The sequence below is a fragment of the Lentilitoribacter sp. EG35 genome (genome assembly GCF_040784015.1).
Taxonomy (GTDB): domain Bacteria; phylum Pseudomonadota; class Alphaproteobacteria; order Rhizobiales; family Rhizobiaceae; genus Lentilitoribacter.
In genome coordinates, this window is record NZ_JBFNGQ010000007.1 from 1 (window position 1) to 57,671 (window position 57,671).

The following is a 57,671-nucleotide window of genomic DNA, read 5'->3' on the forward strand; positions in this document are numbered from 1 at the left end:
GGCCGTAGCCGCAGCATTTGAACCTCAGTTAACCAGTAAAGATTGCTCATTATAAACTCCATCTTAGTCAATAAAATGAATCAGAGCTGATGTAACTTTGCAAGATAATTAATGGGTCCTGAGCCTAACTTTGAATCATGTTGAGCCATTTTTGAGTAGATTCTGAAGATTAGAGATGAGATCCGCAACTTCAGCCTGATCTATAGGTTCGGCTTGGTGTTTGGTGGGAGGTTTTTTTTGGTCCAGCCATCGCAGAGGATATGATAGCTGAGATGTTATCACTGGCTCTTTTAACTGGCATATCTGACAAATGAGCGTAACGCTGCGTTGTGCTGACTTCACGATGACCCAATATAGCACCGATAATAGGGAGAGATTGTCCATGCGTCGCTCCCACCGCAGCAAAGGAATGGCGCAGATCATGAATGCGCAGTTTTGGCATATTTAACTTTTGCCGTACTTTCCTCCAAATTTTCTCGATACCTTAATAATAAACTATACCTTCATTTCGCTCTGAGGGGAAAACCCAGGGAACTTCTAGCATGCGTGGTTGATTAGCAAGAATCTCAACTGCTGCTCGACCCAGTGGAATAATTTTTGCTCCGGTTTTACTATCTTCCAAACAAAGGCATGAATTGTTTGAATCAACTTCATTCCAACGGAGTGAAACAATTTCTCCTTTTCGCGCGCCGGTTAAGGCTAAAAGGCGTAAACAGGCAATACCAGTCGGACTGCCTCCTTCACTTTCAATTTCCGACAAAGCTTGGCCCAGAAGGTTTAAATCATCGAGTGACAGATAATTCTGATTAACGTTGTCCGGAAACTTTTTCACGCCACGAACTGGACTGAAGGTGACGAGGTCGCGTTCAAGTGCAAATGTGTAAATCGCACCCAGTAAACTAACGCATTTAGTAGCAGTACCTTTGCCGCCGCGAATAAGCGCTTTTCCATGTTTCTTTGTTTTGATTGTTCTCGCAGTTTTACCATCAGCAATATCACGCATGAATCTTTCAACGTCAGCTTTCCGCAATGCTCCGATTTGAATGCTGCCCAGTATTGGTTTGATATGTCTTCTTATTCGTCCTTCATCAATTTTAAGTGTAGAGGCTTTTTCGTTGCCGTGCCTTCGGCGAAATATAAATCACAGAGCTCGGCAATCGTCATTTGCTGACGAAGTGAATGTCGTCTTTGAGCGGGGTCGGAGCCCTCTACAACCTGACCAAGATTTTGCTGTGCAAGTTTTCTGGCTTCTTGGACGGTCAATACGCCATAGCGCCCCAGAACGATTTGCCGAATTGGAGCTTTTCTTCCGCCGCCAGGTCGATACCGCAAGATGAAGCTTTTGACTCCAGTTGTTTGAATTCTTAGGCCGAAACCTTTGAGTTCATCATCCCATATCGTGTAACGTCGGGATTTAGATGCAGCTGCATCAACAGATCGTTTTGTAAGTTTTATACTATTCTTGGTTTTGCTCATTTCATACTCCAATTCGGGTCATCACCTGGTCACCACCAGGAAAGAATTCGGAGGAATTTGGAGACAACTCTATCGTTTCTTAAAACAAGAAACAATGAATAGAAACAAATGGATATTCATAATTATCCATATATATCAATTGCTTAAATGGCGATCTCCGAAGGCAGAGGTCGCAGATTCGAATTCTGCCGGGTGCACCATTAACTTACTGATTTAGGTTGTGAAAATGCTTCTTTAGATCTCAATTTACCTATTTAAAGCTTGCGCAGTTCTAGCACAGGGACCACCAATGCTTTTTGGTGATGGTGTATGTGAAGGTCGAACAAAATGAATCCAACCAATAAGCTATATGGCATTATCTATGCTAATGACCCAAATAGTTCTATGTAAAATTGTAAAGAAAGAGCAATGAACACGTCGCAGGTGTTTAAGTGTTTCTCATTGCTTTTCGACTACTTCTTTGAGTGCATGGTCTAAAATACTATGGTTCTAAGCATGGCAAAGGTTCAAATTACCTGTGAATGTTAATTTTCCACTGTCCTGAAATTTCTAAAAAATATCTGAGATTGGGTTGACCTTTATCTTTAAAGTTTGCAGTTTGTTACAATACATAGGAAAAATCATATGCATTGTAATGAGCTTTTTGAACGCCAGTTAAGACAACTACATGATGATGGAAATTATCGTGTGTTCCGCAACATAGAACGCAAAGCTGGCGCATTTCCAACTGCTAAACTTCATCATAAAGAAGGCCCAGATGATATCACAGTTTGGTGTTCAAATGATTATTTAGGTATGGGGCAAAACCCTAAGACACTTGCTGCAATGAAAGCTGCACTTGAAGAATGTGGCGCGGGTGCAGGCGGAACAAGGAATATTTCTGGCACGAATAAGTATCATGTTGATCTTGAGAAAGAGCTTGCCGACTTGCATCAAAAAGAAGACGCACTTTTATTCACATCTGGCTATGTGTCAAATTGGGCGGCATTATCAACAATCGCTTCGCGAATTGACAATTGCATCGTATTTTCTGATGAAAAAAATCATGCGTCTATGATTGAGGGCATCCGTCATAGTCGTGCAAATTACGTTATTTTCAAACATAATGATCTCGAAGATCTTCGAAACAAGTTGGCAGATGTTGATCCCAATCACCCGAAATTGATCGCGTTTGAAAGTGTATATTCAATGGATGGGGACATTTCACACATAAGGGAAATTTGTGATCTCGCTGATGAATTTAATGCAATGACATATCTTGATGAAGTTCACGCGGTTGGACTGTATGGTCCGCGCGGCGGTGGAATCGCGGAGCGAGATGGGCTCATGGATCGAGTGACAATTATTGAGGGCACGCTTGGCAAAGCCTATGGTGTTATGGGTGGGTATATAACAAGTACGCGTGTGATTTGTGACTTTGTACGCTCGTTTGCGAGCGGCTTTATCTTTACAACGGCTTTGCCTCCGGCAATTGCGGCTGGTGCAAAAGCGTCAATTATGCATCTTAAAGCAAGCAACCTTGAGCGAGAGATGCAGAGAGATCGTGTGGCGCAGTTGCGTGCCGCACTAGACAAACGCGGAATTCCTCACCTTCTCAATGAAAGCCACATTGTTCCAGTTATGGTTGGCGATGCCAAGAAGTGCAAATATCTATCTGATATTTTACTGCATCAGTATGGTGTCTATGTTCAACCTATTAATTACCCAACCGTAGCGGTTGGAACAGAACGGTTACGCTTTACGCCATCTCCACTTCACAGCTCAACGGACATTGAGCATCTTGCAGATGCGCTCAGCGAGCTTTGGGCACAATGTGCGTTATCGAGGGCAGTGGCATGAGTCTTACGAATTTTACCCGACGACAGGTTTTGCAAACTGGTGTGGCTGCAACAGCCGCTGCGCTGATCCCAATGAGGAACTTGCAGGCAAAGATGATTTTACAATCTGGCGGAAAGAATATCAGCTCGTTAAGTGATGGAAATCTTTCACTGCCTGTTTCCTTTCTTTTCCCAGACATAGATAAGTCCGAGCTTGATCCATTCCTTGCTAAACACGGAATGAATAACAAAGCTTTAGAGCCAAAATGTAACCTAACATATGTTGAAGATGGTGATCGCAAAATTTTGTTCGATGCAGGTGCTGGAAGTAATTTCATGCCAAGTGCTGGAAAACTGATGGAATCATTTGACGCTGCGGGGATTGATGTGTCTGAGGTTACAGACGTGATCTTCACCCATGGGCATCCTGATCATCTGTGGGGTATTCTTGATGACTTTGACGAGATAACATTTCCAGAAGCCAATTTATATTTCCCGCAGGTGGAATGGGATTTTTGGACGAGCGAAGACGTAATTCAACAAATGAGTGACGGGCGAGAAGTTTTTGCCGTTGGCGCACAAAATAGGTTGGACGTGATGAAAGAACGCGTTCAGCTTTTTAATTCAGGTGATGAGGTCATTTCCGGTGTTGAGGCCTTTGATACATCTGGCCACACGCCTGGCCATATGGCATTTGTGATCCATGGCGCAAGTGATGATGAAAGCCTTATGGTTATAGGTGATGCGATTACCAACGATATTGTTTCCTTTGCCAAGCCATCGTGGCCGTTAGGCTCTGACCACGATAGCGAAAGGGGAATTGAAACCAGAGTTAGATTACTGGATCGGTTGGCACAAGAAAAGATGCAACTAATTGGCTATCATTTGCCCAATGGTGGGTTAGGTCGTGTAGAAAAGTCAGGCAATGCATACAAATTTGTTCAAGTCTAGCGAGGCGGGTTAGCGAAAACTAAATGCCGGCTTGATAGAACCTTCCAGCAACCATGCGAGGCCCATCTTTGCGCCTAAGCCGATAGATAGCATTGTGATAGGCGCCGAAATGGTCAGTAAAGATGCAGCACTAATGCCTTGGCCAATTGTACAGCCCAATGCTAACACGCCGCCAAAACCCATCATGGCAGCTCCTAATAGATGGCGGCCAAGTTCGCGTGCATCATCGCAAGCTTCCCATGTAACGTTATCTGCAGATCTTGCTGCGATTGTAGCGCCTATAACCACACCAAAAATCAGGCCAACACCATAGTCTGGTCCAACCCCGGTAAAAGTTGCAAACTGGAAAAGTGTGTCTCCAACTGGTGTGACAAAGCTCATTGACTCGATCTGTACATTTTCAAATGATACTTGCGAGGCATGCGATGTTACATACCAACCAAACGCGCAAATCATCCCAATTGTAACTGCGGTAACATAACCTTTTATCTCTGTGCGAAACCTAGCATCCTTTAAAACCCAATGCAGGGGAATGGCCAGTAAAATTAATGTCGTAAATAGTGATATATCTAACCCTGAAAACTTGTTGACAATTTCCGGGATTGACTGATTTTCAGCACCAAATAAACCAAGTTGAAAATTGTCTGTAAAACCAGCTCTAGAAAATCCCAACAACCCCCTTTGTGCCGATAAAGCTGTAATGCCCAGTATGAGAAGCGCAATAAAGCTCTTCAAACTGCCGCCACCAAGCCTGACTAAAGCGCCAAACCCGCAGGTGCCCACGAAAGCCATCCCAAAGCCAAACGAAAGACCACCAATGATTGCACCTAGCCAGCTAAAGTTAGGAGTTAGATAAAATGACTGCGAGATATCAACCATATCAAAATATATTAGGGTTTGGGTAAAAAAGGCTGCACAAATTGCTGCAAGAACCCATGTGCGTAACCCCGTTGAATTGTTACCGTACCAGTGAGATTCAAGCGCTGATAATGTGCAAAAGAAATTTCGTCGAGCAACATATCCAAGCAAAATACCGGCTAGCAAGCCGCTCAGTGGCAACATATAATTCCAGATATCCATATTTCGCACCCTCCCAAATGCAAGAATATTATATCATTGATTTTGATCAGGCCTCACTGGTGCGCAAAATAACCCATATAATTGTTCAATAATTCCACCAACTTCTGCGCTGGCTATGCTGTAGTAAATAATGCGACCTTCTCGACGTGTTGTTACAAGTCGGTCAAAACGCAAACGTGCAAGTTGTTGTGAAACCGCTGCTTGCGGCATAGACATGATTTCTTCAAGCTCTCCAACAGATTTTTCACCCTCCGACAATAAGCATAGGATAAGCAATCGCGTCTCATGAGAGAGCGCTTTTAGAAGCTCACTTGCCTTTTTTGCTTGTGCTAAAAGCTCCGCAAGTTCAGCGGGGCTTGCATTGGGGTCCAATTTTGGTAGTGCCATATTCGTTTTACCCTAGGAATTATCTTTACTCAGGCCTGAAGGATCAAGCAATTTATCCAGTACTTCATTTAATAAATACCAGAAAAATTCATCCCCTGTATATCCTCTTAACCTACCAATCTCAACTCCATTGGATACAACAATAAAAGTTGGTGTGAAGCGTTCCTTTTTTATGTTGGCTAAATCTTCAGGCCAAGGCTGGTGTATATTAACTTGCCGCAACGGTGCTTTTAATCCTTCACCTGTCTTTGGGTAGATGCTGCCTATTTCCTGATGCCAGCGCTGACACCATGCACAACCAGGCTGCTCCAGCATAATAAGTTCAGCAGCTCGACCGTCGGAAAACATAGCAATTAAAGCTGTGTAGCCGATGGCAAAATGCCTGAATATTTTGAGTTCCAGATGCATTTATATTTTCCCGTTGCGATTTTCAGATTTCAATATATAGTAAAATCCATATGTTTTCTATGCCTGTCCTGTAAAAACATAAACAAATACCTAGTGGGGAGAGAATATGCTTGATATTGGGATTGGCGGAGCAATTTTAGCGGGCCTATTGTCGTTTATATCGCCGTGTGTTTTGCCAATCGTACCGCCTTATTTGGCATATTTGGCAGGGATCAGTTTTAGTGAACTAAGTGATGATTCCATTAATAAAGGGACTGCCCGCCGCATATTCCTTGCGTCATTTTTTTTCGTTCTCGGATTTTCAACTGTCTTCGTAGCTCTAGGTGCAACGGCGAGTTTCATTGGACAATCAATAGCGCAACATTTCGATACGTTGGCCATTATCGCAGGTTCTTTAATCATCATAATGGGGCTTCATTTTCTCGGTCTATTTAAGATTGGTTTGCTCTATCGAGAAGCGCGTGTAGAGGTTAAGCGCGATAGTACAGGTTTTATCGGTTCCTATATTATGGGGCTAGCATTCGCATTTGGCTGGACCCCATGTGTAGGTCCGGTGCTGGCTGCAATTTTATTTGTTGCAGGTAGCGAAGGCACCGCTTTGAGGGGTGCGGCATTGTTGGGTGCATACTCATTAGGAATTGGTATTCCATTTATGCTCGCCGCGTTGTTTGTCGGCAGGTTTTTAAGCATCGTCAGCAAATTTAAAAAGCATCTGAGAAAGGTCGAAATCGCTATGGGTCTGCTTTTGGTGTTGACCGGAATTTTATTCATAACAGGCAGCATGTCACGTATAGCTCAGTGGCTGCTTGAAACTTTTCCCAGTTTCGCAACCATCGGATAGGATAAATTATGAAATATGTTCTTTGTTATTTATTTGTGATGTTCACTACTGTGAGCAACGCGCACGCCGGCACAATTGGTGAAGACGGTTTGCATAAGCAAGACTGGTTTTCACTCACATTCAAGGATGTCGCAGAAGATATAGAAACAGCGAGCGAAGAGGGGAAACGGCTCGTTATCATATTTGAGCAACGCGGCTGTATTTACTGTGCAAAGATGCACGAGGAATTATTGAGCGATCCAGAAGTGGCTGATTACATCAAGGCCAACTTTAATGTAGTGCAATTCAATTTATTTGGTGATGAAGAAGTCATCGATACCGATGGAGAAACCCTTACGGAAAAAACTGCCGCGAGAAAATGGGGCATAGTGTTCACACCTACAATGATGTTCTTGCCGGAAAGGACTGAAGAAGGGAAGACAGCTACAGATATTGCTGCTTCAAAGATGCCCGGTGCGTTTGGCAAATGGACATTCTTAGATATGTTTAAATGGGTTAATGAAAAAGGTTATGAAGGCGAAGAGCATTTCCAGAAGTATCACGCACGCAAAATCGAGGAAGCACGAGCGGCAGGTAAGCTTATCGTCGAATAAGTTTATTGAATACATTCAAAAAATGCAATTTATGCATTGATTCTGAATTCGATTAAGGTTAGCGTTCAATTGAGGAGTGGTGCGTCGGAGGGTCGCACCAAATTTTGGAGGAACAATCTATGATCTTTCGTAGAGGGGTGATTGCGGCAATTTTTTTGCTTGCCGGAACTTCGATATCTAACGCAGAAATTATAGCGCCGGAAAATGTAACCATTGTCGACGGCGAGGTTGCTATGTCGCTGACAGGTTCCGCAGGCAATGCAGAGGCAGGTGCGACTGTTTTTGGCAATAAAAAATTGGGTAATTGTCTGGCCTGTCATGCAAATAAAGACATGATCAAGCAGCTATTTCATGGTGATGTTGGTCCTGAGATGGATGGTGTTGCCGATCGTTGGGAGCCACAGCAATTGCGCGCAATTTTGGTTAACTCTAAGGCCGTATTCGGGGATGAAACTGTTATGCCAGGATTTTATTCTCTGGAAGTTGGTCAAGATGTCCGCAAAGACCTGATTGGCAAAACCATCCTGAGTGCTGAGCAAATTGAGGATGTAATCGCGTATTTAAGTACGCTGAAAGAATAGAAAAGGAAACGGCAATGAAACTTACACGCCGACAAGCTCTCACACTTTCTGCAGGCGCAGCAGCGTTCGCAGCCTCTGGTTTGAGCGTATCATCAAGCTGGGCAGGAGTCCAAGAAACTGAACAAGCTATATTGGCACTTACCGGTGGCAAGATGCCTGAAATGGGTAAGGTTACCTTAACAGCACCGGAAATTGCGGAAAACGGAAATACCGTTCCCGTTGGTGTGTCTGTCGACAGTAAAATGGTCGACGGCGATATGGTGGAATTCGTAGCAATTTTTGCAGAAGACAATCCTTCTCCAGATGTTGTGCAGTTTCACTTTACGGCTTTGAGCGGATCTGCAAGTGCAACAACGCGTATGCGTCTAGCAAGAACACAAAATGTTATTGCAGTCGCAAAAATGGCCGACGGATCAGTATTTATGGATAAGAAGCAGGTTAAGGTCACTATCGGCGGATGTGGCGGTTGATCTGAAGGAGAACGAGAATGGCATCTAAACCACGTGTAAAAGTACCCAAAACAGCCGAAGCTGGAGAGGTCATTACAATTAAAACGCTGATCAGCCACAAAATGGAATCAGGTCAGCGTAAAGATAAAGAGGGCAAACTTATCCCTCGTAAAATCATAAATAAATTCGAAGCAACGTTTAACGGTGTGCTCGTTTTTTCTGCCGATGTGCATGCTGCTGTTTCAGCAAATCCTTATGTTGAATTTACGGTTAGAATGAATGAATCTGGTACGTTTAAATTCTCTTGGACTGATGATGATGGCAGCGTCTACACCAGTGAGAAAGAAATAACTGTGAGCTAGATCTATCTAGGTCGGCGTTTGATAAGCGTCACATTCGGGAGGGAATGTTTTGAAAGTTACTATAAGCAAAATATTGATTGCTAGTGCTGCAGTCTTGGGAACTGTTTCAGCAGTGAATGCCGATCCTGTGGATCAGGAATTGATTATAGATGGTGAGATTGAAATGACGACTCTTACCAAAGCGCCGGAAGATCATCCGATGGATGAGGTTATTTCTGGTTGGAGATATAGAACCTCCGAAACGCGTGCTCTTCAGTCAGATAGTTTCGATAATCCAGGGATGTTACGTGTTGAAGAGGGCGAGGCACTTTGGAACAAGGTCGAGGGTAGCGCAGGTAAATCTTGTGCCAGTTGCCATGGCGATGCCGCTGAAAGCATGAAGGGTGTTGGTTCCAATTATCCTAAATGGGATGCAAAGAATAATAAGCCGATCAATATCGAGTTGAAAATTAATCAATGTCGCGAAGAAAACATGGGTGCAGAACCTTATGCTTTTGATAAAGGCGGCCAGAAGCCACTTACCGCATACATTAAAAATCAGTCTCTTGGAATGCCTGTTGCACTTGATCTAAGTGTTGGTGATATGCAGTCATGGTGGGATCGCGGCAAGGAAAAATACTATACTCGTACAGGTCAACTTAATTTATCATGCGCATCCTGTCATGAACAAAATGCCGGTAATCGCATTCGTGCTGATCACCTTAGTCAGGGGCAGCTGAATGGTTTTCCGACATATCGTTTGAAGCAATCTGATTTGGTATCAGTTCACAATCGTTTTAGGGGTTGTATTCGGGACACGCGTGCGGAGTATCCGGCAGCTTTTTCTGACGAATTGATGGCGCTCGAAGTCTACGTGACATGGCGTGGGACAGGGCTTTCAGTGGAAACACCAGCGATTAGAAACTAATTGGTTGGGCATCTTGCCCTTCCAATCAACTATATCCGCCGAGTATATGATGAATATCTATCTCGTTGGCTTGTCTATGTGTTTTTAAATTTGAGAGAATGAAAATGATTACTCGTCGTGATTTTTTGCAATACACAGCCATTGCAGGTGCAGCGCTCTCGGCATCTGCCGGATATTTAGGCAATGCAACACGCGCTCTTGCTCAGCAAAAAATCACACAGGATGACCTTCTCAAGTTTGATGCTAAAGGTAAAGTAACGTTGCTGCATATCACTGACGTGCATGCACAGTTAAAACCAGTTTATTTCCGTCCGCCAGATACAAATATCGGAGTAGGGGCTTTTGAGGGTATTCCGCCGCATTTGGTAGGTGAAACTTTTCTATCACATTTTGGCATAGACAAGGGTTCCCCGCTCGCTTACGCGCATACAATGGTCGATTATGTGGACTTAGCGCGTACGTACGGCAAGCTTGGAGGCTTAGATCGCACGGCAACCATCGTCAAAGCTATTCGCGCTGATCGCGGTGATGATAGCGTCTTGTTGTTAGACGGCGGTGATACATGGCAAGGCTCATACACATCATTAAAGACAAATGGCCAGGATATGGTCGACTGTATGAAACTTCTAAAGCCCGATGCGATGGTCGGGCATTGGGAATTTACATTTGGGCAAGATCGTGTGGAAGAGATTACCGATGATATGGGGTATCCATTTCTAGCGAGTAATATTTTCGATACGGAGTGGGACGAGCCGGTATTCGAGCATACTGCATTTTACGAAAAAGGTGGGAGCAAAATTGCGGTTATCGGCCAGGCAATGCCTTATACGCCAATTGCAAACCCGCGGTGGATGATACCCAATTGGTCTTTTGGAATACGGCCTGAGGTTATTCAGGAGAATGTTGATGCAGCCCGTACTGCTGGTGCAGATGTTGTTGTCTTACTATCTCATAACGGCTTTGATGTTGACCAGAAACTGGCAACAGTAGTGTCTGGTATCGACGTTATTTTGACTGGCCACACACATGACGCAGTTCCCAAAGCCATTGAAATCGGTTCCACTCTGGTTCTATCTTCAGGTTCGCATGGCAAATATTTGGGACGGGTCGACCTTGATGTTCAGGGTGGAAAAGTCGTCGATTTTTCATCATATCTGATACCAATATTTTCTGATGTCATAAAGCCAGATGCGGAAATGAGCGCTAAAATTGACGAAGTACGCGCTCCTTATGAAGCTGAGTGTAATCGCATAATCGGCAAGACCGAAGGATTATTATATCGCCGTGGCAATTTTAACGGTACGTGGGACGATTTGATTTGTGAAGGACTTATCGAAGAACGGGATGCGGAGATATCTCTGTCACCAGGCTTCCGTTGGGGAACAACCCTTCTACCCGGTCAAGATATCACGATTGATGATCTCTATAACCAAACAAGTATGAATTACCCAAGTGTCTACAGATTAGAATTCTCCGGTGCACAACTCAAGGAAATATTGGAGGATGTTTGTGACAACCTCTTCAATAAAGATCCGTTCTTTCAGCAAGGTGGCGATATGGTCCGTGTGGGCGGTATGGGCTATACATGCGCTCCAGCAAATGAAATTGGCAATCGGATAAGCAATATGACCTTGCTTAAAACCGGCGAATTATTGGAAGCATCGCGTAATTATGTGGTTGCTGGCTGGGCCTCGGTTAATGAGGGAGTTGAAGGACCCGCGATCTATGATCTTATGGAAGATTACATTACGAAAAAACAGATAATCAATATGCCGAAGAATGAAAGTGTGACGGTTGCGGGCTAATTGAGGATTGATGGAGAGGTTAAAATCACTTGATATATAGTGTTTTTTGAATATATTATATTTATCTTCAGGAGGACATGAATGCCGGACAAATATAATAATCACCTTCCACTCGAAAAGAGTGAAAAAACTGAGCAATTAGAAAACCCCAGCCGACGATCTTTATTGTCAAAGACTGCTTTGGCTGGCAGCGCCGCCGCTGCAACTAGCCTTTTAGCTTCCAACGGGACAAAGGCTGCGACGCCCGAACCGTTGATCACTGACGTACAGGATTGGAACCGGTATCTAGGAGATGGAGTGGATGCTGCGCCTTATGGTGTGCCTTCTGAATTTGAAAAAAATGTTGTTCGCCGCGATGTGGCATGGTTAACCGCCGATCCAAAATCATCAGTTAACTTTACGCCGCTGCATGAGCTGGATGGTATTATCACGCCAAATGGTTTGTGCTTTGAGCGGCATCATGGCGGTATTGCTGAGATTGCTCCTGAAGATCACCGCCTTATGATCAATGGTTTGGTAGATATACCTCTAGTGTTTACTCTTGAAGATATAAAGCGCTTCCCTCGTGAGAACAGAATCTATTTCCTTGAGTGTGCTGCTAACTCCGGGATGGAATGGCGTGGCGCTCAGTTAAATGGCTGCCAATTCACCCACGGTATGATCCATAATGTGATGTATACGGGCGTACCGTTAAAACATCTGCTTAATGAAGCTGGTATTAAGCCTGAAGGAAAGTGGTTGCTTGCAGAAGGTGCGGATGCTGCGGCTATGACGCGCTCTATACCAATGGAAAAAGCCTTGGACGATTGTCTTGTTGCGTTCAAGATGAATGGTGAAGCCCTGCGCCCGGAACAAGGTTATCCTGTTCGGCTGGTTGTTCCGGGCTGGGAAGGCAATATGTGGGTCAAGTGGTTGCGCCGTTTAGAAGTTGGCGATCAACCTTGGCATCATCGTGAAGAAACCTCCAAATACACCGACCTTTTGGAAGATGGAAAAGCCAGACGGTTTACGTGGACGATGGATGTTAAATCAGTCATCACAAATCCAAGCCCCCAAGCGCCGATTACTCATGGAAAAGGCGCAACCGTTTTAACCGGTGTGGCGTGGTCAGGGTATGGAAAAATCAAACGTGTCGACGTCTCTATCGATGGTGGCCGCAACTGGAAAACGGCCCGCCTAGACGGACCAAGCTTTGATAAATCGATGCATCGTTTTTACCATGATTTTGACTGGGATGGCTCTGAGTTATTTTTGCAAAGCAGGGCGATTGATGAAATGGGAAATATCCAGCCTACGAAAAACGCATTGCGAAAAGAGCGCGGTGTAAGTTCTATCTACCATAACAATTCTATCCAAACCTGGCATATTAAAGCCGACGGGAGTGCTGAAAATGTTGAAATTTCTTAAACCAAGCATTCTTGCTCTAGCATTATTTTTGTCGGCAGTCGGGCTTGCAACAGCGCAAGATGCGGCAAAAGGCGAGAAGGTTTTTAAAAAGTGCAAAGCTTGCCACGCAGTAGGTGATGGCGCCAAAAACAAAGTTGGACCCCAACTTAATGATGTCTTTGGAAGGGTAGCCGGGAGTATTGAAGGTTTTAAATATTCCAAAAATATGAAAATTGCTGGTGATGAAGGATTGGTTTGGAATGATGAAACAATGCATCAGTTTCTAACGAAACCAAAAAAAATGATCAAAAAAACCAGAATGTCATTTGCAGGTCTCAAAAAACAAAAAGACAGAGACAATCTTATAGCATATTTAAAAACATTCTCATCTGAGAGCACAGAAACCGCTGGGGAAGAAGCTCCAGTTGTAGAACCCGTAACGGAAAAATCGAACGCCGCGGATGAAGTTGGAAAACCAGAACCAGCGACCGAAGTTGCAACAACAACAACAGCAACAGCGGCAAAAGATGTGGTGGTGCCAAAACACGGTATATTTCATCTGGGACGTAAAGCTCTAGATGCGGAGATTTCTGCATGGGATATAGACATTCGGCCAGACGGTAAAGGTTTACCCGAAGGTAAAGGAACCGTCGCGCAAGGTGAGCCGATCTACACTGATAACTGCGCTGTTTGCCACGGTGATTTTGGTGAGGGTAAAGATCGATGGCCTGTATTGGCGGGCGGTCAGGATACACTAACCGAAGAACGTCCAGAAAAGACGATCGGTTCATATTGGCCCTATCTATCCACTGTGTTTGATTATGTAAATCGAGCCATGCCATTTGGCAATGCCCGTTCATTATCCAATGATGACGTTTATGCATTAACGGCCTATCTTCTTTACCTGAACGACATCGTCGATGATGAGGAGTTTGAACTTTCAAAATCCAACTTCGGTGAAATTCGTCTACCCAATGAAGAAAATTTCATTGCCGATAATCGCAATGACGAACCGCAATATTCTATTGCAACAGAGCCTTGCATGAAAGATTGCCAGCAGGGACTTGCGCAAGTGACCATGCGTGCACGCGTACTAGACGTGACGCCAGATGCCGATGTGGATGATGGCGCTGGGTCGATAGAATGATAGTCAACCAAGTGTTTGCCGTTTTGAAAAATAGCAGCATAGCACTTGTTTGGTTGGCAATAGCGCTGGCTGGTGTAACTGTATTTGCGAAGGCAATGGATGAAGTCGATATCGATAGGCTCTCACGGGCGGCGAACCAGATAAAGGGTGATGTTGAATATGGCGAATATCTATCTGGTGAATGTGTCACTTGTCATCAAATCAGTGGCGAGGTTGATGGCATACCGGCAATTGTGGGTTGGCCAACGGATAGCTTTATATACGCTATGTTTGAATACAAACATGACCAGCGAGAGCACTTAGTAATGAACACTATTTCGAAGAGGTTAAATGACGAGGAATTGGCTGCACTTGCAGCCTATTTCGAAACTATCGAACCGTAGTTCGGGTCGATTAACATGGGAGGAGTGTAATATGAAGATGAACAGAAGGCATTTTGTAGGATTAACGGGTCTAGCTGCAACCACACTAGCAGCTCCTAGTCTAAGTTTCGGTCAAGCAAAACCCCGCGTCGTTGTTATAGGCGGTGGTGCTGGTGGTGCAACAGCTGCACGCTACATCGCAAAAGATAGCAAGGGTGCGATTGATGTAACTTTAATTGAAGCAAGTAAGCAATATTACTCTTGCTTTTTTTCAAATCTTTATCTTGGCGGTTTCCGCGATTATGCATCAATCGGTCATACATATGATGGGCTGACAAACAATCATAGTATCAATGTTATTCACGATTGGGCTATGAGCGTTGATGGTGCAAACAAGCAGGTGAAATTGGCATCTGGAGCCAACGTTACCTATGATAAATTAATCCTGTCACCTGGTATTGATATGAAATACGAAAGTGTTTCTGGTTACTCTGTGGATGCGCAAGATACCATGCCTCACGGCTGGAAGTCTGGCAGCCAGGTTCAATTAATTAAGCACCAAGTTGAAAATATGAAAGAAGGTGGAACATTCATAATGGTTCCTCCGCCAAATCCTTTCCGGTGTCCTCCAGGTCCTTATGAGCGCGTGTCAATGATTGCTCATATTCTAAGAGAGAAAAATCCAACCGCGAAGATTATCGTGTTGGATCAAAAGGAAAAGTTTTCCAAGCAGGCTTTGTTTATGGAAGGTTGGCAAGACAATTATCCGGATATGATTGAATGGATTGGCTCGGACCTTCATGGTGGAATTAAAAATGTTAATCCCGATACGCTGGAGATAGAGACAGATCTTGAAACATTTAAAGCAGATGCTGCGTCTGTAGTCCCTGCGCAAAAAGCAGGTTCAATCGCCATGGCCGCTGGTGTGACTGATGGTGATTGGGCTCCAATTATCCCCGCGACAATGGCGTCTAAAGCAGATCCGAATATTCATGTTCTTGGCGATGCATCTGTTGCTTCCGCAATGCCAAAATCAGGTTTTTCTGCAAATAGCCAAGCTAAAGTAGCTGCAAACGCAATCCGGGGTGAGTTGACCGGTTCTCGCATTTTCGAACCTAAATTTGCGAATACGTGTTGGAGTTTGATTGACAATGACAATGGCGTCAAAGTGGGTGCAAGCTATAAGGCAGGTGCTGAAGCTATAGAAGTCGTCGATAAGTTTATCTCGGCAACAGGTGAAGATGCTGAGCTTCGGAAGACGACTTACGAAGAATCAGAAGGTTGGTATAAAGGCATTACTTCCGATATGTTCAGTTAAGTTGGATATGTCGTACCACAAATTGACAAAGGCCGCTCAAGTTGAGCGGCCTTCTTTCGTTGGAGCTTGACTTCCAGTTAAGGTCACATTGCTGTGATTTTGATGAAAGGTCAAATTTTAATTTCACACTTGATATTTTATGCCTAAATGCGGATACCAATAAACCATTAGAAGTATGCATTCCTATATCACGTGTTTTGCAATCATGTCGCGCAGGTATTTTTCATCTTCGAGGCTTGAAAATGCTCGTTTGGGGATAGAATATGCGTTTGCATGATTGACCCAAAGTAGGAAATGTCTTTCTTCCTCATTTGCTTTGATAATCCGCGTCCAATCAGACTCACCTATATGTCCGTCGGTTGCTGAGACTACCCCCTTATCCGTTATTTCGAAATCAACTTGCTTGTTATCCAAAAGCTGTAATTTATAATGTCGCCGGAGTTTCCACGGCCTTAGAACATAGAAATTAAATGGAAGAAGTAGCAATGCAAATGGGTTTATAAGCATCCAATATTCCCATGCCATGTCAAATGCCGTAACTTTGTAAAGCCAGTTCAAAGACACCGCGATATTTAATAGAATAAAGAAGTACAATATTATTTGATAAGTTTTCGCATTTTTTCTGTTCTTATCACGTGCGTTATTGATTGCCAGATAATCTTCGAATTTGTACGTGTAATTTAGCTTCATCTTATGTTCCCGCTTCAATTCCAAGTTCTGGTTGTCTGCCATTTACCTTATTGCATCACTATATTTTCTTATCTTCTATCGCTTGTCGGTAAAGGTTGATTTTGTCATTGATATCCTTCATCTCAGGCCAGTTGGCTGCACCCTTGCCATAGTGAGTTATAAGATCAGAAAACTCGTCGTCGAGCTTTAAAAGGCGATCTTTATGGGTTTCGGTATCTGCATCGCGCCAACAGATATCAGTTTTGCCGCGGAGAAACCAAATCCTTGGGCTGCGATGGGTAAGGCGTCCCATGTAGATTCCAGGAAGTGCGAAGTCATCACCAAGATCTTTCAAAAGTTTGCTAGCTGTAATCTCGGCCCTATCGTTTTGGTCAAGAGCCCATAACGTTTCGGTCAATCGGGCACGATTAAAAATGGTGTTAATTCCTCTGGCAATGCAAAACTCTATCACAGGCAGCATTTTGTCATTATGAAATTTTCTAAAGGCTTCGCCATCTACTTGAGCGCTGATCAAAGTTGCTTCGAGAACCATTCCCAACTGTTCGCGCAGAGCCGGAAATGGTTCTTGATCATAGCAGGTCATAACGGTGGGAATAATCTCATCAAAGAAGATGCCAATTTTATCGGTATCCAATGTTAATCCGTGTAAGAAATTGATGGCATCCATCCGATTCCGGAAATCCTGCGAATATAACGAGCGAGCTTCTATAATTGTCCGCGCAGCTGCCAAATTTGTTGTTGCGGCGATATCTCGACATTTACTTTCATAGCGAAATTCATTCATTAACTCTTTGGGAAGACGGACAAGTTCATTTAGTTCCTCGTCATTGAGGTCTTGATGTTGATAAGACAGAAAGAAGCAGAAATGAGCTAACACCCGCGATTGTTGTTCACAACCTTGTTCAAAAACATGTCCAACAAGCTCCCATAGGGCAGACCGATGTTCTGCAATAAGTAACAAGTGCATATCCATACTATCGGGCAGCGTTGTGCCGGCCGCTGGATAGGGCAAAAACATCGGTTCGAATTGCTGCATATGGCACCAGAAATGACAACCGAGAGTATACCAACAGGAAACAGGTTGGGTAAGAATTGTGCCATCGGCAAGAGCAAGCTCTATGTTTCCGTTGGTCGATAGCGTTGCGGTGAATTTCGGTAGGCTAGAGTTTGCCTGTAGAGTATTGGCATGATTGTCTAAATATTCCCGAATTTCATTCAAATCCTGGAATGGCGGAGGGAAGGTGGAAAACACAGCAAACATTGATGCAAATATTTTATTTAACGTAAAAACGAGATCTTTGTTTGTGAAGGCTTGCGGTGTTGCTGTTGCGAGTGTTTGGGCGCCTTTTTCCATATCGTACAAAACCACCCGGTCACCATGGTGCAGGAGGGGACCATCCAGATAGTTCGGAGTATGTGTGAAATGCTTTTTGATATATGTGATGTCATCCGGGCTCTCCGGAAGTAATGTTGCGCCATGCCATATGTTTTTTTCATCGGTGAGCATGTCGTTACCAAATATTCGTGTGCCTGCCGATGATATTCCCGCAAGCAAATTACCGCGGAACCAAACGTGCTCTTCGTCAATCGCATAGGAGTTGCTGGAATATTCTCCCAGATCAGAAACAAGTGGTTGCAAAGTAGCAAAGTCTGCACCTGCGCACTCAGTCCACAGATCTTCATAGTGCGGCGATGCCACCCAACAACTAATGCCGTCAGTGAGTGCAATAGGTGGCAAATTTACGTCATCATCCGAAAACCATTTGAGCTGGATTTTGGAGCTGGTCATGTCGATGTTCGTTGGCACAGAGATCACCTCTGCTCCAAAAAATAAAATAGCTCCGTCTGTCGCATATACATGACCAAGGCTTTTAAGGTCGCTCGAAACTTTGCTTTTACTTAATCTCAGACGTTTATCAAAGAAGAATGCATTACAATCATCGCGTCCAAAAAAATCCCCGACTGCTGCGAAACTTTTGACATCCACATTCTTTAAAATTTTCAGTTTTGTCGGGAGGATTTGATAGATAGTTTCGTTGTTATGAGCATAGGTATCGGACAGGATGGCAAAATTGGAGGCCCCAACATTCTGCTTTTTGCCAGACATATATACGGACGCTGCGTCACGACCAATTATATCAGATAAAATGTCAAAACTTTTGGGATCTGCGTGCTTAATAGCTCGCCCGTTCCATAAAACGCTATTGTCTTGAATCTCATACATTTTACCGACCTAAGTTAAATCAGGTGAATTATATTAACGGATTGTCATTTGTAAAAGCTGGCCTCTAACACCAAAATATGACCTAATTTCTACTAGAGCATAAATCTTAATTGCAATGGGTTTTGAAGGGTTGGTGGTTCTTTATCTTCAAGAATAGCTTCGATGCTTGGTCGGATAAAATCGGTTGGGGACATCGCACGTTTGGGTTGTCCATTCATTTCCCAGTTCAGTTGGGAATTATCCATCATAACACGATCCTGACCAATGATGTGATGCATCGCTGGCACGAATATTAATTTCTTCAAGTAGCCAAGTCCATAATTTTTAGCACCTGTTAGAATAGCAAAACCAAGCTGATGATAGCGATCAATTGGTGTGAAATAAAGCGTCGTTACTAGTGATAATTTATCCTTTGCCCAATATTGCAACTCGACAACGCCTGGCATCATAAATGTACCCGTACTGATGCTCCGATTTCCTTCCAACAAACGACTTAACCAACCGTTTTGCCGTTCTTCACCTTCAAACCTGACATCAATTTGAAACCCGTCTTTTCCCTCACTTGCATTAACATATATATCAACTGAGGACCGGCGTTCACTCATTCCTCTCATAATGCCCTTATGTACAAAAAGAGTGTGCGTTGGATCGAGGACGTTTTCAGCAACATTTACCAGACTTGTACGAGTTTCACTTTGAACAATTGAGCGTACTTTGGCGCGGTTGTCCCACGTAGGTTTGAAGGGTTCGATACCTTGTTGCGGCGATTGGCAAACGAATATTAGGCCACTTTCTTCACGTACAGAAAGTGACCGAACCATGCGATTTGGTACTGCTCCCTCATGAACTGGTATGTGAGTACATTTACCTCCTCCATTAAACCGCCACCCATGATAGGGGCATTCTATCGTGCCATTGACCACTTTCCCGTCGGAGAAACGTGCAAACCGGTGCGGACAGATGTCTTGAAGACATGCAATTGCATCGTTGTTTCTAAACAGCACGTAAGGAGTTTGATCAAATATGATGCGTTTAGGTTTTGAGCGCACATCAACTGATCGCGACACAGGATACCAATGGTGGTCGAGAATAAGACTTTGCTCGTTACTTTTCTTACTCATACTGGTCTCCTTGCTACGAGCATGTTACTCCCATGAATAGGATAATTAAAGAAGACCACATTGTTGTTCACATGAAAAAAGAGAACGGTTCAGATAGCCATAATGAAGGCCAAGATTTAATGGTCAAACATGGCGCCTTAATGGATGTTACATATCGGTATATGAAATATATCTATGATGTAACGAGGCCGTTTTTTCTGGCTGGTCGGTCTGATATGCGCCGCGCTGCTTTGCTAAATCACCCCACTCATGTCTGTGAGATTGGCACTGGTACGGCTCGGAATCTCATTCTGATGGCTAAAGATCGTACGGGTAATCAAACAAAATTCACGGGTCTTGATGTCTCCAGCGAAATGATCAATTTCGCGCGTAAAAAGGTAGCTAAAGCTAATCTTGGGAAACGTATTGATATTCGACTTCAGGATTTTGCGGACTATCTTAAGAAGCCACCGCAATCACGGGTGTATGTTTTCTCCTATAGCCTATCTATGATCCCGAACTGGGAAAAACTTCTGCGTCTTGCCGCTGCGACGTGCCGTGAGCATGGGGGTAGGATTGTTATTGTGGATTTTTCGACCATGGAAAGTTGGCCTGTATGGGTGCGAGAGCGCCTTCGAAAAAATCTGACTTATTTCCACGTTTTCCCAAGATATAGTCTCGAAAGTATGATTGCTAGCGATCCGGCATTTGACAATGTTAATGTTGAGATTTCTTCTAAATTTGGTGGCTATGCTGCCGTTTTAACTATCACTTTTTAGGGTCTCCATCCCATCTGATGTCGGAGGTTGTTGCTTCTAGCAGGCTGGTTCGATTATGTAGCGATCGTAAAGTGAATTCCATGATTGTAAGAAATTGCCGCCAGATAGGTATGGCATCATTGGGCCATTTCATTGCGCTTCTTGAGTTCTGTAAGTCTGATATCCAGTGCCTGTATTTCCGGCGCCTAATTGCTTCAACCAATCCATAGCTGAGCATGGCAAGAGGTACGGATTGTGATATACTTAGATCTGCTTCTGGTCCATCTTGTTCATTACAAAGGAAAGTTGAGCAAAAAGATGTTGGATCTCGAAAAAAGTGGATGCCGCTTGTTGATCGCGGATTGCATTCCAATGGCAGTATCTTCCCATCTTTCATCCTTATTAAATCAAATGAAATTTGGCCGGTCCAGTTTTCGCCTTCAATATAGGTTTGGACAAATGGTGCGACGATTTCGGTTGCCACAGGTTTGAAATAGATTGCCGCTCCTTTTCCTGCCCGATATAGCGGGTGATAAGCGGAAATGCCCAAAGTATTTCCATCTTTAGCAAAAGCGAATGCACAAATTTCCTCGCCTTCAAGAAACTCTTGCGATATCCACGGCGCTGCAGCAGATGGCTTTATTTTTTGCAGATCGGATGAATTTGGTTGAATGAAAACCTTTTCAGCGAATCTTGACCATATAGGCTTTAGAACGCGCGTATGATCGCTTTTTTGGATGTCATCTGGCGAAAGTAATAACCGAGTATCTGGCACTTCCAGCCCAAGATCGGCAGCTCGTTGGATGAAAGAAAGTTTATTGTGTGCATTCAAAAGAGTGCTGACCTTTGGAGCAAAGAGTGAGGCAGTCGGTTTTAAATCTTTCCATAGCCTAGCCAGATGAAATACTTCCTCACATGTTGGAATTACGTGTGTAATACTATTGTCATTTATCAATTGAACAATATCAAAACAAAAACGTTCCCAGTCTTCGACCGGAGAGCGAAAACGATAATATTGAATGCAGGCTCGTGATCCGTTGCTAAATGGCCAACGCAATGTATCGGACATAAAGACGTGACAACCAGCATCGGTCAGCAGCCGTGCAATATGAAGCGCAGCAGGTGCGCGAGCTCCAGTTACAAGTATTCTATGTGGGTGTTTGGTTTTAAACTCAGTCACGGAAACCAGCATCTTTCTACACGCCGCAATTTTCGGGCAGTTTGCGGCTCCACTGGCGTATGAGTAATCTTTACATCGGGAGATACACCATGTTTGCCAAGCAGCTGATTAAGCCGTTCACGTACGAGCTGCTTGACTTCGAAAGAACAATAATCTGGTAGTTGGAGTTCAAGGTTCAATGGTCCTGTTTGTAGCAGGCGAAAGTCTGAAATATCTCTATCCGTATCAACAATAACATTGCGCAAAATATCTGGCGTTATTTCAACATGCTTATCGTTTTGTCCGATAAGTGAGAAAACATCATCTTGACGCCCAATTATTTCACTTACAACCATAAGAGGTGATCCGCACGGGCAAGGGTCGCTATCCAGACGAAGCAAATCATTCAGGCGGTAGCGCGCCATGATTTGTGTTTTCCGACTAAAATCTGAAATGACTGGAGAAACCAGATTTTCACCCACCTGCATAAATTCAAAATGCATACAGTCTTCGCATAGATGAAGCTTGTTATGCGAACAGGAGACACCAAGTAATCCTTCTGTAGCCATATAGATTTCACGCAAGGGAGCGCCGAATTTATGCTCAATGATCTCCCTATCAAACTCCTCTAACTTCTCCGCAGCGGAAAATAGTAATCGTGGTAGGAGTTTTGTGGGAGTTTCGCAAAACCTGCGTAATATGCGTGGTGGTGCGATTAATATTGTTGGGTTAAAGGCCTCCAGTTCTGCGCTGATTTCCTCCAGGGGAAAATTGATGTCAAAAAACTTAATTTCCAAAAGACGAACATGATTGGCACTATCATAGAGTGGCGTATCAATAGGCAGAAGAACCGCAATTCGATTTTTTTGTCTCCAGAAAGTGGGAATTGCTTTGGCAAGTATTGTGCCTAGCCATTTAAATCTCTCAATTTGCGAAATAACAAATAGGCCACGGTTTCCGCTTGTGCCTGTACTTGCGCCGACAATGAAATCGCCGATTTGTTTGCTGGTTTCAAATGCCGCCCAACCCTGCTCATTGGTGACATTTTGGTTGTTGTAGCGCGCGAAGTCTGTCATGAGGTCCGACTTTTCCATAATAGGCAGATCGCTTAGTTCAATTGTTTGATCTCCATATTCGCTGAATGCTTTAACCTTTGGAAGATCATTTTTAAGCCAGTTCGCGAGTTGTTTTTTCTGCCATGCTGCCAACGAAGCACGATTGCGAATTTTGTGTGAAAAACACCTCACGCGCAAATAGGACGAAAGTGCGGAAAAGATAGCTAGGTTCAAACTGCAAACTCCCCATCGATATCCAAGGGGTGAAGGTGCGGATCATGACACAGCATCACATCCCCCCCCTGTTCCATAAAGTTTTTAACCTTTGTCACACTTTGCTTCGCAGCACGAGCGTCTTGATAAACAAGTCGAGCTGGAAGACCAGGGCACAGATCCTCCTCGATCGCCTGTAAGAGCCATTGTGTGTCTGCAGCATATAGAAACGGTTTAGGAAGCTTAGGAAAACAGATGCCAACATGACCCTCCATATGACCGGGAAGGTCAACAGAGATAATAGATCCATCTCCGGCTATATCAAAACCATCTCCAAGGCCAAGAGGAGCGGGTGAAACAAAGGTATCTTCAAAAAAAGCAACGCGGCCTTCGAAGTCGTCAGACATCAAGATCGAAAATACACCATTCAAAGCATTCCTGATTTTTCCTTTTTCCAGAAAGCTGTTCCATGCCCACCTTGAGCACAATATTTTGACATTGGGAAGATCAAGCAAGCCACCAATATGGTCGGCATGGAAATGTGTTAAAATGACAGTTTCGACTTCGTTCTTATCTATGCCAATTTGGGCAAGTCCTGTTTTTAGTGGCGTTTTATTCAGAATTTTGGGTTTCACAATGAGCCGATATGCAGCCAGCAATAAGTCACTCTTTTCGGGGTGTGTTACGTAACGGCTATAGCCAGTATCAATAAGCGTATGACCAAAACGCGGATGGTGAAAATAGCCAACGCGGACGCGAACGGGTATCGGCCGTTTCGCTCCACCTTTTAAAACCAGTCTCTCGCTTACTGGCAAAATGGATGTTGTAAAGAAGTTGGGCATTGTTGTGCTCATACCTGCCGCCCGTGTTGTAGGTAAAAAGTTCTCTCAAGACCTTCTTCAAGCGAAATTTTGGGCTGCCAACCTAGATGCTTTTGAGCATTTGAAATGTCAAGGGTTTGACTATAGGCGAACACACCAAGGCCGTAAGCTGTGATGCGTGGCTCTGGTTTTCCAGATCGCATCTTTGATATGAATTCATTTGTGCGAACTGCCGCCAGTGTCGGCCCGATTGGTAGATTACGCCAACGGACTTTTATATTCTTTGCAGCGCACGCCCTTTCCGCAATTTGGCAAATTGGAAGAGCAACGCCTCCTGAAATATTAAATGTTTTATTGATCGCCTGCTGCTGAGAATTCAACGTGCAGGAAATAGCGTCCAGCACATCATCAATATATGTTACGTCAGTTTTAACAGATCCATTTTGAAACCGTGGAAGAGGGCCTGTTTCTGTGGCTCGTAAAAGGCGAGGCAGCAGTGCAGTATCACCTGGGCCATAGATGCCTCTTGGCCGAATTATGGTATAGGCCAGACCGTTTGCCTTCACTCGACTTTCGGCTATTGCTTTGGTGCGAGCATAGTGGTTGACAGGTTTTGGTAGTGTGAAATGCTCCGCAACATTTAGCTGGTCTTGGAACTGAAAATAAACAGCTGGTGAAGAAATGTGTACAAAGTGCTCAATATTTAGAGCGTTGGCGAGCGTAAGGCAATTCTCAGTTGCTCTAACATTTGCCGACCAGAAAGCGATTTTGCCGCCCCAAGGGGAAGAAAGGGCAGCACAGTGAATAATGCGCTCTATATCGCCAAATTTCGCCAGTAAGTCTGTCGGTGAAGTTGTTGCTAAATCTATTTCAATTTTATTTTTATTCGGTAACGGCAGGCTTTCCAGCATACGCTTGTTACGTCCTGTCGCTACGATGTCAAAACCGTCATTGTGTAACCGTTTAACCAGTGCACCACCAAGAAAACCTGTCGCTCCAGTAATTAGAATTCGGCTCATAGCTCATACATCCATCACAAGACCGCCAAACGAAACACCTGCGGATGTGCCGAGAAGCAAAATTCGATTTCCACGTTCGATCAGCCTGTTTTCTCGCGCGTAATCTAATGTGAAGGGAATTGAAGCGGCAATTTGATTTCCGAAATCGGCAGCAATATTTACCACTTGCTCCTGTTCAAACTTACATAGTTTAATCATGTGAGCCAGTGCTCCGGGACTAGCTTGATGGGCGATAACACGGTCTATGTTTGCCTGATTAGTGTTGGCATCAGTAAGCAACTTTTTTACAAAAGAACCAAAATGTTTTGCTGTTATTTTAAAAAGTTCTCTACCGTCCATCGTGAACTTGCTGTGCGCAGAGAAAAGCGAGGTTTCTTTTTCAAAATCAAACCTTGTGCCTCCGGAGCCAATCATACATGCATCATAAGCGGAGGAGTAAGTTGCAAATTTTGCAGCTCGAATGCCGGCGCCCGCTCCGAGTTTTAGAACCGCTGCTGCTGCTCCGTCTCCAAACAATCCTGCCACATGTGATTGTGTTTCCCAAGGTAATGCACGTGAGGCAACCTCAGATGAAACTACGAGAATATTTGAATAAATACCAGAGCGCAGCAAACCATCTGCAAAATGTAGTGCAGTTGGAAAGCCAAGACATGTGCAGTTGATGTCGGTTGCAAAACACTGCCCGTCGTCAATTCCCAAGGCACGCTGAATTGCCGGGCCCGTGGCTGGAATAGGCTGATAAGGCACAGCCGCTGCACTTATAATTAAATCAAGGTTGGTAGGTTCAATGCCTGCGTCTTGAAGTGCCTTGCGCGCGGCATCAACCCCCATGTCGATTTGGTTTTCATGTTCACAGAAATAACGGGTCATGACGCCAGTTACAGCTTCAATGTGTCCTGCTTCAAAGTTATGTTTCTTATCGAGTTCGGCAGCTAAAACTTTATGGCTTGGTAATGCTCTGCCAGTACCCGCGATTTTTAAACCACTCATATTATGTACACCTGATCCAGCAATTAAAGCGACGCTCAAGATATAGATAAGTGCTCTCTATAATTACGATCTTCAAAAATAGTTTATTATCTTGTCGGAATGGATTGAGCCAGCACTAATTTACTCAAAAAACAAGAACAGTTGCTGAAATGGTTGTTTAGTTACTTTCATTACTAAGCTAAATCCGCGAGATTATCGATGAAATGTTGTTAGCGGGTTGTAATACTAGCTGCATTGTTTAAGATAGTAGATCTGTTTAAGCGTACCAAAGGTTGCTACAATTTCATCTGAAATAAAAATAATAATAACGGCAATAAAACAGACATTTCACAGGCTTTACTTGCTAAGGCTTAACGAGCTGCACGTGCAAAGAACGTATGCTTGTTCAAATATTGTGACTGACGTGCATTCTCACGCGTTTTCAAATCGCGACTGACGAAGCTCACGAAAATTTCCTTAAAGCTTATTTAAAATAACGGCTAAACCGACTTAAGAGGTATACATTTATGATAAAATTATTGACACTGACAGCGGCCATGACATTGACTGCGGGCGTTGCGCACGCCAAATGCGGCGATGTATCCATTACCGAAATGAATTGGGCATCCTCCGCGGTTGTTACACACGTTTCAAAATTTATTATGGAACAGGGTTATGGATGCAGTGTATCAACGGTTCCTTCATCCACTACTCCTGCGCTGGTATCCGTTGCAGAAACTGGCACACCCGACATTGTCACAGAATTATGGACCAACGGAACACCCGCATATAAAGAGCTAAGTGAATCCGGTAAGATTAAAACAATCGCTGATGTGCTGTCCGATGGTGGCATTGAAGGATGGTGGGTTCCTAAATCACTTGTAGATGAACGTCCCGAACTGGCAACAGTTGAAGGAATTATTGCTAATAAAGAACTTTTTGGTGGTCGTTTTCATAGTTGCCCAGACGGCTGGGGCTGTAAAAATGTCAATGCTGACATGACAAAAAATTACGGCCTTGTCGATGCTGGGTTTGAAATTTTCCAACATGGTTCAGGTGAAACACTAGCAACTTCAATTGCCGCTGCGTTTGAAAACAACGAACCTTGGCTCGGATATTATTGGGCTCCGACCGCTGTTTTGGGTAAATACCCGATGGTATCTATCGATTTAGGTGCTCATGACCCAGAAGTATTTGCATGTATGGCAGATCCAGATTGTGATGCTGTTGGCAAATCAAGCTGGCCCATTGGCCCAGTGAAAACAGTTGTAACGGCCGACTTCCAGACGCGAAATCCTGAAATAGCTGACTTGATGTCTAAGGTTTCATTTACTAATGCGCAGATGGGTGAAGTATTATCCTGGAAAGAAGTCAACTCAGCTTCGAACGAAGAAGCGGCTGTTCATTTTTTAACCACTTATCCTGATGTTTGGTCAAAATGGATTACTGATGATGCTAAGACAAAGTTGTCGGCTTTAATCAAGTAAATATAATTGAAAAAGGTGCCTCTGAGATGGCACCTTTTTTTAAATTCGGCCGCAGAAGCCGGAACTGGGAATTGAGCTGGGACGGGGATAATCAATGGCTTATTATGATGGACTTTTTAATGTCCTAGGACTGCGCGACTGGTGTGATGCTTCAAAAGAAGATGGTCCTTTGACGATGGCGCAACTTCTGGCACGCGCAAACGGCGCATCTGAGGCAGAGCAAGAAGCTGCAGTCTCGGGTTGGAATACCCCGTTTCCGTCTCTTGATAACTTGCACGATGCATGTGGCGCAATAGGTCGGACGCGCGATATGACATCGGCCGTCGAGAATGGGTTTTTGGTTATTAAGGGCGGGTTAAAGCAGGTGCTGGATCCAATCACCGAACCGCTGAGTTGGGCTCTTGACGGATCGCTTTGGTTTTTTGAAAGTATGCCTTGGTTTCTCATGATACCGCTTCTGCTTGTGGCGACATATCTTGTGACGCGTACCATTAAGGGCGTTTTATTGGTGGCTGTAACTTTGCTGTTTATGGCTATCATTGATCATTATAGTTACGCGGCACAAACCTTATCGATTATCTTTGTTTGTACTGGGGTGAGCGTATTGATAGGAGTGCCTGTCGGCATACTGATGTCCAAAAATGATAAACTACAGCGCGTTGGTATTCCCATTTTAGATATGCTTCAGACACTGCCGACATTTGTTTATCTTATTCCATTGATCTTCTTGTTTTCGGTAACAGAATCCAAACTCTATGGGATTGCGATTATCCTTTATGCCGTTGTGCCGATCATTCGTTTGACAGATCTTGGTATTAGGCTTGTCGATAAAGATGTCATAGAGGCCGCAAATGCCTTTGGTATGTCGACGCGCCAAAAACTATTTGGTGTTGAAATTCCACTTGCGCTGCCTACAATTATGGCAGGTCTCAATCAAACAATCATGATGTCGTTGGCAATGGTAGTTATTGCATCATTGGTTTCGGCACCCGGACTTGGTGTACTGGTGCTGAGGGGCATTCGGAATCTTGAACTTGGTGTTGGCCTTGTCTCGGGTGTGTGCATTGTTTTGCTCGCAATTATGTTGGACCGTGTCAGCAAAGCTGCATTGTCGCGTATCAACGTGACCCATAAGGGGTAGATATCATGACACAACAACCAAAAATATCAATTCGAAACTTGTATAAAATATTTGGCAACGCACCTGGAGAAATGCTGGAGCACGTGAAAAGTGGGATGAGCAAGTCGGAACTACTTGACATTCACGGACATGTTCTTGGCTTGCAAAACATCAATATTGATATGCAAAGCGGAAAGACTACGGTTATTATGGGGCTTTCAGGTTCTGGGAAGTCCACATTAATCCGACATTTGAATCGCCTTGTCGAACCCACTGGCGGTGAGGTTGTCATAGACGGACGCGATGTATTGGCACTAAATGTTGACGAATTGCGTACCTTACGTCGAAATGCCATGTCGATGGTGTTTCAAAATTTCGCACTTTTGCCACATAAAACGGTATTGCAAAATGTTGGCATGTCGGCAAAAATTCGTGGAGAAAATATTGCGGAAGCTGACGAACGTAATCGGAGTTGGCTTGAGCGTGTTGGACTATCTGGGTACGAGGATCACTACCCCCATCAACTATCAGGCGGGATGCAACAACGCGTAGGCATTGCGCGAGCGCTTGGTTCTGACAGTGAAATTATGCTGATGGATGAGGCGTTTTCTGCGCTTGACCCTTTGATACGTACCGACATGCAGAATTTGCTATTAGAGCTTCAAGATGAGCTTCAGAAAACAATTATATTTATCACCCACGATCTGGATGAGGCGCTCAAGCTTGCAGACCATTTGGTGATCTTAAAAGATGGTGAGGTTGTGCAGCAAGGCGAACCACAACATATTTTATTACACCCTAATGATCCTTATATTGAAGACTTTGTTTCGGACATAAATCGAGCAAGAGTTTTGCGAGTACGTTCGGTTATGACAAAGGGTAAAATTGATAAAACGTCAAACGGTATTGTTGATATCAACGACAATCTTGAAGACCTTATAGCTTTATCTGGTGGCGATGCGTCGAAAAATTATCAAGTTAATGATGGGGATGTACCAGTTGGTATGCTCAATATGAAAGATCTATTGGTGGCTCTTGTGCCGCGTATTTCTCAGCAGGAAACGTCGTAGCAAGATCGAATTTTGAGGATTTATTCAGTCCGCAAGATTGCATCTGCATTGCCATACGTTGGTTAATCTGCAAAATCAGCATTGATTGATCCGAGAGCTTAGGCTGTCTATGGATGTGTTTGCGCAATATGGCAGCAAAACGTTGATCAAATTGGTTGTTACAGGATAAAGTTTTTCAATTTTTTCTGATGACGCTGGGTTGTTTTTGTGTCGTATGTTGAAGCAAGACATGTGTGGGACGCGCTGGATGAGTTTAAGAATTGATATAGACAGATCTTCAAAAACTGGATTGAGAGATCAAATTCATTTTGAAATTTCGCGCCATATTTTGGATGGCATTCTAGAGCCTGGCGTAAAGCTCCCATCATGCAGGCATCTGGCTCGTGAATTATCTGTTTCTCTCAATACGGTTCTGGGAAGTTACAATCGGTTACTGGAAGGCAATCTTATTGAGAGTAAGCAAAGGTCCGGGTATTTTGTGCGAAAAGATCTTCGGATCACGCCTGCCGAACAACCAAAAACAACCTATTCGCAGGTTAATCTTGATGAGCATATCAATGGTGGTGATAATTCTGTAAAATATTCCTACATCCCCAGGCCTGCCAATTGGCGTGATTTTCCTTATCCATTTGTGTGTGGGCAAATTGATGTAAATCGGTTCCCTTTGGCCGAATGGCGCGAATGTACACGCCTTGCAATGAACAAAAGAGATCTAAGCGTATGGTCCGGTGATAATTTTTATCAGGACAGTGAAGAACTTTTGGAACAGATAAAGAGTAGAATATTGCCAAGGCGTGGAATATACGCACGTCCACAAGAGATTTTGATAACGATGGGGGCTCAGCAGGCTCTATATATTGCGGCGTCAATATTGCGCGGTAAAGGGAAAGTGGTTGCCATTGAGGACCCTTGCTATCCTGAAACTCGTGAAATATTGAACGGCATGTATGATGACGTGCGACCCATACCTGTTGATCAAGATGGCATGATTGTGGATGATAGATTGAAGGGCGTTGATTTGGTTTGCATAACTGCAAACAGACAATTTCCAACAACAGCTTCAATGTCATCTGAGCGCCGCCAAGCTTTGCTCAAAATGGCAAATCAGGAAAATTTCCTGATCATAGAAGATGATTATGAAAGTGATGTCGACTATAGAAACGCCTCACCATTGGCCCTTCAACGGGAAGATCAGTCCGGACGTGTAATTTATATAACAAGCCTTTCAAAAGGTTTGGCACCGGGTTTGCGTATCGGTTTTATGATTGCCAATGAAAAAATCATCGACGAAGCGCGTGCTTCGCGTGGTTTAATGATTAGAAATCCACCTATGATTTTGCAAAATACTGCGGCCCTCTTTCTGAGGTTTGGTCATTATGATGCACTTTTATCATCTCTACATAATGTATTTGAGCGTCGTTGGAATCTCACTCAATCTATATTGCATAAAGAGTTCTCGGATTTTGAAATTACTGGTGCCTTCGGTGGAACAACATTCGTTTTAGAAGATCCGCAAAAGCGAGGTATTTCGACGCAAATTGTAAAACGTTCTCTGGATGAAGGGCTTGTTATTGAGGCGATTGCAAACTGTTTTTGCGACCGAAGAGAAGGTGAAAATTACTTCCGGTTAGGAGTTTCCAGCGTCCCTGTTACGAAAATTGAAGGTGGTCTTGCTATCTTGCGAAGTGTTTTGAATTCAATTTAATCTGTACCCATCACATTAATTCATCTGTTTCTATATCTATGTAAATTTACGGCATATCATCTTATGAAAATGTCTGGGAGGACTATCGCATATGGGTGGAGAAAACCGTGAAGCGTTTCTTAAATTCGAAAATGTTAAAAAGAGTTATGACCAAAAAAATCTAGTTGTTAAAGATTTTACGTTGGATGTTAAAGAAGGTGAATTTCTAACCTTGCTAGGGCCTTCTGGCTCTGGGAAAAGTACGGTTTTGATGATGCTTGCCGGGTTTGAAGGTGTTACGAGTGGTGACATTTCGATACTAGGCACCTCTATTACAAAAACAGCTCCCTACAAACGAAACATTGGTGTTGTTTTTCAAAACTATGCGCTCTTTCCGCATATGACAATTAGCGAGAATCTTGGCTATCCTCTGTCAGTGAGGAAAATGCCAAAAGAACAAATAAAAGAACGTGTTGCGAAATATCTTAAACTCATCGAAATGGAAGAGTTTGGAGGTCGGTATCCCGGTCAGCTATCTGGTGGCCAAAAACAACGTGTTGCATTATCTCGGGCTTTGATTTTTGAACCAACAATGATTCTAATGGATGAACCACTAGGTGCATTGGATAAAAAACTGCGTGAGCAAATGCAATATGAGATCACGAGATTACACAAAAAACTCGGATTTACAGTAGTTTACGTTACACATGACCAAACAGAAGCATTGTCGATGTCAGACCGTATCGCAGTGTTTAATGATGGAGTTGTACAGCAATGTGATGCACCAGCGGTTCTGTATGAACGGCCCAGCAATGCATTTGTGGCAGATTTTATAGGCGAGAATAATTTCATCCCGGGTAAAGTTGGTCGCATTGAAAATGGCATAGCTGATGTAAAGCCAAGTGATGGTGGAAGCATAAAAGCACAAGCGGCTGATGGTATTGGCGAAAATGACAATTGTATTGTTTCCATTAGACCGGAAAAACTCTTCATTCAACCGACAGAACATGCATATGACAATGAGCTGACAGCGGTTTTTGAGAGCCGTTACTATGTTGGTGACTTTATTCGATACCAATTCAAATTGCCTGACGGAACTGAGATTAACATTAAAGTTCTAAACGATCTTGCTGCTCCTGACTTCGATGAAGGGCAGGAAGGTACGCTTGTTTGGCAGGAGAAGGACTGTTTCGCCTACCCAGTTTAGGCGAGCAGTGGACGACTAGAGAGCGTGGGATCTCTCAAAACTAACTAAAACAATCAGGAGAAAACGATGAAAAAGCTTATAAAACTACTGGTGGGGTCAAGCGTTATGCTGGCCGCAGCGTCATTTTCAGCTCAAGCTGAAGATCTGACTGTCGTGTCCTTTGGTGGCGCATATGGCGCAGCGCAGCAAAAACACATGGTTGATCCCTTTATGAAAGAAACAGGCACAAATGTGCTGTTTGAAGATTATTCCGGCGGGATTGCAGAAATCAAAGCGCAGGTAGAGGCAAACAATGTTCAATGGGACGTTGTGGATATTGAAGTGATCGATTTGGAACGGGCTTGTTCTGAAGGACTACTTGAAGTTATTCCGCGTGACATTTTGCCAGCTGGTGCAGATGGTGTGGCTGCAGAAGATGACTTCATTCCAGCAGCCTTGGCCAATGAATGTGGTGTTGGCGTTATCGTATGGACGATCGTTTATGCTTATAACAATGAGTCCATTGGTGGAAGCAAACCAACAACTATTGCTGATCTGTTTGATACGAAAAAATTCCCCGGCAAACGCGCGTTCCGTAAACGTCCGCAAGTTAACTTGGAATGGGCGCTTATCGCAGATGGTGTTCCGGCAGCAGATGTATATTCTGTACTTGCAACAGATGAGGGACAAGCACGTGCCTTTGCCAAGCTGGAAACAATCAAAGATGACATTGTATGGTTTGATTCATGGTCACAAGCTCCACAGTTATTGAACGATGGTGGCGCTGTTATGGTTCAATCTGCAAACGGTCGTATTTTCTCTGCGATTAAGGAAGACAGCAAACCATTCGAGATGGTCTGGGATAACCATGTTTATGATTTGGATGTTTGGGCTGTTGTAAAAGGCACAAAGAAGAAGGAATTGGCATTTAACTACGTTGCATCTGCCACCCAGTCAAAACAGCTTTCAGGCATGGCTGATGTAGCATATGGTGCGACACGTTTGTCTTCTGCACCGTTCATTGATCCGGCAGTTGTTCCTGATTTGCCGACGTCTCACATTGAAAAAGGCATCAAAGCCGATGGGATTTTCTGGAGTGATTACGGCGAGTCTCTAGGTGAAAAATTCAATGAGTGGCTTTTGAAATAGTTCACACTTTAAGATGTTCCTCGCGCTTTTTGCAGCGCGAGGAGCCTCAAGATTAGTTTTGCAAGATCAGCCTTGGATGTGAGACGATGATGAATAATACACTTTCAGAAAGTGATGCGCGGTCCGCTCGTCAAGAATTGAGAAGTCGAAAAATATCGGCATTCTTATTTGTTGCTCCGCTTTTGGCTTTTTTAGCATTTACATTTGTAGCCCCCATAGCAACCATGCTTTTTAGAGGTGTGCACCATCCTGTTGTTGCCGAACTCATACCAGATACATTATCCATGTTGGAAAGTTGGGACGGTAATGCGCAACCTGAAAATGAAATTCTTAATCAATTTTCAGTTGATCTAAAACGGTTGGCTGCTGAGAGAAAATCTGGAAAAATTGCGGAAGAAATCAATCGTCTATTCCCCGGGTTCGGTAGTGTTATCAAATCATCAGCCAGGCTTGTCCGAAATGTAGAAGAAGAAGAACTTCGAACAAATGGCTATAAGTTGCTCATCGAGAAAGATAAGCGATGGGGTGAGCCTGTAACGTGGCGTGCCTTTCGTTCTGCTGGTCAAGTTTATACCGACTCATATTTTTTAACGGCGCTCGATCTAGAGCGTAGTTCAGAGGGCGAGATTCAAGGCCGCGATGGACCGCAAATATATATACAACTTTATACAAAGACCTTGCGCATAGCGCTCATCATCACAGTTCTTTGTGTGCTGCTCGGCTATCCCTTATCTTATTTTCTGGCAACTATTAGACCGTCCACAGCGAATTTTCTAATGGTGTTTGTCCTCCTGCCTTTTTGGACCTCTCTATTGGTTCGTACAACTTCATGGATTGCGCTTTTGCAGACAAATGGGGTGGTTAATTCGACACTCTTGGCAATGGGCATAACTTCCGAGCCGCTTGAGTTATTGTACAAAGAGTTCTCGACCATATTGGCGATGACCCATATTTTGTTACCTTTCATGATCCTTCCACTTTATAGTGTTATGAAAGGTATTGATCCGAGCTTTCTTCGAGCAGCGCTCTCAATGGGTGCCAAGCCTATACCGGCATTTTTGCGAATTTATCTGCCCATGACTTTACCCGGCCTATCCGCTGGTTCACTTTTGGTGTTTATCATTTCCGTTGGTTATTACATCACGCCTGCTCTTGTTGGCGGTACGGACGGGCAGATGATTTCAAACATCATCGCTTTCCATATGCAACAATCAAACAATTGGGAACTCGCGGCAGCACTTGGTTCGCTCCTGCTGGCTATCATCCTTTTCCTATACTGGCTTTATGACCGTTTTGTCGGAGCCGGAAACATTAAGTTGGGATAAAGAAAATGAATAAATTTCCACCATATTACAATTTTTGGCACTATATGGGTCATTATGGATTAAAGCTTTCTGCCTATCTGGTGCTTTTGTTCTTGATGGTTCCAATTTTGATAATCATTCCTTTGTCATTTAATGCTGAGCCATATTTCTCTTTTACCGAAGGTATGTTGTCCTTTGATCCGGCGGCATATTCGGTGCGGTGGTATACGAATATTTTTGATGATCCCAAGTGGATTTTGTCTATCAAAAACAGCTTTATTGTCGGAATTTTTGCTGCACTAATAGCCACTGTGTTGGGCACGATTGCAGCAGTTGGTCTTTCCTCACCTGTCATGCCGTTCAAGCGCTTCTTCATGGCATTGTTGTTATCACCAATGATCGTACCGCTAATAATAGTGGCCGCAGGTATGTTCTTTTTCTATACACGTTTTAATCTCGTCGGGAGTTACGTAGGCTTGATCATAGCCCATGCCGCGCTTGGGATACCGTTTGTTATCATAACGGTAACAGCAACGCTCTCTGGTTTTGATCGGTCTCTTTATAATGCCGGCATTAGCATGGGCGCATCACCGTTTAAGTCTTTTCGCGATATCGTAATCCCGCTTATTCGACCGGGGGTTATATCTGGTGGATTGTTTGCTTTCGTTACCTCATTTGATGAGGTTGTGCTGGTGCTTTTCCTGGCAGGCCCGGGACAAAGAACAATACCTCGTCAGATGTTTTCTGGTCTGAGAGAACAGATCAATCCGACAATCCTTGCGGTCGCAACCTTGCTTATTTTGATCTCAGTAACACTGCTCATTACGTTGGAGTTTCTAAGGCGCCGATCAGAACGATTGCGCGCAACTGCTCAATAAAACTATCGACAGAACTAACTTCACATTAACACAAGCACATGAAAGATATTCAGCATGAATTCTATAGGTCATTTCTTATCTAACGAACATTGGCCAGGTACTGCTGGTCGCACCTCAGATATTATCAACCCTGCCACAGGTAGTGTTACGGGAAAGGTTTCGCTCGCATCGAAAACGGATGTCGATACGGTAATTGAAGTCGCAGCACAAGCGCTTCCTGCGTGGGCTGCCACTCCACCGGCCAAACGTGCGGCGGTTATGTTTAACTTTCGAAATTTACTGAAACGTCATACCAAAGAGTTGGCGGAATTGTTATCCGCAGAGCACGGCAAGACTTTACCAGATGCTGAGGGTGAAATAGCACGTGGTATTGAGGTCGTTGAGTTCGCGTCCAGCATTCCACAAGTTCTAAAAGGTGAATATTCCGAGCAAGTTGGCAGCCAAGTTGATAGTTTTTCAGTACGCCAACCAGTCGGAATTGTTGCGGGTATTACGCCATTCAATTTTCCAGCCATGGTGCCATTATGGATGTATCCTGTGGCAATTGCCTGTGGGAATACGTTTGTCCTTAAACCGTCTGAAAAAGACCCGACGGTTGTTTTGCGTATTGCTGAACTCTTGGCGGAAGCCGGATTGCCAGAAGGTGTATTCAATGTTGTAAATGGAGACAAAGAGGCCGTTGATGCATTGTTGGATCATCCAAAAATAGATGCAGTTAGCTTTGTTGGTTCGACAGCTATTGGCGAATATATCTATAAACGTGGTACAGATACTGGTAAGCGTGTTCAGGCTCTTTGCGGTGCAAAAAATCACATGATTATTATGCCGGACGCAGATATGGAACAGGTGACGGACGCCTTAATTGGTTCCGCCTATGGTTCTGCTGGCGAACGATGCATGGCCATATCTGTAGCAGTTCCGGTCGGCGAAGAAACAGCAGATCGTCTGATTGAGTCTCTTGCACCGCGAATTCAGTCCTTGAAAGTCGCACCATATACAGATCCGAGCTCCGAGCTTGGTCCGGTGATTTCTAAACAAAGTTTTGATAAAATACATGATTATATCGATCAAGGTTTGGAGAAGGGGGCAACGCTTGCTGTTGATGGCCGTGGTCTAAAACTTCAAGGATATGAAGACGGTTATTTCATCGGCGGGTGTCTGTTTGATAATGTGACGACGGACATGTCCATTTACAAGGAAGAAATTTTTGGTCCGGTTCTGTCTGTTGTTCGAGGCAAAAGCTATGATGAGGCTGTAAACATGGTCAATGACCATGAATATGGAAATGGTACTGCAATCTTTACCCGAGATGGCGACGCAGCGCGTGATTTCTGGTCCCGCGCTCAAATTGGTATGGTTGGTATCAATGTGCCCATCCCAGTTCCTGTCGCTTATCACAGTTTTGGTGGCTGGAAGCGGTCTTTATTTGGCGATCATCACATCCATGGTATGGAAGGCGTCAGATTTTATACGCGCCTGAAAACTATGACAACGCGCTGGCCTTCTGGTATTCGAACCGGAGCAGAGTTTAATTTCACGGCTGGCAAGGATGTATAGTCAGCAAAAGAGGCGGTAGAAATATCGCCTCATTTGGTTTTGTTGTTTGATAATTTCTATTTCGGAACTCGATTACAGTACTGGTACATAAGCCGATTGTAGATAGGATGACTATTACTAAGGACAATCTCCTATTATTTGGAAAGTAACTCCCACCACTTATAAAATATAGATCATCCGATGCCAAAATATCTGCATGATTAAGAATAGATAACTTACATCTATTTCACGTTGATCTTTATTCAAAACTTTTCTTTATCTTAGTGTGAAAGCTACAGAAAATGTCTCTTATACTATGGTACTTCTGCAAATACTGTCACTTAAGCAAAGGCCTGTAAGCCCGTTTGCGCGCGGCCCAAGATAAGGGCGTGCACATCATGTGTTCCCTCATAAGTGTTAACTGTTTCTAGGTTGACCATATGGCGAATGATCGGGAATTCCATACTGATGCCATTGCCGCCATGCATGTCTCTTGCATTGCGCGCGATATCGAGAGCTTTGCCACAATTGTTTCGCTTAATAAGTGAGATCATTTCAGGAGCTGCATTACCCTCATCCATCAACCGTCCCACTCTGAGAGCAGCTTGCAATCCCAATGTGATTTCGGTTTGCATGTTTGCTAATTTGAGTTGGAAAAGTTGAGTTTGCGCAAGCGGTTTACTAAATTGTTTGCGGTCTAATCCGTACTGACGTGCCCCAAACCAGCATGCTTCTGCAGCACCTATCACACCCCATGCGATGCCATATCGCGCTCTATTAAGGCACCCGAAGGGCCCCTTTAGCCCAGATGCATTTGGAAGCAATGCATCTTCGCCGACTTCGACATTATCCATAACAATTTCGCCAGTGATTGAAGCACGTAATGATAATTTTCCATCAATCTTGGGTGCGGAAAGTCCTTTCATTCCCTTTTCCAGGATAAATCCTTTTATCTTGCCACCATGGGCGTCAGATTTAGCCCAAACAACAAAAACATCGGCAATCGGTGCATTTGAAATCCACATTTTAGACCCGTTGAGAACATATCCGCCGTCTGTTTTTTTTGCCGTTGTTTTCATACCACCCGGATCAGAACCTGCATCTGGTTCTGTTAATCCAAAACAACCAATTGAGGTGCCCGCCGAAAGTACAGGAAGATATTTTTTACGTTGTTCTTCAGTGCCATATGCATAGATCGGATACATAACCAAACTAGACTGGACTGACATCATGGATCTATAGCCGCTATCGACCCGCTCAATCTCACGCGCAACCAGCCCGTAGCTGACATAGCTCTCACCCAGACCACCATATTCTTCTGGAATTGTGATCCCCAGTAATCCCATTTCGCCCATTTCTGCAAAAATAGACGGATCGGTATGTTCTTCTTCAAAAGCAGCTAAAATACGAGGCTCAAGTTTTTCTTGAGCATAAGCATTTGCGCTGTCGCGGATCATGCGTTCATTTACATCAAGTTGATTTTCAATAAGAAATGCATCATCCCAATTAAAGTTGGATAGATCCGGTTTGCTTTGTGGTGATAACTCATTCGTCATTTTTAAATCCTATCCTACAAATGCACGTTCAACGACGAACGTATCCGGGCGATTATTTGCCCCTTCATTTAGGCCAAACCCTTCAAGTGCTTCTTTAGTATCTTTAAGCATATCCATAGATCCACAGATCATGGCCCTGTCAACTTTGGGTGATATAATTGGCACATCTAAGTCATCAAATAATTTGCCAGATACCATGAGATCGGTAATTCTTCCTTGGAACTCGTAATCTTCTCGAGTTACAGAACAATAATGCCTTAGACCACCTGCAAATTCACCAACAAGTGGATCATGTTTAATCTGCTCCACTAAGTCCTGCCCATATTTTAGTTCTGCCACAGTTCGGCAGGTATGGGTTAGGATAACCTCTTCGAATTTTTCATAAGTTTCTGGATCACGAATTAGGCTTGCAAAGGGTGCAATGCCCGTTCCCGTCGAGAACATCCAAAGACGTTTTCCTGGTAGTAAAGCATCATTAACAAGCGTGCCTGTTGGCTTTTTGCGCATCAGGACTTGATCACCAGGTTTAATCTTCTGCAAATGTTCGGTAAGGGGACCATTCGGAACTTTGATGGAGAAAAATTCCAGTTCTTCATCCCAGTTTGGCGATGCAATTGAATAGGCACGGAAAACTGGTTTTTCAGCATTGGGCAACCCAATCATGACAAACTCACCCGATCTAAATCGAAAACTCGCAGGTCGTGTAATTCGAAACTTGAATAATTCGTCGGTGTAATGCTCAACCGAGATCACTTTTTCTACAAAAACGCCTGATGGAATAGGGAACTTGGAAATATCACTTGTCTGTACTGCATAAGACATAATTGTATTCCTTGCCAAAAAAGTTTTGTCTATAAATATCATTTGTATACGAACGAATACAATTCGCTTCTGCGATTGTCAACTCCTGCTTCCTAAGTCAGAATATTGAATTGACTATTAAGTAAACATGCGTGATTATTTGTGTACGAATGAAATCAATTGACGTGTGGAGGGATGAAACGAAATGTCTACCAAGTTAGTGATTAAGAACATTGGGCAAATACTATCTGGTAAGATTGAGGAGCCAATTTTTGCCGGAGATTGTCTTGTCGCTATAGATGGAAAAATTAGCGCTTGGGGCAATGAAAAAGATATCGATACCGAAGACGCCAATCAGACAGTTGATGCCAAAGGCGTTACGTTGGCACCGGGTTTGATTGATAGCCACATCCATCCTGTTATCGGGGACTACACACCTCGCCAGCAACAATTGCATTGGATTGATTCAACATTGCATGGTGGCGTAACGACATTGATTTCTGCAGGTGAGGTGCACATGCCCGGCCGCCCAAAGGATGTTGTAGGCCTTAAAGCTATGGCGATCGCAGCACAACGTTGGTATGAAAATTTCCGTCCCTCTGGCGTAAAGGTCCATGCAGGTGCACCTGTTATCGAACACGGTATGGAAGAACATGATTTTAAAGAATTGGCAGATGCAGGTGTTAAGTTGCTGGGCGAAGTTGGTCTTGGCACAGTAAAGGATGGAAAAACAGCACAGCAGATGGTGCAATGGGCACGTAAATACGGCATTCAAAGCACCATTCACACCGGAGGCCCCTCTATTCCTGGTTCTGGATTAATTGATGCCGACATGGTGTTGGAAACGGGCACAGACGTGGTCGGTCATATCAATGGTGGTCATTCGGCATTGCCTGATGATCAGATCATTTGTCTTTGCGAAAGTTGTAAGGCAGCTTTGGAAATTGTGCATAACGGGAATGAGCGAGCGGCATTGCTGACACTTAATACTGCGCGTGAATTAGATAAGCTCGATCAGGTTATACTTGGAACAGATGGTCCCGCGGGTTCGGGTGTACAACCACTTGGTATTTTGCGAATGGTTGCCATGTTGTCCTCGCTTGGAAATGTTCCAGCGGAAATCGCTTTTTGCTTTGCTAATGGCAATACATCTCGCCAACGTGATCTCGATGTTGGTTTGATAGAAGTTGGCAAAAGCGCTGATTTCGTTCTTATGGATCAAGCACAACACGCGCCGGGGAAAAGCATGCTAGAATCTGTGCAACTTGGAAATTTGCCGGGAGTTGGTATGACCATAATAGATGGTGTTGTAACCAGTCATCGTAGTCGTAATACACCTCCTGCGGAGAGATTGCCGGAAGTAATTTTGTGAGTGCGCCTCTATCGGGTTTGAAGGTCATTGAATTAGCTAGAATTCTAGCTGGTCCGTGGATAGGTCAGACTTTGGCAGACTTGGGTGCTGAAGTTATTAAAATTGAAAGTCCGCAAGGTGATGATACCAGAAAATGGGGCCCACCATTCATTAAGCGTGGGGATGACACGTCCGCTGCGTACTTCCATTGTACAAATCGAGGTAAAACCAGCATCGCAGTAGATTTTAGCGACGCTGACCAGCTTACTAAGTTGCATGACATGATTGCAGATGCGGATGTATTAATCGAGAATTTCAAAGTCGGTGGGCTTAAAAAATTTGATCTCGATTTTGAAGCATTACATAAAATAAATCCCAAATTGATTTACTGCTCTGTGACTGGTTTTGGACAAGACGGTCCTTATGCTCATCGTGCGGGTTATGATTTTCTCATTCAAGGCATGTCAGGCATTATGGACTTAACTGGTGAACCGGATGGTCCACCTCAGAAAATTGGTGTGGCATTTGCAGATGTTTTTTCTGGCCTTTATGGGGTTATTGGAATTCAAGCTGCGCTAGCAGAAAGGGTGGTTAGTGGGCTTGGTCAGCAAGTTGATATTTCACTTCTGGATTGCATGACTGGAGTTTTGGCCAATCAAGCCATGAACTATCTGGCTTCAGGTGAGGCACCGACTCGGATGGGAAATGCGCATCCAAACATAGTTCCCTATCAAACATTTTCAGTGTCAGACGGGCACATCATAATTGCGTCCGGCAATGACCGTCAGTTTCAATCGCTATGCAAAGTACTGGGGCTTTCCGGGCAATCCGCGAATGCTAAATTTAAAACCAATGCAGATAGAGTAGAAAATCGGGAAGAGTTAATACAGCTGCTTCAAGCAAAATGTGCCGAATGGACAAAGTCGGAATTATTGACTGCACTCGAGGAAGCTATTGTTCCTGCGGGACCAATAAATTCTGTCGCAGAAGCATTGCAAAACCCTCAAATTCAACACAGGAAAATGCAAATTAATCCAGAAGATATTCCCAGTTTAAGGACTCCAATTACGTTTTCCAGATCAACCCAAAATCATGAATTGGCCGCACCAAAAAAGCCGAAGTAATTCGATCTGATACTATTATTTAAGTGATTTTTTTGAGCAATTTTATGAGCGCAGCTTGCTCACTTTGAGATAGAGGTGAAAGAGATTCTTTGGTAATATTGTGACCAATATTTTTCAAATCGACAATAATTTTTATGCCAGATTCTGAAAGAGAAATCATGGTTCGTCGCTTGTCATTAGGATCAGAACTTAATTCCACCAATGCTTTAGCCTTAAGGCGGTCAACCACACCTTTCACCGTCGCGACATCCATTCCTGATAATCGCCCAAGATGGTTTTGCGAAACCAATCCATGTTCAGATATTCGCATAAGTGCTGAAAATTGAGTTGGCGTGAGATTTTCAATCGTATGTTTTTGAAATATTGTTGCATGCCGCTGATAGGCAAGTCGCAATAAATATCCGATTTGTAAATCTAATATATATGTTTGTTCAGCTAGGTCTGTCATATCTTTAACTACCCCGATTGGAGCTGTTGATACAACAGGTAATTTTCTATCTTTTGTTAATGACAGATCATTAGCGCAACCCGTCTTCACCTTTTGCGTCAGAATGTCCAAGTCCACCTACACGCGGCAACGGACGACCACTGTCAGTCACGGCAACTGCCACCATAATCTCGTTTGCTCGAGGTGCATCATTAAGGCACACTTCAATTCCGTCGAAATGACTACGCACATATGCAGCATCTTTGTGGCCCAGCGGTACATCCAGAACCTGCCCGGGGCTTCCCATTTTTTTTGATGAAGGAACAAGTGCCGCGCCTTTTTCAACCGCTGAACGTAGTGGAGCGCCAAGCTTTGGATGGAGCAGGGCAGCTGCATGCTCTAGTTCGCCATTTTCTCCTACCATAGCTGATTTACCATAGCTCTCAGCGTCTGCAGGCTTTATGCCTAGCGCTGCGACACATTTCTCACCCAATAGTCCACCCAACTCGGCGCCTATTTCCATAAGAGCTGTTAAATCTTCCTGATATACGCCGGCAAAGGGGTTTTCTATGACAGCGACAGCAACAGCTTTTCGTGTCGCAGGACTTATATCACGACCAATTTCACGGTGGGTTTCTTCAATATTTACAACGATTTTTCTGATTTTAGCTTTCATCGTAATCCATCCTCACCTTTAATTTGCGAAACTTCCAATCCACCTGAACGGGTATGAATTCTAGGGCCTGTTGACATGACCAATGCAAAGGCCAATTCATTTGCTCGAGGCGCATCATTTACGCCAACTTCCATAGAGTCAAAGTGGCTTCGTACATAAGATGCGTTGACGTGTGTGATCGGAACATCAAGCCGACCGCCTACACCAACGACTTTCTTGCTCGACGGGACAATCGCGTTTGATTTTTCTAAAAGCGCCCGCATTGCATAGCCACCTGGCGCATGCCACAAAGCGCCATGCTCTAGCTCGCCAGCTTCACCAATAAGCGAACCCTTGCCATAACCTTCAATATTATTAGCGCCGCCTAGTAGTTGAACCAGTTTTTTTGCCATATCCAAACCAAGTGGTTTTAAATCCTCCATAAACCCTTGAATATGTTCTTCATACCGACCAGCAAAGGGGTTTTCTATTATGGCTAGAACTGAAGCTCTTTTAATGGGAGTATCAGCAATGGGTCCGCCTTCATGGTAGATTTCCTCGATGGAGGATATGACTTTTCTTAAAACAACGTCATGCATATTCGAATGTCCTCTCAGGTAATGCAAGATTTTGATGTCCAATCAACCGATTTTCGTTTTGGAGAAAAATCGCAGCAGCTTTGATCAGGCCCATATTAAAAAACTGATAAGCCTTTATTTCACCTTGCGAAATTGCTTTGTGTTGATCCTTGCTCGATAGCAGACCGCAATCAGTGACAATGAGCTTATCACCAAGATCACTATCGGGGTCTAACATGTGAGCAGGCGTTCTGGAAATCAAAGGATGGCCTGGTAGGTCAACGGCATTGGCAACAAGCGTAGCTGAAGCGTCAGCCATTGCCGCACTTTCAGCGAGTATAGTTGCACTATCAGCAATGCCAAGACTAAAACTGCGTCCATGTCGTCCACTGGTGGCTATGCCTGAAATATTATCTTCTGATCCAATGGTAATTCTACCTATGCCTCTTCCGTCATATGAATGAATGTAAGCTTCGTAATATTGACCATCCTCAAGGTAGAGCGCAATATCGCCACCGTTATTCACATATGCTCGCTTTAACGGGGTAGCTAATTTCATTGCATCAAGAACGGTATCTGCAACGGCTCCCGCAACTGCAATCATAGGCGTGATGAAAACATCGTGGCAATGGGGATGTGCAGCTTTGTACATCCGGGATGCAATCTCACCATGGGGTCGGGCAGTGCCCGAGGTGATTTCTTTTCGCAGATCAGGTAATTCTGAGACAAGTTCTTCCAGTATAGTTTCAAACCGATCCTTTGCAGCAGAATATGCAATGTCTCGATTTTGATCAGCCTCAACGATGAGGTCAATCGGACCGTGTTGAAGGTGAAGTCTTCTCCCGCACGGTAATAGCGTGGCTTGCGCAGCAGTCATGTTTTAGTTCCATCAGACCATTTATAGTTGGACGCGGACATTGGATTATGTTTGTTGATATTGGTTTTCACTTTTCGAGTTTTGCTCTCATCAATAGAACCAACAGCCTGAACTTCATTCATGTGCCCGCCGAGTGTGCTGTAATCACTGATACGCATCGTAAACTCCATAGGTGCCACAAGCGCAGGTGTTGGCACATAACCAAATGAATTGGTTGGCATATCTAAAACATCAACCATCACAGTAATCCCGCCACCGGGCCAGACATAGGCCTCCGCACCACCGCAAGAAACATGAGTTAGGGAGTTTTTGACCGACTTTGTAAGTCTAACAGGATTTTCTGTAACGCCGGCTCTCAAGCTGCCACCTGCGCCTCCCATAAAAAGAACGGAACAAATGGATGGTTCGCAATTCTCAGCAATTAATTCTGCCGAGTTGAGAAGAGGAGGTGAAATCTTAGTTGGTTGAGGCACAAGGTCCGCATCAAGCTCATAATATGCAAACTGTTCACCTGTTGTCGAGATCATCAGCAACCGAAGGCCTTTCCAGGCGATCTTTGGATTAAATGGTCCCAAAATGACCAATGGATCTTCAATGTTAGTTCCGCCCCATCCTGTGCCGGGTTCGGCAACTTGAAAATAACGCCCAGGTGTTGAGCGTCGACCCAACAGCTTTATGCCTGTTGGCTGTATATCCAGCAGTTTTCCTGCCTGATGCTCAGATAAAACGCCGGTTATATGGTCATCTACAACAACAACCTCATCAGCATAATCGATCCATTGTTTTGCAAACATGCCAATTGTTGCTGAGCCGCAACCAACGCGCATAAGTTTTTCTTCACTGCCATTGATAATTGGGGCTTTACCCGCTTCCACCACGACGCGCGTGATGTGTTCATCGTCGCCGATTACAAGTTCAATCGCTTCCCGATTGCAAAGTTTAAGAAGGGCATTACAGGTGACCCGGCCTTCTTTTTTTGTACCACCTGTTAAGTGTTCAACGCCGCCAAGAGATAGCATTTTTGAGCCATATTCGGATGTCATCACATGGCCAATTGGTTCACCATCAACACGAACAATATCTCGTTCGTGTCCGATATGCCGATCCGTATCAATTTTAATTTTCACACCACAGTAAGAGAATATACCTTCGGTAACGACAGTGACCATGTCGACACCCTCAACCTCTTGGCTGACAATAAACGGTGCGGGTTTATAATCTGGGTATGTTGTTCCAGCCCCAACAGCTGTGACAAACGGTCTGTCACCTTTGACAATATTACCATCCCATTGATCTTGCTCGTCATCCTTTAAAAATGGCACCAATTTATGGGAAGTGGTTTCGAGAATGGTGAGCGCATCAAGCCTTATCAATTCGCCATCATGGTTAGCATAGCGGTCGCAAGCTCCGGATCTTCCTTCTGCAATATAACATAACACCGGACATGCATCGCAGCGAATTTTTTCGTTGATAACCTGTTTAGCCATCATGGATCACTTTTATTGCTTGGCGCACGCGAGAGGGTGTTGCTGGAACTTTAGTAATGCGTGCACCAGTAGCGTTATAGATCGCATTTAAGATTGCAGGAGCGGTTGGAACCAAAACATGTTCACCCAGTCCTTTTGCACCATATGGACCATGCGCATCGGGTTCTTCAATTATAATCGTGTCAATGGGTGGAATGTCCCCAACTGTTGGGATGAGATAGTCGTGCAAGTTTTCTGTTCTACCGGGAATATATTCTTCCATCAGTGCCATCCCCATACCTTGCGCAATACCACCATGAATTTGCCCTTCTACGAGTACAGGGTTTATTGCACGACCCACGTCATGGGCGGCAATGAATTTAAGTGGTTTGACTGTGCCCAATTCTGTATCAACTTCCACAATCACCATCTGAGCAGCATATCCAAATTGAGCATAGGGGGAACCTTGCCCGTTTTCATCAAGTGGAAGGGTAGGCGGATCGTATGTTTCCTCTGCTCGCAGCACATATCCTTCATAATCGGCGTCCAATCTTGATAGATCAAGAATATGAACTGTCTCTTGATCTTTGGCCTCAATCATACCTTTGCCGAATTTGAGTTTGCTGTTCACGCCACCATTTAGATGCTGCAGAATTGAGGCACGCAGTGCTTCACCAGAAAGGCGTGCAGCATTGCCTGAAACAAATGTTTGTCGAGATGCCGAGGTTTTGCCGGCATCTGGAGTGATGTCAGTATCAGCGCCAACAAGCTCAATTTTCGAAGTTGATATGCCAAGAGCCGTCGCAAAAACCTGAGTGATAACAGTATTTGCGCCCTGTCCAATATCCATGGCGCCCTGATGAAGAACAACTGTCCCGTCTTTGCGAATGCCGCACTTGATTGTCGACGGATTGGGAAGCGATGTATTTCCGCAGCCGTACCAGCCAGATGCTAATCCAACACCTCTTTTCAGAACATCATTTTTAGTGTTGAATCGTTTTGCAAGGGTATGTTGTTCATTCCAAGCGGGCCTTAAAGCTTCTAAACATTTTTTTATTCCCACCCCTTGAGAAAAGACTTGTCCACATACAGTTGGTTGGTTGTTTTCAAGAGCATTTAAAATTCTGAATTCAAGTGCGTCCATTCCAATTTTTTTTGCCAAAACATCGAACAAAGATTCTTGCGCTATTGCCGATTGAGGCACGCCAAATCCCCGAAAGGCACCAGACGGTGGATTGTTTGTATGGATACCTTTTGACACTGCCCTATAATCAGAAATTTTATACGGACCCGATGCGTGGACAGGTACGCGGTTTGCGACAGTCGGCCCCCAACTCGCATAGGCGCCAGTATCGAACAGGCCAAGAAAATCAAAGCCTTGAATCTTGCCATCGGCATTTGCACCAATTTTCAACGTAATATCCGAGGGATGCCGTTTGGTGGTACTTTGCATGGATTCTGTTCGCGAGTAGGTTAGACGCACTGGCTTGCCAGTCTTCAGTGTAGCAAGCGCGAGGATTGGCTGAAGGGATATATCCAGTTTCGAGCCAAACCCTCCACCCACACTTGTTGGCACAATTCTAATTTGGCTTTGATCCATCCCAAGAATAATTTCTAACGCTTCAAGATCCATGACGGGTGCCTGAGTGCAAGCATGAACTTCGATCCTTCCATTTATTACTTCCGCAAAGCCAGCTTCGGGTTCAATATAGCCATGTTCGACAAAACCTGATTGAAAACGCCCTTCAACTGTAAAGTCGGCATCTTTGAGCGAACGTTCTGCGTCTCCGCATTGTACGAACCCGCCACAAAGCTGGTTATTGCTTCGCTCTTTGTGGAGCAGTGGTGCTTCGCTTGCTTGTGCTGCCTCTACGCTTTGTACGGCATTTTTCTCGTTCCAGATAATTGGAAAGGTTTCTGGATCGAAATCACGGATGAATTCAGGTTTTGCAACAATTGCTGCAACCGCTTCGCCTCTAAAGCGAGTTTGCGCTTCGGCAAATACTGGTTGGTCTTGAAAGTCGGGAATAACACCAAACGTGTTCTCGCCCGGTATGTCTTTGGCGGTTAATATGGTTGAAATCGAACTGTTGTTATTTATGTATTGTTCGAGATCTCCAAGCGTAAAGGTAGCTGTTGGGTACGGTGACCGGATAACAAAAATTTCGTCAGTACCACTTGGCGCAACATCATCGCCGAACATGTCTAAACCTGATACTTTACGTTGACCATCAAGTCTGCGAATGGATTGGCCAATATATCCACTATCTTCAGCAGGAGCTGGATGGGTGGTATCAAGCACGGCATCGATGATTTTCCGATATCCGGTACAACGGCATAGAACACCACCCAGTGCATCCTTCACGTTTTCCTCATTCGGAGCTTTGTTTTCACGTAGCAATGCAACGGCTGAAACAATCATGCCCGGTGTACATATTCCGCATTGGGCGGCACCATGGTTTAGAAAACTCTCTGCAAGGTCTTGTGCAATAACATCGTAGGAATGAAGCCCGTTTAAGGTTTCAACAGTTCTACCTTCAACCTGCTGAGCAGGGGTTAAACATGCGCAAACAACATCTCCATCAAGTAAAACCGAGCATGCGCCGCAATCCCCGGCATTGCATCCTATTTTAATATCGCGACACCCGCTTCGTTCTCGCAACATTTCAGATAAGCGTTCACCGGCAATTGGAGAGAATGTTTCTGCTTTTCCATTAAGCGTGAATGAGGTCAATGCTGAGTTTGTTTCGCTCATGAATTCGCCGCCCTTATTATGGCCCGCTCACATTGTTTTGCGACGACTTCCATCCGATAATCTTTGCTTCCACGAACATCATCAATTGGAGATAATGTTGCAAGATGATCTGGCGTAACTTCGACTTGCTCCGGCTTCAAACCAATAATATCTGCTTCGAGTTTTTCAAGCCGTTGCGCAACAGGTGAACATGAACCAACGGCTATTTTCGCGGCCTCAATGATGCCGGACGAGGTACACTCAATAACAGCGGCAACCATTGTTATGGAAATCACAAGGTAACGCCGACTGCCGAGCTTCTCAAAAGATGATTTTGCATTTTGCGATGGCCGCGGAATTATAACAGCTGTTACCAGTTCGTCGCGACCAAGCGCTGTTTTACGCACATGCAAGATGAAGTCTGATAATTTTAAAATACGAGTACCGTGCTTAGCGCTCTGTAATTCAACTCTTGCATCAAGAGCCAACAAGGGAGGAACACTGTCTGCGGCAGGTGATGCATTGCAAATATTACCGCCAATTGTACCAGCGTTTTGAATTTGTATGCTCCCAATCTCAAGAGCTGCTTGTTTAAGAGCATCAAAGGCACATGGTAGCTCAGCTTTTACAATTTCACTCCATGTTGTCGTAGCGCCTATCCGAAATAAGTCATCAACAAATGTTATGCCCGATATTTCAGGAATGGATGAGAGGTCTATCAGATTTCGGGGCATCTGTCCTTGTTTGGCAGATGGATAAACATCGGTACCGCCAGCGATAATCTTACCGTCGAAATTCACCAGCAGTTGAAGCGCAGAATTCAAATCTGATGGAAGATTGTAGAGCAAGCCATACCTCTTATCATTAGTGTACGAATGATAAGATGAGCCTTGCTATTTGTCAATTGTGTTTATGGGGTATCTCTGGGTGATCGTTTGCACATATAAACATCAACTTACAGAACGGAAACAACGAATATCTGCCAAATAAACAATGTCGATAACTTTGGTACTGGTTCAAACAGATTGTTAGAATTTAGTTGGGAACTTAGATCAGACACCCAGATATTTTCTTATCTTTTCGGGTGAAGTCTTCAAGGCTTCTCCCGAAATAGTTTCGACTGACTTCCCATTCTCAATAATCGTAACTTTATCGGCAATTGATACAACTGCATCCACTTGTTGTTCCACCAATATAATTGCAAATCCCTGATCACGCATTTTAATGACGACTTGGCGAATTTGTTCAATCATGGACGGTTGTAACCCTTCAGTGGGTTCGTCAAGAAGTAAGACTTTGGGCCGCAATGCCAGCGCGCGCGCCGTGGCCAACATCTGCTGTTCACCGCCCGAAAGTGTGCCCGCTTGCTGCCCCAGTCGATCTTCAAGAGGCGGAAACAGATCTAAAATCCAATTCCTTGTATCAGGGCTGACTTTGCGTGTCATAAGGCCAATTTCAATATTTTCGCTCACTGTTAGTTCCGGAAATAACCGCCGCCCCTGCGGGATATAACCAATGCCCAGTTTCGGAATTTCATGCACCGGTAGAGTGTTCAAGCTTTGATCGTCGAGTAATACATCACCTGACAATGCAGGAACAATTCCCATAATAGTTTTTAATAGTGTGGTTTTGCCAGCACCATTACGGCCCATAACGCAATGTATCTCTCCCGATTGCGCAGTTAACGATACGCCATGGAGAACAGTGACCTGGCCATAGGCCGAATTGAGACCTCTTACTTCAAGCATTTTCTGTCGTACCTAAATATGCATTTTGCACGGCTTCGTTCTCATGGATTTCCTTGGGAGTTCCTTCCGCAAGTAGTTCACCAAAATTTAATACCGCTATGTGATCCGCTGTTTGCATAACAACATCCATATTGTGTTCAATGAGTAAGATGGTTGTATGCTTGGAAAGAGATTTCATAAGAATAACAAAATTCTGAATTTCGGATTCGGCTAAACCTTGCGTTGGTTCATCAAGAATAAATAGTTTGGGTTCTTGTGCCAGCCCCATGGCAATTTCTAACATTCTTTGGTGACCGTAACTCAAATCCCCCGCTGTTTGTTCACGACGGTCAGCTAAACCGATTCGATCAAGCACTTCAGTAACTTTCAGTTTTACCGCTTTTTTCGTTCTTGCTTTCAACTGACGAGCAGCAAGTTCCACGTTCATCTCCACACTCAGGCCAGCAAAAATTGAGGTGATCTGAAATGTATAAGCAATTCCCAGACCAATGCGTTTGTGAGCAGGAAGGTGGCTAATATCATTTCCTTCAAAAAGTACTTTACCTTCACTTGCTTCAATGCGTCCGCATAACATGCCAACAAAGGTAGACTTACCAGCACCATTTGGCCCAATCAAAGCTGTGATTTTCCCCTCGGGCAAAGAAAAATCAATATTGTGATTAGCACGTACGCCACCATAGGATTTGCTCAAGCCGCGCGTTTCAAGGATGTTTACGGGAGCCATTTAAAGTACCTCCGTTTCAACTCACCAGCGATACCCTGCGGAGCAAATACGGTTAGCAGAACCAAGACTAGTCCCGCGATAAGCATGTAAGCGGGCGTAATCGCACTTGAATAATCGATCAGATAGAACATGAATATTGTGCCAATTAATGGGCCGATCGTTACACCCGCACCGCCAAGCAGGACCCATAGGAGAGGGAAAATTGAATATTGGACAGTTGCAAATGTCGCGCCCGCATATCCAAAAAGTAATGCATAGGCAGCTCCACCTGCACCAGACATTACTGCGGAAATTACGATGGCTTGCAATTTTAACAATGTAACATCGTACCCCAGCATCTTTGCTCGTTGTTCATTTTCTCTGATTGCAATGAGCGCCAGCCCAAATCCGGATCGGACAATGTAAGCAATGATAAAGAAGCAGATAGAAAACAGAAATAACGCTGCGTAGAACCTTCCGGCCGGACTTGTAAGGTCAATATTGCCGAGCATGCGATCTGCTTGTTGTATGACAAAACCTTCGTCACCACGCGTATATTCACCAAAATAGAGAATTGTCAGATATCCAGCCTGAGCAAACATAAGTGTGACGATCATGAATGCCACCCCTGTTGTTCGCAAAGCAAGGAAGCCGATTGCTAACCCGACAATTGCAGTCACTACAAGCCCTGCAGCAAATGCTGTAATAGGGCTGAAATCAAAAAACTGCATGGTCAGGCCTAAGCCATACATCCCGGCAGCAAAGAACAACGCATGGCCTAGGCTGAGCAGCCCCGTATAACCAAATAGAAGATTATAGCCCATTGCATAAACCGTGAGCACCAAAATACGGGCCAGATTTCCTGAATGGTATTCAGGAAGTATAATGAATGAGCATGCTAAAATTACGACGATGCCTATGTGAAGAAGGTTAGAGCGGTGGGAATTTGTCATGTCTGATATTTCCCCATCAATCCTCGCGGACGAAATACCAAAACCATAGCAACCAGAACAGTTGCGATAATTTTTGCAAGGGTTGGTGAAAAGAAGACTGATATGATGCCATCACTCATGCCAATTAAAACGGCTGCAATGACAGTTCCTGGTAGGCTTCCCAATCCACCAATTATAACCACAATGAAAGACAGAAGTAGCGGGTCATGACCCATCAGATAATGAGCTTGTTGAACCGGAACAATAAGAACTGCACCGATAGCAGCTAACCCTGCACCGAGCCCGAAAACCCACGCATAGACTTTTTTAACAGGGACCCCAAACGCACCTGCCATTTCTTTATCTTGTTGGGTCGCGCGCATGATCAGCCCAATCTTGGTTTTGGTCATGAGCATCCAAAGTGCCAATAAGATCGTAATCGCAGCAAAGATTACGAATAGCTTGTAGCTGGTGATAGAGAGGCCCCAAGGCCAAATCATCTGAAAACCCTGATCCCCAAATTCAAACCAAGGTAGGGCTAATCGATGATTAAACGGAGCCTCCACTGGTCGTGCATCCGGACCAAAGGTCATCAATGTAACCTGTTGAATGATGTATAGAAGACCAATTGTGCCAACAATTGTTCGATCAGGATCATAATCAATTTTCTGTAAAATAAGCCTATCAGCAAAAGCTGCAATGACACCAACGACAACGGGAGCGATGAGTAGAGCAGCGATAAATCCCAGTGCGGGATGGCCGGTTACTAAACTTGTAACCCACCATGCAACAACAGCACCGAGCATGAAGAACTCACCATGCGCAACATTTACAACGCGCATAACGCCGAACACAATGCTTAAACCCATCGCCGTCAGAATAAGAACAGCGGAGATGACGGCCCCCTCAAGAGAGGCCAGCATCAAATGAGGACCAAAATCCATTATAGTCTCACAGTTATTTCAAAGTTCTATTCAGCGATTAAAATGTCTGCGTTGTATAATCGACTTCGTCTTCATACAGGGTGTCTTCAATAGATGTTGTGTGCGCAAGAATGAGTTTGCCATCAGTTACTTTCGAAATATATTGATGACCGAATGTTTGGTGGGTCTTGCCATTAAAGCGTTTGGCACCTTGAGGGTGATCATCCGATAGCGCCATGTCAGACATAGCCTCAACAGCTTCGATCAATTTCGAGCGATCCTTTGGACCCTGATAATCGGAAGCTTCCATACCAGCTTTGACGATATTTAGAGTTTCCCAACAACCAAACATATGAGCGTAGGTGGAGACATCCTTTGAATCACTTGTTGAAGCACCGTTCTCATCAACGCCAACCGCTTCACGATACATTTTGTCGTGAGATGTCTGATCTGCCTGAGCGTAACGCGGCATTCCCTCCCAGAAGTATGTTCCTTCCAAGAATTCTAATCCGGGGCTCGCAAGATCAGTTGCCTCCAGACTATCGATAAAGCCAAAAATTTCTGGTTTGTTTGGACCAAAGAATTCCCCAAGCTCTTTAACGAATGTTAGAACAGCGGGGCCAACCATGACGTGGTATACAACATCAGTATCACGAGGAATTTTCGGGAAGTACTTTGTAAATGATGTTTCAGCAGGTGGGACAGCAATTTTTGCAACGACAGTTCCTCCTTCGCGTTCAATCGCTTCACTGAAGAAATCTCGGTGGTCATGTCCAAACGCAAAGTCAGGATAGATCATTGTGACCTTCTTACCCAAATTCGCGCCAATATATGGAGCCATTGCCTGCACCTGACTCTTAACATCTGTAATGCCCGGCTGAAGCGTATATCTATTGAGTTTTCCGCTTGCGACGTGGTGACCTTCTGAAACAACAAAATAAGGAAGTTTGAGTTCACCCGCTCGAGGAGCAGAACCAAATACAACATGACTAAATAAGGTACCAAAAGCGATGTCACAATTATGTTGACTTGCAAATTTTTCTACAACTTCCGCACCACGTTTTGGGTCTGTACCATCATCCTCGGCTACGATTTCAACAGATCGCCCGTTGATGCCCCCCATATCGTTAATTCGTTTTACAGCTGCCATTGTTGTGCGATCATACCAGCGACCATAGGCCGATCCGATTCCAGTTCTGTGGACTTGAAATCCAATTTTAATCGGCTCAGAGGTTTGTGCCTGAGCGTAACCCATCATTTTTGGAAGGCCTGTCGTGGCCAATAGAGCACTCGCTCCGATTCCTTTAAGGGCACCGCGACGCGTGAATTGTGATGAACTTTGTTTCTTTTTTGTCATATTGTTCTCTCCAAAAATCTATTATTCAATCCCAATGATTGATAGTTTGTATGTATACTAACGAATTGTCCAGTTTTTTTTAATCGTCGGAATTTGTCTATGCTCCTCTAGGTGAAGCGAGTAACCACAAGCCAAACCAAGTATAGGCCGACATAAATAATGCAATAGGTGTGTGAAAAAGAATGGCGTCTCTGCGCTTTGAGAATAGTTTTGCTATCATGAAATGAGCCATAAGTGCTGCGATAATATGCCCGGCAACCACCACACCTGCTTGTGTTAGCCAGATTTTTTTAACCTCCGAAACATCATTTAAAAAACCTGCTGTAACTTGATAATTTGCTAAGCGGAGATAATTTGCTCCGTTAGAAAGCGGATCAGATATTGCTGCGATGAAATACTGCACGTCCACCATAAGAGATGTTAGATAATGGGAAAAGTGATAAACGGCTGCAATCGGCAAAACGGAAATCGTTAAGGTGCTAAATGCCGTTCCAAAATCAATCGCACTATTTTCCTTAGCGGCGTTTGGTATCGACGCCACGTCTAGTATTTTCAAACCAATATAAATACTCGCTGCAAAAATTGCATAAAGAAGAATATTTGCCATCAACATTCCGCCTGTTGACTGGAAAACAACTGCTGAACGGCCTGGGAATGCAAGCGGATTGATACCTATTTGCCCAAGCCACCAAAATGTCTCATTCACTCCGTCAAAGCTTCCAGATGCGAGTACTGTGAGAAAAAACAAAGCTTGCGATATTGAATATTTTCCATTCTGGACAGCTTTCCAACCCGGTAGCCCAAAAGACAAACCGCCGCCATTCGGCTCGATTTTAATGGGAGATAATAGCGAGAAGAATTTGAATAAGATCGTAAAACATTCAACTCTTTCCAGCCAATCTTTAGCGCCAAAAGTTATCATGCCAATAAAGGTGAAGACGAGGTATACAAACACAACGTTGGATAATCGGGCCGGGTCTGCGGGGGCTATATCGGCAATAATAAAAATGTAAAAAGCAATAAATAGAATTATAGCCGGACTATGCCCAATCTGCGTTGGAAGTTGCAGCCATTTTTTTGAGTTACCTAAAACCTGATTATAAAAACCCGTCCAGGGATTAATCCAACTCCAAATGTTTCCTAGGATGCAATGTACGATGAAAATTGCAATCCACCAGAATGTCCAGATGGTCAACGGAAGTAAATTAGTAAGCGGATCACGTGAGCCAAATGACCCGATGTTAATCAAAGCAATGATAATTATGAGTGACATGATGCTGACCATGTCTTTTAAGAAGTGGTTTTCTAGTATAAAATCACAATTTGAAAACCTGATCTTGAACGGAGTGAAAATCAGAAATATTTTATCGTGTTGTAAAAAAGCCAGGATGATCATAGATACGATCACGGCAAGGCAGCCGCTTAAGATATAGGTGTCCGTTGGCAATAGAAGAACAATGCCTTGTTCGGAAACGTGAGCGTTCACAAATTCTGAATTAATAAGCAGAACGAGCATTGTCATCAAAGCTGTTTTACCGACATAACAAACATTCATATCTTGATACCTAAAGAATAGACAGCAACGTTAGTATGCCAATAAAATGGACATGTGCAATGAAATCCAAAATCAAACAACTTATTCTTATCATATTGATTTTTGTATCAATTGGAATGCTTTGGATCCTAAATGGTTCGAAATCACCAATATTGTTCTCGGATGTTCGCGCCGTTCCAGTGAGCGAGAACATGTATGCTGTGTATATGTCGATGGAGAATAATGGTGCACCAGACACCCTTACTTCAGTGACAGCAAAGGATGCTGAAAAGGCGTTCTTCATGGGGAATACATCCGATAAAGGGTTGGCAGTTCCGCAAGGTGCCAAGCCAAGCCTGTCGCCCGATGGTGTGCATGTAATGCTTATGCTTAACGGTGTAAACAAGAAAAATGGTGAATTCATTCCTCTTGTTCTGCAGTTTGCGAAAGCTGGATCTGTTCCCGTCAAAGCTGTTATATCAGATATGTCAAAAATGGGTGATATGTCGTCGGATGCAGTGGATGGGAAAATGGACCATTCAATGCATAGTGCAGATGCTGTCTTTAATGTCGAAAGTGGGCTTAATATTCCGCGAGTGGAAATGTCAGTTCAAAAAGCTGAAAATCATGAATGGATGATTGATTTGACCACTCAAAACTTTGAATTCTTTGAACCAGAAACTGATCCAGCTGCACACAAGAACGGACAGGGGCACGGTCACCTATATCTAAATGGGTTAAAGCTCCAAAGAATGTATTCCTTGAATGCAAGAATTGGCAAACTTCCACCCGGAGAGCATATCGTATCCATCACACTAAATACCAATGACCATAGAGCCTACGCTACCAATGGGATGCCCATATCTGCAAGCATGACTATCCGTGAAGAATAGTATGTACATTTAGAATAGTTGCTCTGTCTATGATGATTTAGCGTTCGGTATTGCGATTCCAAACCACAATTAGAGTATCAGATATATTCGAATTTAATTTTTGATGATATGTACTTCTCATCTCAGGCACTAGAGAAGAGTTGTAGTTCGTGATAACATTTCCGCTTGTTTGGATTGTGAGCATCTTAACAATCATCGCTGCATTTGCCCTTTCGCAAAATGACCGGGTCATTTTCCAAGCACGGTTTTATCTAACTGCATTTTTTCTATTGTTGGCTGTGATTGGACTGCTTTTAGGAATGCGTTTATCATTCCAATCTCAATTGGCGGCAGATCTACAGCCTCTCATCGCCGTAATGATTGCGCCGTCGGCTTATCTTGGTTTTAAGGCACTCACACAAGAGACGCCGTCACCCTTTAAGCAGCTATTTTATTGGAACTGGTTGCCTGTACTGGTCTCACAAGCTGTGATAATAGCAAAAATCTTGGTGTCGGCTGATTTTTTTATACTCGGGATCACTGGTATCTATCTCATTAAAACTGCTGGATTATTAAGGTATGAAAGTGATGCTTTTAAGCAAGTTCCACCCAATGGATTGAACATCGTGCGGGCAGCTATATCTGCGACAGTGTTTTTGTTTGCCATGATGGTCACTCTTGATGGTTTGATAATTGCAGCGGCGATTTTTGCTGACAATGTATCCGTTGTAAAATATGTAA

Annotated in this window: 54 protein-coding genes and 1 pseudogene (1 of these 55 running past the window's edge); 27 read left to right on the top strand and 28 right to left on the bottom strand. The window is 44.0% G+C overall.

What is annotated here, in order from left to right:
• Window positions 1-190: 190 nt before the first annotated feature.
• Both AB2J24_RS12775 and AB2J24_RS12780 read right to left on the bottom strand, forming a co-directional pair.
• A pseudogene (locus AB2J24_RS12775) lies at window positions 191-1,003 on the bottom strand (tyrosine-type recombinase/integrase).
• A 71-nt stretch (window positions 1,004-1,074) separates the two neighbouring features.
• The gene (locus AB2J24_RS12780) at window positions 1,075-1,476 is read right to left on the bottom strand and encodes an Arm DNA-binding domain-containing protein (RefSeq protein WP_367385739.1); all 402 of its coding nucleotides are present in this window, start codon (window positions 1,474-1,476) and stop codon (window positions 1,075-1,077) included.
• 624 nt (window positions 1,477-2,100) lie between these two features.
• On the opposite strand from AB2J24_RS12780, the gene hemA reads away from it, so the two are divergent.
• Complete coding sequence (gene hemA / locus AB2J24_RS12785) at window positions 2,101-3,315, top strand: 5-aminolevulinate synthase (RefSeq protein ID WP_367385740.1); 1,215 nt, start codon at window positions 2,101-2,103, stop codon at window positions 3,313-3,315.
• A complete protein-coding gene (locus AB2J24_RS12790; protein WP_367385741.1) occupies window positions 3,312-4,244 on the top strand; it encodes an MBL fold metallo-hydrolase in 933 nt (310 codons plus the stop codon). The genes hemA and AB2J24_RS12790 overlap by 4 nt, the downstream gene beginning before the upstream one ends.
• Before the next feature lie 9 nt (window positions 4,245-4,253).
• Here the strand turns inward: AB2J24_RS12790 and AB2J24_RS12795 are convergent, their stop codons facing one another.
• From AB2J24_RS12795 to AB2J24_RS12805, 3 genes are read right to left on the bottom strand one after another with little or no spacing between them, the layout of a single operon-like run.
• Window positions 4,254-5,324: a YeeE/YedE family protein gene (locus AB2J24_RS12795; RefSeq protein WP_367385742.1), complete on the bottom strand. Its 1,071-nt coding sequence runs from the start codon at window positions 5,322-5,324 to the stop codon at window positions 4,254-4,256.
• 33 nt (window positions 5,325-5,357) lie between these two features.
• Window positions 5,358-5,711: an ArsR/SmtB family transcription factor gene (locus tag AB2J24_RS12800; protein WP_162652119.1), complete on the bottom strand. Its 354-nt coding sequence runs from the start codon at window positions 5,709-5,711 to the stop codon at window positions 5,358-5,360.
• A gap of 12 nt (window positions 5,712-5,723) precedes the next feature.
• Window positions 5,724-6,119, bottom strand: coding sequence for a transcriptional regulator (locus AB2J24_RS12805; protein WP_367385743.1), 396 nt, complete (start codon window positions 6,117-6,119; stop codon window positions 5,724-5,726).
• A 106-nt stretch (window positions 6,120-6,225) separates the two neighbouring features.
• On the opposite strand from AB2J24_RS12805, the gene AB2J24_RS12810 reads away from it, so the two are divergent.
• From AB2J24_RS12810 to AB2J24_RS12860, 11 genes are all read left to right on the top strand, one after another.
• A complete protein-coding gene (locus AB2J24_RS12810) occupies window positions 6,226-6,960 on the top strand; it encodes a cytochrome c biogenesis CcdA family protein (RefSeq protein ID WP_162652118.1) in 735 nt (244 codons plus the stop codon).
• A 38-nt stretch (window positions 6,961-6,998) separates the two neighbouring features.
• Window positions 6,999-7,553 (top strand): thioredoxin family protein, encoded by a 555-nt coding sequence (locus AB2J24_RS12815; RefSeq protein WP_367385879.1) that lies wholly within the window; start codon window positions 6,999-7,001, stop codon window positions 7,551-7,553.
• A gap of 119 nt (window positions 7,554-7,672) precedes the next feature.
• On the top strand, window positions 7,673-8,134 hold the full coding sequence (gene soxX, locus AB2J24_RS12820) for a sulfur oxidation c-type cytochrome SoxX (protein ID WP_367385744.1): 462 nt from the start codon (window positions 7,673-7,675) through the stop codon (window positions 8,132-8,134).
• Between the two features lie 14 nt (window positions 8,135-8,148).
• Window positions 8,149-8,604 (top strand): thiosulfate oxidation carrier protein SoxY, encoded by a 456-nt coding sequence (gene soxY / locus AB2J24_RS12825; RefSeq protein ID WP_162652115.1) that lies wholly within the window; start codon window positions 8,149-8,151, stop codon window positions 8,602-8,604.
• Window positions 8,605-8,621: 17 nt separating this feature from the next.
• Window positions 8,622-8,945, top strand: a complete 324-nt coding sequence (gene soxZ / locus AB2J24_RS12830) for a thiosulfate oxidation carrier complex protein SoxZ (RefSeq protein WP_162652114.1) — start codon at window positions 8,622-8,624, stop codon at window positions 8,943-8,945.
• A gap of 76 nt (window positions 8,946-9,021) precedes the next feature.
• Window positions 9,022-9,852, top strand: a complete 831-nt coding sequence (gene soxA / locus AB2J24_RS12835; protein ID WP_367385880.1) for a sulfur oxidation c-type cytochrome SoxA — start codon at window positions 9,022-9,024, stop codon at window positions 9,850-9,852.
• Between the two features lie 104 nt (window positions 9,853-9,956).
• The gene (gene soxB / locus AB2J24_RS12840) at window positions 9,957-11,657 is read left to right on the top strand and encodes a thiosulfohydrolase SoxB (protein WP_367385745.1); all 1,701 of its coding nucleotides are present in this window, start codon (window positions 9,957-9,959) and stop codon (window positions 11,655-11,657) included.
• A gap of 81 nt (window positions 11,658-11,738) precedes the next feature.
• On the top strand, window positions 11,739-13,064 hold the full coding sequence (gene soxC, locus AB2J24_RS12845) for a sulfite dehydrogenase (RefSeq protein WP_162652112.1): 1,326 nt from the start codon (window positions 11,739-11,741) through the stop codon (window positions 13,062-13,064).
• Window positions 13,048-14,190 (top strand): c-type cytochrome, encoded by a 1,143-nt coding sequence (locus AB2J24_RS12850; protein WP_367385746.1) that lies wholly within the window; start codon window positions 13,048-13,050, stop codon window positions 14,188-14,190. Before soxC ends, AB2J24_RS12850 begins: the two co-directional genes overlap by 17 nt.
• Window positions 14,187-14,573 (top strand): c-type cytochrome, encoded by a 387-nt coding sequence (locus tag AB2J24_RS12855; protein ID WP_162652110.1) that lies wholly within the window; start codon window positions 14,187-14,189, stop codon window positions 14,571-14,573. Before AB2J24_RS12850 ends, AB2J24_RS12855 begins: the two co-directional genes overlap by 4 nt.
• 31 nt (window positions 14,574-14,604) lie before the next feature.
• On the top strand, window positions 14,605-15,870 hold the full coding sequence (locus tag AB2J24_RS12860) for an NAD(P)/FAD-dependent oxidoreductase (RefSeq protein WP_162652109.1): 1,266 nt from the start codon (window positions 14,605-14,607) through the stop codon (window positions 15,868-15,870).
• A gap of 183 nt (window positions 15,871-16,053) precedes the next feature.
• Here the strand turns inward: AB2J24_RS12860 and AB2J24_RS12865 are convergent, their stop codons facing one another.
• The 3 genes from AB2J24_RS12865 to AB2J24_RS12875 all read right to left on the bottom strand — a co-directional run bounded on the left by AB2J24_RS12865 (window position 16,054) and on the right by AB2J24_RS12875 (window position 19,905).
• Window positions 16,054-16,560: a YcxB family protein gene (locus tag AB2J24_RS12865; protein ID WP_367385747.1), complete on the bottom strand. Its 507-nt coding sequence runs from the start codon at window positions 16,558-16,560 to the stop codon at window positions 16,054-16,056.
• Between the two features lie 58 nt (window positions 16,561-16,618).
• Entirely contained in the window at window positions 16,619-18,784 is a 2,166-nt protein-coding gene (locus AB2J24_RS12870) for a DKNYY domain-containing protein (RefSeq protein ID WP_367385748.1), read from the bottom strand.
• A 92-nt stretch (window positions 18,785-18,876) separates the two neighbouring features.
• Window positions 18,877-19,905, bottom strand: coding sequence for a Rieske 2Fe-2S domain-containing protein (locus AB2J24_RS12875; protein ID WP_367385749.1), 1,029 nt, complete (start codon window positions 19,903-19,905; stop codon window positions 18,877-18,879).
• A gap of 71 nt (window positions 19,906-19,976) precedes the next feature.
• On the opposite strand from AB2J24_RS12875, the gene AB2J24_RS12880 reads away from it, so the two are divergent.
• On the top strand, window positions 19,977-20,663 hold the full coding sequence (locus tag AB2J24_RS12880; RefSeq protein ID WP_367385750.1) for a class I SAM-dependent methyltransferase: 687 nt from the start codon (window positions 19,977-19,979) through the stop codon (window positions 20,661-20,663).
• On the opposite strand, the gene AB2J24_RS12885 is transcribed toward AB2J24_RS12880, so the two are convergent.
• From AB2J24_RS12885 to AB2J24_RS12905, 5 genes are read right to left on the bottom strand one after another with little or no spacing between them, the layout of a single operon-like run.
• Window positions 20,653-21,822 carry a hypothetical protein gene (locus AB2J24_RS12885; protein WP_367385751.1) on the bottom strand — a complete coding sequence of 390 codons (1,170 nt, stop codon included), beginning with the start codon at window positions 21,820-21,822 and terminating at the stop codon, window positions 20,653-20,655. The two genes, AB2J24_RS12880 and AB2J24_RS12885, sit on opposite strands and share 11 nt — an antisense overlap.
• The gene (locus tag AB2J24_RS12890; RefSeq protein ID WP_367385752.1) at window positions 21,819-23,090 is read right to left on the bottom strand and encodes a F390 synthetase-related protein; all 1,272 of its coding nucleotides are present in this window, start codon (window positions 23,088-23,090) and stop codon (window positions 21,819-21,821) included. Before AB2J24_RS12890 ends, AB2J24_RS12885 begins: the two co-directional genes overlap by 4 nt.
• Window positions 23,087-23,923 carry an MBL fold metallo-hydrolase gene (locus tag AB2J24_RS12895; RefSeq protein WP_367385753.1) on the bottom strand — a complete coding sequence of 279 codons (837 nt, stop codon included), beginning with the start codon at window positions 23,921-23,923 and terminating at the stop codon, window positions 23,087-23,089. The genes AB2J24_RS12890 and AB2J24_RS12895 overlap by 4 nt, the downstream gene beginning before the upstream one ends.
• Entirely contained in the window at window positions 23,920-24,909 is a 990-nt protein-coding gene (locus tag AB2J24_RS12900) for an NAD-dependent epimerase/dehydratase family protein (RefSeq protein WP_367385754.1), read from the bottom strand. The genes AB2J24_RS12895 and AB2J24_RS12900 overlap by 4 nt, the downstream gene beginning before the upstream one ends.
• Before the next feature lie 3 nt (window positions 24,910-24,912).
• A complete protein-coding gene (locus AB2J24_RS12905) occupies window positions 24,913-25,899 on the bottom strand; it encodes a 3-oxoacyl-ACP synthase III family protein (protein ID WP_162652100.1) in 987 nt (328 codons plus the stop codon).
• 506 nt (window positions 25,900-26,405) lie between these two features.
• Here AB2J24_RS12905 and AB2J24_RS12910 point away from each other — a divergent pair.
• From AB2J24_RS12910 to AB2J24_RS12950, 9 genes are all read left to right on the top strand, one after another.
• Entirely contained in the window at window positions 26,406-27,365 is a 960-nt protein-coding gene (locus tag AB2J24_RS12910; protein ID WP_162652099.1) for an ABC transporter substrate-binding protein, read from the top strand.
• A 94-nt stretch (window positions 27,366-27,459) separates the two neighbouring features.
• Complete coding sequence (locus tag AB2J24_RS12915) at window positions 27,460-28,506, top strand: ABC transporter permease (protein ID WP_162652098.1); 1,047 nt, start codon at window positions 27,460-27,462, stop codon at window positions 28,504-28,506.
• A 5-nt stretch (window positions 28,507-28,511) separates the two neighbouring features.
• Window positions 28,512-29,555, top strand: coding sequence for an ATP-binding cassette domain-containing protein (locus AB2J24_RS12920; protein ID WP_162652097.1), 1,044 nt, complete (start codon window positions 28,512-28,514; stop codon window positions 29,553-29,555).
• Window positions 29,556-29,802: 247 nt separating this feature from the next.
• Window positions 29,803-31,260 carry a PLP-dependent aminotransferase family protein gene (locus AB2J24_RS12925; protein WP_162652096.1) on the top strand — a complete coding sequence of 486 codons (1,458 nt, stop codon included), beginning with the start codon at window positions 29,803-29,805 and terminating at the stop codon, window positions 31,258-31,260.
• 91 nt (window positions 31,261-31,351) lie between these two features.
• Window positions 31,352-32,446 (top strand): ABC transporter ATP-binding protein, encoded by a 1,095-nt coding sequence (locus AB2J24_RS12930; protein WP_367385755.1) that lies wholly within the window; start codon window positions 31,352-31,354, stop codon window positions 32,444-32,446.
• A gap of 66 nt (window positions 32,447-32,512) precedes the next feature.
• On the top strand, window positions 32,513-33,574 hold the full coding sequence (locus AB2J24_RS12935; RefSeq protein ID WP_162652094.1) for an ABC transporter substrate-binding protein: 1,062 nt from the start codon (window positions 32,513-32,515) through the stop codon (window positions 33,572-33,574).
• Window positions 33,575-33,660: 86 nt separating this feature from the next.
• The gene (locus AB2J24_RS12940) at window positions 33,661-34,899 is read left to right on the top strand and encodes an ABC transporter permease (protein WP_367385756.1); all 1,239 of its coding nucleotides are present in this window, start codon (window positions 33,661-33,663) and stop codon (window positions 34,897-34,899) included.
• A gap of 5 nt (window positions 34,900-34,904) precedes the next feature.
• Window positions 34,905-35,756 (top strand): ABC transporter permease, encoded by an 852-nt coding sequence (locus AB2J24_RS12945; RefSeq protein ID WP_367385757.1) that lies wholly within the window; start codon window positions 34,905-34,907, stop codon window positions 35,754-35,756.
• A gap of 54 nt (window positions 35,757-35,810) precedes the next feature.
• Entirely contained in the window at window positions 35,811-37,313 is a 1,503-nt protein-coding gene (locus AB2J24_RS12950) for a CoA-acylating methylmalonate-semialdehyde dehydrogenase (protein ID WP_367385758.1), read from the top strand.
• 320 nt (window positions 37,314-37,633) lie between these two features.
• Here AB2J24_RS12950 and AB2J24_RS12955 read toward each other — a convergent pair whose 3' ends face one another.
• Window positions 37,634-38,848: an acyl-CoA dehydrogenase gene (locus AB2J24_RS12955; protein WP_367385759.1), complete on the bottom strand. Its 1,215-nt coding sequence runs from the start codon at window positions 38,846-38,848 to the stop codon at window positions 37,634-37,636.
• Between the two features lie 9 nt (window positions 38,849-38,857).
• Window positions 38,858-39,670, bottom strand: coding sequence for a ferredoxin--NADP reductase (locus tag AB2J24_RS12960; protein WP_367385760.1), 813 nt, complete (start codon window positions 39,668-39,670; stop codon window positions 38,858-38,860).
• A gap of 184 nt (window positions 39,671-39,854) precedes the next feature.
• Here AB2J24_RS12960 and AB2J24_RS12965 point away from each other — a divergent pair, with 184 nt between their 5' ends.
• Together AB2J24_RS12965 and AB2J24_RS12970 are read left to right on the top strand one after the other, a co-directional pair.
• Complete coding sequence (locus AB2J24_RS12965) at window positions 39,855-41,021, top strand: amidohydrolase family protein (RefSeq protein ID WP_162652088.1); 1,167 nt, start codon at window positions 39,855-39,857, stop codon at window positions 41,019-41,021.
• Complete coding sequence (locus tag AB2J24_RS12970; protein ID WP_367385761.1) at window positions 41,018-42,124, top strand: CaiB/BaiF CoA transferase family protein; 1,107 nt, start codon at window positions 41,018-41,020, stop codon at window positions 42,122-42,124. The genes AB2J24_RS12965 and AB2J24_RS12970 overlap by 4 nt, the downstream gene beginning before the upstream one ends.
• Window positions 42,125-42,143: 19 nt before the next feature.
• Here AB2J24_RS12970 and AB2J24_RS12975 read toward each other — a convergent pair whose 3' ends face one another.
• The 13 genes from AB2J24_RS12975 to AB2J24_RS13035 all read right to left on the bottom strand — a co-directional run bounded on the left by AB2J24_RS12975 (window position 42,144) and on the right by AB2J24_RS13035 (window position 56,079).
• The gene (locus tag AB2J24_RS12975) at window positions 42,144-42,572 is read right to left on the bottom strand and encodes a MarR family winged helix-turn-helix transcriptional regulator (RefSeq protein ID WP_367385762.1); all 429 of its coding nucleotides are present in this window, start codon (window positions 42,570-42,572) and stop codon (window positions 42,144-42,146) included.
• Between the two features lie 70 nt (window positions 42,573-42,642).
• On the bottom strand, window positions 42,643-43,227 hold the full coding sequence (locus AB2J24_RS12980; RefSeq protein WP_367385763.1) for an amino acid synthesis family protein: 585 nt from the start codon (window positions 43,225-43,227) through the stop codon (window positions 42,643-42,645).
• Window positions 43,224-43,805 carry an amino acid synthesis family protein gene (locus AB2J24_RS12985; RefSeq protein WP_367385764.1) on the bottom strand — a complete coding sequence of 194 codons (582 nt, stop codon included), beginning with the start codon at window positions 43,803-43,805 and terminating at the stop codon, window positions 43,224-43,226. Before AB2J24_RS12985 ends, AB2J24_RS12980 begins: the two co-directional genes overlap by 4 nt.
• Window positions 43,798-44,661 carry a UPF0280 family protein gene (locus AB2J24_RS12990; RefSeq protein ID WP_367385765.1) on the bottom strand — a complete coding sequence of 288 codons (864 nt, stop codon included), beginning with the start codon at window positions 44,659-44,661 and terminating at the stop codon, window positions 43,798-43,800. Before AB2J24_RS12990 ends, AB2J24_RS12985 begins: the two co-directional genes overlap by 8 nt.
• Window positions 44,658-46,148 (bottom strand): 6-hydroxynicotinate reductase, encoded by a 1,491-nt coding sequence (locus tag AB2J24_RS12995; protein WP_367385766.1) that lies wholly within the window; start codon window positions 46,146-46,148, stop codon window positions 44,658-44,660. Before AB2J24_RS12995 ends, AB2J24_RS12990 begins: the two co-directional genes overlap by 4 nt.
• Window positions 46,141-48,882: a molybdopterin-dependent oxidoreductase gene (locus tag AB2J24_RS13000; protein WP_367385767.1), complete on the bottom strand. Its 2,742-nt coding sequence runs from the start codon at window positions 48,880-48,882 to the stop codon at window positions 46,141-46,143. The genes AB2J24_RS12995 and AB2J24_RS13000 overlap by 8 nt, the downstream gene beginning before the upstream one ends.
• Window positions 48,879-49,709, bottom strand: coding sequence for an FAD binding domain-containing protein (locus AB2J24_RS13005; RefSeq protein WP_367385768.1), 831 nt, complete (start codon window positions 49,707-49,709; stop codon window positions 48,879-48,881). Before AB2J24_RS13005 ends, AB2J24_RS13000 begins: the two co-directional genes overlap by 4 nt.
• Window positions 49,710-49,913: 204 nt before the next feature.
• On the bottom strand, window positions 49,914-50,609 hold the full coding sequence (locus AB2J24_RS13010; RefSeq protein WP_367385769.1) for an ABC transporter ATP-binding protein: 696 nt from the start codon (window positions 50,607-50,609) through the stop codon (window positions 49,914-49,916).
• On the bottom strand, window positions 50,602-51,333 hold the full coding sequence (locus tag AB2J24_RS13015) for an ABC transporter ATP-binding protein (protein WP_367385770.1): 732 nt from the start codon (window positions 51,331-51,333) through the stop codon (window positions 50,602-50,604). The genes AB2J24_RS13010 and AB2J24_RS13015 overlap by 8 nt, the downstream gene beginning before the upstream one ends.
• A complete protein-coding gene (locus tag AB2J24_RS13020; RefSeq protein WP_162652078.1) occupies window positions 51,321-52,265 on the bottom strand; it encodes a branched-chain amino acid ABC transporter permease in 945 nt (314 codons plus the stop codon). The genes AB2J24_RS13015 and AB2J24_RS13020 overlap by 13 nt, the downstream gene beginning before the upstream one ends.
• A complete protein-coding gene (locus AB2J24_RS13025) occupies window positions 52,262-53,188 on the bottom strand; it encodes a branched-chain amino acid ABC transporter permease (RefSeq protein WP_367385771.1) in 927 nt (308 codons plus the stop codon). Before AB2J24_RS13025 ends, AB2J24_RS13020 begins: the two co-directional genes overlap by 4 nt.
• A 37-nt stretch (window positions 53,189-53,225) precedes the next feature.
• Window positions 53,226-54,524, bottom strand: coding sequence for an ABC transporter substrate-binding protein (locus AB2J24_RS13030; RefSeq protein ID WP_367385772.1), 1,299 nt, complete (start codon window positions 54,522-54,524; stop codon window positions 53,226-53,228).
• A 97-nt stretch (window positions 54,525-54,621) separates the two neighbouring features.
• Window positions 54,622-56,079, bottom strand: coding sequence for a hypothetical protein (locus tag AB2J24_RS13035; RefSeq protein WP_162652075.1), 1,458 nt, complete (start codon window positions 56,077-56,079; stop codon window positions 54,622-54,624).
• A gap of 59 nt (window positions 56,080-56,138) precedes the next feature.
• Between AB2J24_RS13035 and AB2J24_RS13040 the strand changes: the two genes are divergently transcribed.
• Entirely contained in the window at window positions 56,139-56,951 is an 813-nt protein-coding gene (locus AB2J24_RS13040) for a copper chaperone PCu(A)C (protein WP_162652074.1), read from the top strand.
• 149 nt (window positions 56,952-57,100) lie between these two features.
• Window positions 57,101-57,671 carry the 5' portion of a helix-turn-helix domain-containing protein gene (locus AB2J24_RS13045; protein ID WP_367385773.1) on the top strand. It continues 455 nt past the right edge of the window, so the window shows 571 of its 1,026 coding nt (coding positions 1-571); the start codon lies at window positions 57,101-57,103; its stop codon lies off the right edge, out of view.

Coding starts and splice junctions, on each gene's coding strand:
- AB2J24_RS12780 (WP_367385739.1), bottom strand. CDS start 1,476: ATGAGCAAAACCAAGAATAGTATAAAACTTACAAAACGATCTGTTGAT.
- hemA (WP_367385740.1), top strand. CDS start 2,101: ATGCATTGTAATGAGCTTTTTGAACGCCAGTTAAGACAACTACATGAT.
- AB2J24_RS12790 (WP_367385741.1), top strand. CDS start 3,312: ATGAGTCTTACGAATTTTACCCGACGACAGGTTTTGCAAACTGGTGTG.
- AB2J24_RS12795 (WP_367385742.1), bottom strand. CDS start 5,324: ATGGATATCTGGAATTATATGTTGCCACTGAGCGGCTTGCTAGCCGGT.
- AB2J24_RS12800 (WP_162652119.1), bottom strand. CDS start 5,711: ATGGCACTACCAAAATTGGACCCCAATGCAAGCCCCGCTGAACTTGCG.
- AB2J24_RS12805 (WP_367385743.1), bottom strand. CDS start 6,119: ATGCATCTGGAACTCAAAATATTCAGGCATTTTGCCATCGGCTACACA.
- AB2J24_RS12810 (WP_162652118.1), top strand. CDS start 6,226: ATGCTTGATATTGGGATTGGCGGAGCAATTTTAGCGGGCCTATTGTCG.
- AB2J24_RS12815 (WP_367385879.1), top strand. CDS start 6,999: ATGTTCACTACTGTGAGCAACGCGCACGCCGGCACAATTGGTGAAGAC.
- soxX (WP_367385744.1), top strand. CDS start 7,673: ATGATCTTTCGTAGAGGGGTGATTGCGGCAATTTTTTTGCTTGCCGGA.
- soxY (WP_162652115.1), top strand. CDS start 8,149: ATGAAACTTACACGCCGACAAGCTCTCACACTTTCTGCAGGCGCAGCA.
- soxZ (WP_162652114.1), top strand. CDS start 8,622: ATGGCATCTAAACCACGTGTAAAAGTACCCAAAACAGCCGAAGCTGGA.
- soxB (WP_367385745.1), top strand. CDS start 9,957: ATGATTACTCGTCGTGATTTTTTGCAATACACAGCCATTGCAGGTGCA.
- soxC (WP_162652112.1), top strand. CDS start 11,739: ATGCCGGACAAATATAATAATCACCTTCCACTCGAAAAGAGTGAAAAA.
- AB2J24_RS12850 (WP_367385746.1), top strand. CDS start 13,048: ATGTTGAAATTTCTTAAACCAAGCATTCTTGCTCTAGCATTATTTTTG.
- AB2J24_RS12855 (WP_162652110.1), top strand. CDS start 14,187: ATGATAGTCAACCAAGTGTTTGCCGTTTTGAAAAATAGCAGCATAGCA.
- AB2J24_RS12860 (WP_162652109.1), top strand. CDS start 14,605: ATGAAGATGAACAGAAGGCATTTTGTAGGATTAACGGGTCTAGCTGCA.
- AB2J24_RS12865 (WP_367385747.1), bottom strand. CDS start 16,560: ATGAAGCTAAATTACACGTACAAATTCGAAGATTATCTGGCAATCAAT.
- AB2J24_RS12870 (WP_367385748.1), bottom strand. CDS start 18,784: ATGTATGAGATTCAAGACAATAGCGTTTTATGGAACGGGCGAGCTATT.
- AB2J24_RS12875 (WP_367385749.1), bottom strand. CDS start 19,905: ATGAGTAAGAAAAGTAACGAGCAAAGTCTTATTCTCGACCACCATTGG.
- AB2J24_RS12880 (WP_367385750.1), top strand. CDS start 19,977: ATGAAAAAAGAGAACGGTTCAGATAGCCATAATGAAGGCCAAGATTTA.
- AB2J24_RS12895 (WP_367385753.1), bottom strand. CDS start 23,923: ATGAGCACAACAATGCCCAACTTCTTTACAACATCCATTTTGCCAGTA.
- AB2J24_RS12900 (WP_367385754.1), bottom strand. CDS start 24,909: ATGAGCCGAATTCTAATTACTGGAGCGACAGGTTTTCTTGGTGGTGCA.
- AB2J24_RS12905 (WP_162652100.1), bottom strand. CDS start 25,899: ATGAGTGGTTTAAAAATCGCGGGTACTGGCAGAGCATTACCAAGCCAT.
- AB2J24_RS12910 (WP_162652099.1), top strand. CDS start 26,406: ATGATAAAATTATTGACACTGACAGCGGCCATGACATTGACTGCGGGC.
- AB2J24_RS12915 (WP_162652098.1), top strand. CDS start 27,460: ATGGCTTATTATGATGGACTTTTTAATGTCCTAGGACTGCGCGACTGG.
- AB2J24_RS12920 (WP_162652097.1), top strand. CDS start 28,512: ATGACACAACAACCAAAAATATCAATTCGAAACTTGTATAAAATATTT.
- AB2J24_RS12925 (WP_162652096.1), top strand. CDS start 29,803: ATGAGTTTAAGAATTGATATAGACAGATCTTCAAAAACTGGATTGAGA.
- AB2J24_RS12930 (WP_367385755.1), top strand. CDS start 31,352: ATGGGTGGAGAAAACCGTGAAGCGTTTCTTAAATTCGAAAATGTTAAA.
- AB2J24_RS12935 (WP_162652094.1), top strand. CDS start 32,513: ATGAAAAAGCTTATAAAACTACTGGTGGGGTCAAGCGTTATGCTGGCC.
- AB2J24_RS12940 (WP_367385756.1), top strand. CDS start 33,661: ATGATGAATAATACACTTTCAGAAAGTGATGCGCGGTCCGCTCGTCAA.
- AB2J24_RS12945 (WP_367385757.1), top strand. CDS start 34,905: ATGAATAAATTTCCACCATATTACAATTTTTGGCACTATATGGGTCAT.
- AB2J24_RS12950 (WP_367385758.1), top strand. CDS start 35,811: ATGAATTCTATAGGTCATTTCTTATCTAACGAACATTGGCCAGGTACT.
- AB2J24_RS12955 (WP_367385759.1), bottom strand. CDS start 38,848: ATGACGAATGAGTTATCACCACAAAGCAAACCGGATCTATCCAACTTT.
- AB2J24_RS12960 (WP_367385760.1), bottom strand. CDS start 39,670: ATGTCTTATGCAGTACAGACAAGTGATATTTCCAAGTTCCCTATTCCA.
- AB2J24_RS12965 (WP_162652088.1), top strand. CDS start 39,855: ATGTCTACCAAGTTAGTGATTAAGAACATTGGGCAAATACTATCTGGT.
- AB2J24_RS12975 (WP_367385762.1), bottom strand. CDS start 42,572: ATGACAGACCTAGCTGAACAAACATATATATTAGATTTACAAATCGGA.
- AB2J24_RS12980 (WP_367385763.1), bottom strand. CDS start 43,227: ATGAAAGCTAAAATCAGAAAAATCGTTGTAAATATTGAAGAAACCCAC.
- AB2J24_RS12985 (WP_367385764.1), bottom strand. CDS start 43,805: ATGCATGACGTTGTTTTAAGAAAAGTCATATCCTCCATCGAGGAAATC.
- AB2J24_RS12990 (WP_367385765.1), bottom strand. CDS start 44,661: ATGACTGCTGCGCAAGCCACGCTATTACCGTGCGGGAGAAGACTTCAC.
- AB2J24_RS12995 (WP_367385766.1), bottom strand. CDS start 46,148: ATGGCTAAACAGGTTATCAACGAAAAAATTCGCTGCGATGCATGTCCG.
- AB2J24_RS13000 (WP_367385767.1), bottom strand. CDS start 48,882: ATGAGCGAAACAAACTCAGCATTGACCTCATTCACGCTTAATGGAAAA.
- AB2J24_RS13010 (WP_367385769.1), bottom strand. CDS start 50,609: ATGCTTGAAGTAAGAGGTCTCAATTCGGCCTATGGCCAGGTCACTGTT.
- AB2J24_RS13015 (WP_367385770.1), bottom strand. CDS start 51,333: ATGGCTCCCGTAAACATCCTTGAAACGCGCGGCTTGAGCAAATCCTAT.
- AB2J24_RS13020 (WP_162652078.1), bottom strand. CDS start 52,265: ATGACAAATTCCCACCGCTCTAACCTTCTTCACATAGGCATCGTCGTA.
- AB2J24_RS13025 (WP_367385771.1), bottom strand. CDS start 53,188: ATGGATTTTGGTCCTCATTTGATGCTGGCCTCTCTTGAGGGGGCCGTC.
- AB2J24_RS13030 (WP_367385772.1), bottom strand. CDS start 54,524: ATGACAAAAAAGAAACAAAGTTCATCACAATTCACGCGTCGCGGTGCC.
- AB2J24_RS13035 (WP_162652075.1), bottom strand. CDS start 56,079: ATGAATGTTTGTTATGTCGGTAAAACAGCTTTGATGACAATGCTCGTT.
- AB2J24_RS13040 (WP_162652074.1), top strand. CDS start 56,139: ATGAAATCCAAAATCAAACAACTTATTCTTATCATATTGATTTTTGTA.